Below are 56,196 nucleotides of genomic sequence, written 5' to 3' on the forward strand. Positions count from 1 at the left end.
CAGCAGCCGCTTCGGTGAGGGCACGGACAGATCCGTGCCCTTGGGAAAGTACTGGCGCAGGAGCCCGTTGGTGTTCTCGTTGGTTCCGCGCTGCCAGGGCGAGTGCGGGTCGCAGAAGTAGATGTCCATTCTCGTTGCTAGGGTGATTTGCCGGTGCTGCGCCAATTCGGTGCCCTGGTCCCAGGTCAGCGATTTGCGCAGGTGCTCCGGCAAGGCGTTGATGGCCTTCACCAGTGCCTCCCGAACGGCGATGGCACCGTGATCGTGGGGAAGGTGGACCAGCACCGTGTATCTGCCGTGTCGCTCCACCAACGTCGCGATCGCTGAACGACAGTTTGACCCCAGCACCAAGTCTCCCTCCCAGTGCCCTGGCACGGCCCGGTCATTGACCTCTACAGGTCGTTCGCTGATCAAGACCATGTCCGCAATCTTGCCCGGCCGATTACCAGCGGATCGTCTGGGTCTCCTGACGCCACGGCCGGTCCCTAGGTGTTGATGCAGGTCAGGTGGCAAATGTCCGCGTCCCCGCGCATACAGCGCCTGGTAGATCGTTTCGGGACAGACCCGCATCTCGGCCCGGTCCGGGAACCTTGCGGTGAGGTGGTCGCTGATCTGTACCGGACTCCACTTCACGCATAGCTTGGCCTGCACCAGGTCGGCCAGTTCCTCGTCGTCGAACTTGCTGCCCTTGGGCCGGCAGCCACGCAACTCGGCTTTCTTCTGGGCCGCATGCGGCGCATACGTCCCACTGCCCCGCCCGCCCCTCACGGGTCCGTTGCGGCGTAGCTCCCGGCTGATCGTCGAGGCGGACCGGTTCATCTGCACCGCAATTGATCGTGCACTGCCGCCAGCGAGGTACGAATCAGCGATCCTCAGCCGCTCATCCAACGATAGGTACCGGCCCGAGGGCTCCGGCTTCTTCCGCGGGATCAGCCCGCCAGTTGCTTGCCGCCAACAGCGCCCGGTTCTTCGATCCACTCCTACAGCGTTGCACGCCGCAATCAACGTCGAGCCCTGGGCCATCAGCACCCAAAACTGCGCTTCCTTAACAATCCGATCCGTCTTCGAATGCATGCACAACACCTCACAACCAAAGGGGTGGTGCGACGACCGATTGAATTCGCCGTTCCCTTGCGGGACATCGACTGGGTAAGTCCCGCGTAGTGCAACGCGTCTTTCCAGAGGGCGTGGCGATACTGAAACCCTTGATCGGAGTGAACCAGAGGTTTCTCATTTGGTTGGAGGGTATTGATCGCGGCGCGGAGGCTATCAGTGACCATTTTTACGCTTGGAGATGGCCCGGCAATAGCGGAGATAACCCTGTTGTCGTAGAGATCCAGGATAGGTGAGAGGTATACCTTCGAGTTTCCGACGTTGAACTCAGTGACGTCTGTGGCCCACTTCGTCTGCGGAAGTTCTGTCCCGAACTGGCGGTTTAAAACGTTCTCGGCAGCCTCGCCTACCTCTCCGCGGAAAGAGTTATACCGTTTGCGACGACGTACCGGGCACTGCAGCCCGAGGGCACGCATCAGTTTCAGCACGGTCTTCTTCGAAACCCGCCATCCCTGCCGTCGTAAGATAGCGAGGATTCGTCGATGGCCATAGGCGCTATTGGCAGCTTCGAAGGCTTCACGAATGGCTTCTTTGAGCTCGGGATGGCGGTCCGGGCGTCGGAGTCGATTTCGATGATCGTAGAAGGTCGATCTAGGGAGGTTCGCGATCGGCAGCAAGAGCGAAAGAGCAAATTGTGCCTTGAGGTCTTCGACGGCTCTAACTTTCAGCGTCGTTCCTGTGATCTCAAGGCCCGCAATTTTCCCAGATACGCGACCTCGGCACAAAGTCGTTCGTTCTCCCTGCGCAACGTCTCGAGCTCGCTCTCCTGAGGAAGGAGCCCACGATCTCTCGGAGGTCGGCCCTGCTTCTTGGGGCGTAACCCGTCCTCGCCATCACACCGGTAGATGACCGTCCAATTCGCCACGGTCGTGGGCGAGGGTAAGTCATACTCTTTAGCGAGAGCTCTTCCAGACTCTCCGTCGGCGTGGCGGCGCACGATCCCGAGTTTGGTATCAAAGTCGTACTGCCTTCGCTCTCTGGTCACCAGCGCACCTGCTCCCCGTAGTTGCCATCGTTGATACAACATTTGAACAGGATTCACGGCGAGGTCAAGAGTCAACGCAACGGATTTTGCGGTGAAGCCTTCCTCAAAAAAGTCGACAGCCGAGACAGCATCAGAACTGCTCAACGTGCTTCGCGAGTACACAGATGGACCCCTTTGAAAGTTAGACACACAGTTAAGGTGTCCAACTTTCGGGGACCACTCCACTCCTGCGCCAGTACTTCCCCAAGGGCACAGATCTCGGCATCCACAGCGCCGAAGACCTCGACTGGGTCGCCGCCGAACTCAACGACCGACCACGCAAACGACTAGAGTTCAAGAAGCCGATCGAACTGATCGAACCCCTCCTGTTGCAATAACCGCCAGAATCCGCCGAACCTTGAACGGTTATTTACGAGCCGAATCTAGAAGCATTGACATGATGGCCTGTTGTACCGGCAGCAAGGCCGACTTGAATCCGTGACCGACGAAGGACGCGCTAGCGATTGCATCGGCGGAGACTTCTCGCCCACGCACGAATGGCGGGCAAGGAGCCAGCCGGACCCCATCGGGTGCCCAATGCAACACCTCGGCTGTCACCTGATAGGGGGCAAGGGCTTCTGCGTGTTTGCCAGGGCCGTCGGTAATGATCACGTCAGCGCGGCTTGAAGCGTCCCTGAGGTCGCCATTCCACGCAGCACCCGGGCTGGACAACTCGGGCGGGCAACACTGGACCAGGTCGAGCCCAAAGGCACGTGCAGCTTCCTGCCACGCCCGAGAGATGTTCCCATCGGCCCCCACGAAAAGGTAGCGCAGCTCCAATGGATCGCTGGTCACGGAGAGAGTATACAAGTCGGACAAGACCTCGCATGGGTGGTTCACATCGGTCATGGCGTTCACCACCGGAAGGACGTTCGCCGCAGCGATCTCCTCAAGAAGCGCGATGCTGGGATGACGGGCGACCACTATATCCGCCCACTGCCCAAGATAGCCCGCTACATCGACCAGTGCCTCCGGCTTGTCGAGCGTTTCGGGCGGGAGAGTTATCGGTTGTAGCCCCATCAGCAAGGCCCCGCGCTCGAACGATACCCGCGTGCGAAGACTGGACGGCGGAAAGAAAAGCACGGCGCAGCCTTTTACCCGTGGCCCGCACCCCTGTTCGAATTCTCTAGCCACGTAGAACAGTTCATGCAGGTTTGAAGGGGTCCAATCATCCAGGCGCAGAAGGTGATGCATCATTCGATTCTAGGGCGTGAGTGGTTGGGCATAGCTGGTGACAGATCCGGGTGCGTCATTTTCAGTCGCCGCTTACACAGCTAACACGTACCCATAACGGGAACGGCCTACGGCACTGTTTACGGTTGATCCGTTCTTGAGGGTGCGCTTCGAGCTTTATTTCAGGTAGCAATCAATGGCTTTGGTTATAAATGGCTAGTCTCAAGCACCGTCTGCCGATGAATTGCTAGGATTTTTTGGAACAATCGGCTAAGGACGACTACCGCAGCGATGGTGGTGATGACCGCTACCCAGCTGGCTCCCCAATAAAGCACTGACGCGTTGTCAAGGATTGCTTGGCGCGGAGGCGACACATGCTCTGGAGGGAAATAGTCTGCATATCGGGGGAAAGGCATCGCCAGCAGCATCCACTTGGCCAGTAAGGCCAAAATTGATGCTCCGGATAACCCGAGCCACCAGGACGTGATGCGTCGAGAATTACGTTGCTGCAGCATCGACTTGCAGGTGGGGAAACCCAATACCAGAGTGAGGGTCACAAGGGCTGCCGCTGGAACGGTTGTCAGTGGTAGCAGTAAGGCAAGGACCACGAATAGCGGGGCCAGCAGGGAAGCGACGCGCCACAGGAAGAAGCCTCGTGTTGCGATTCGTTTCGGTTCAAACATTCAGAAGCCCCCAAGCATTCTTCGCTATGAGTATAGAACAACGGTGGTCAAAGCAATGTTGCTGTTCAACAGTCAACCACAGGGCCTGAGGGATTGGTCTGGAACAACATGATGGACGACCTGACACAACCTGCTACTGGCTGGTCCGGTCCCGGTTAGGTGGAGTTCACAACGAGACAGCGAAACGGGGTGGAGGGTGGTGTCCACTGGTGAACCTTGGACGGAACACGTTGGTGGCCCGGACTGAAGGCCTGATCCAAGGGAAGCAGAACGAGGCATGTAAGTCCGAAACGGCATGCTGGCGCTAGCGCATAAATCTCTCGTCGTTGATTGTCACGGGCCCATTTCCATTGCGCCCGCGGCACGTCCGTCGAGCAGATGCTGCACAGTCGCACTAGCATTCTCGGCCAATCCTGCCGCCGCCTGAGTAACGGGTTCCTCCCTAGCGGCAATGACTTGCACCTGTTCAAGCGTGTCGTTGACGATATCTTTAGTGCCGCGCATGCCCCACGAACTGAACTCGAGGACGAGATCGTCCTTGGTGACGGTCGCGTGCAAGTACTTCTTGTTCACAGCGAGGGCCAGCTGCCCATCCAACCCTTCGCGAAGACCATGAGGTACAAAGTCATACGCTGGCGCCAATGCAATGTGCCCATCGGCATAGTGCAGAAGACCCAGGTTCTTCGCGTGCATGTCGAGGTTTGAGATGGCGACGCCGAGGGTTGTGACGACGGCAAGCTTCCGCATATCGTTTGCCTGACCGTGAGTTCTCAGTACTTCAGCGATGCGCTTCAGATTCACGATGCCGCCGTACGCCTGGTATTTCTGGTTCCCGGCGGCTCCGAGGACCTGGTTGAAGTCTTCTTGGTGAACCCTCCCGCCTGGAACTGCAAGATCACGGTCGAACCGTTGAATAACGAGCGCATCGGTTCCGCCAAAGTTTGCAAGATGCGTGTCAAAGTTGGCAACGCCAAGCGCACGGGTGAAGCGCGCCCCGTACTCTTCATCGAATATTTCCGTGGGCCGGTTTGAAACTATCGGCTTCACGATGTGCGTCGACGGGAACCCGCCGAAGACTTGGTGCCATTCGCCGTCCAGCTGGGCAAGAACAATCTTCGGCTGCACGCCGGCGAGCGAAGTCTTGCCCAGAACGCCGGAGTTAGCGAGCGGGTTCGCGGCGCGCTCAGTCAGCAGGACGTGCACGTCCTCCTCCGACACCGGCCGGGCTTCGGGGGTCTGTGGCTCCGTAGGATTGTCAGCGTCCCATATCTGAAGCGCGCCCGCGATGTCGCGCCCGAACCGGGCCAAGAACGCCAAAGCATCGCGCCTGCGCAACCCGGCCATCGCCAGCATGAACTCAAGCTGGTCTCCTTCCGGGAGGAGTTCCTCGAAGAAGTTCCGCCTCCGCGACGCGTGCGCCCTGTTTGGCCGCGCGACCAATGGCACAGCGACGGACAAGGCCCGGCTACCCACCCCGAAATGATCGATAGCCGTGCGTGCCGGTGTGAAGTCGAATGTGCGCTCGTCACCGCTCAGCACCCCAATGAACTGCCCGCTCAACTCAACATGGAGTCTCATTGAGGTTCTCCACTTTCAGTACTGTCGTCCCACTCCGCGGTGACGGTCACACCGCATTCGCGCAAGAGCTTAAAAAGCCTTTCCGCGTAGAGAGTATAGGCCTCGGACTCCAGATTGCTGATAGCGCTCTGCGTGACGCCTGTCCGCGCGGAAAGCTCCCTCTGGGACATTCCTGCGGCCAGCCTCGCCTGCTGCAAAGCCATCCCTAGATCAGCCGGTGAATGGATCTTCGCTATTTGTTTCGACACTTTGAGCCTTCCACATTGACACAAACGATGCTGTGATATGAATATTCACATCATAATCGATGATATGAATATTCGCATCAATTCCGGTGTCTAGCGACTGCCGTTGACCTCAGCACCTCTGCAATTCAGGATCACAGCTGGTCATATTGACCGTTGGCTATGCAACTGTCGCTTTCAGAAAGCGACGGCACGAGTATCAGAAGTCGTTAGCCTGGTAGCTCTGAGCCCGTAGGGGAACCTGTTGCGGGGCAGAAGCCGGGTAAGAGAGACTTCCAAGATGCAGTCAGAGCACAAAGTCTGGATCGTTCAGCATGATGAGAGCCCACACAACACCATCCTTCGTGTCTTCGCCACCGTGGCTGAAGCGGATACATTCGCCGAGGAGGTAAAGACCCAGTTCAAGAATGGCGTGATTTATTCTTCCTTTACCATTGGTTACCGGTTTGATGACGGCAGAGCACATTATGGCATCAAGGAACGCTGAGACTTGGAATCATGCCCACTCAAGCACCACGTAACTTAGCCCCCGGATATCGCAAGCCGAACCAAGACCGGTACAGGCGAAACCATACTGACGGAACCAGCGCAATTATCACGTACGCAAAGAGTGAAGCACGTCGGTCTACGGGGCAGGGGTGCCTTGCTCAGGGTCGTCTTGGAATATACCGGTTAGGAGTCCGCGCTTCACCGCTGTCCTCAAGACCAGTGCGCTTGCTCCGAAAGCGATAGAGGCGAGAAGCCCGAAGAGCATAACGGGGGTGCCAATGTTTGCAATGAAAGTGGCGTGCATGATGATGCCGATCAATGTCGCTGCGGTGAAGAGGAGCCAGACTGTCATAAAATTAACCCAACGCATTGGTGACCCGGTGAACGCTGCTCCCCGCTTCACAATCGAGAGAATTTGCCAGACCGCCAGCAGTGCCAGCTCAAAGCCGGCGATCGCAACGATGACGGCGATGGTGTACGGGCGCTCTAGGTAGGCGACCTCAGGATACGCTGCCGCAAAGGACCTCGCGACGTGCGGCGTGATGAAAATTTGGGCCAGGATCGACCCAAGCGCCAGCATGACGACGGTGATACGCATGAGCCGGATCTGTTGGATGACCATGCTTCATCCAAACACGGCTGAGTCTTTCTTTCCATCCACCCGCAAGTGGAACGGCTACTGGGACGGTCGGACATGCGATCAGGGGCAGGTCTTGCCGATTGGGATGTAGGTGGTCTGGGTCGTTTGGTCCGTTGTTACCTCGAGGGGAACGCATCCGGGTTCCTTGAGCCAAAACCCGCCGGGGTAGACAAGCCAGTTTGCGTTGGCTTGTGCGGATGAACAACCGGGAATCACTAATTCGTCGGCGAGTGTATACCCGGAATTTGACCAGCCGATCTTCATGCTGTCGCGCATTTCTGCGGGCACGCTTAACGTGAAAGCGGTGCCTGCCTTCATGACGAGGCCCATCTTTTGGAATTGGAGGCCGTCAGAGGTAACGCCGGCGCCCCACTGGTTTGCGTCTATTCCGGTGGAGGCTGTGTTGATGTAGAGAACTTCCGGTACTCCTGGCTTTTCCGGCCCTGCACCAAGATCGACTGCTGTGAGCCCAGTCCTGATGGGATTGGCGCATTCGAATTGAAGTGAGGTTCCCTTGGCGTGCGGACTAATTTCAGAATCCAGTGACGATGTGGACACGCTTGATGAGGGTGCGGGGAAGGGGAGAGTGGACTCGTTCGTTTGCTGTGGGGCCCCGGTGCACGCGGATAGTGCGAGCAAAGTAGCGGTTGTACAGGCAAGAATTGGAAAACATCTCTGATTACGCCATTTGATCCCCATTCAAGAAACTTAGTGTAGAAGCCATGCCCTGACAAGGGGACCATGGCTGCGCCCTCGGAATGGGTAGCCCGCAGAGATGCCGTCATTTTTCCAAAAACTCATACCAAATCTGCACAGATCACAGTAGCCGCAAGTGGAACCTCCTGCGGACAGGGTTTGCCAGAATTGTTTCGAACCGATTAATGGACCCGAAAGCTACTCGTTGTCACGGCAATTCTTTCGAGATCCAGCATCGCTAATTTCGTGCCGATCGGCACAAGTCTCTAATGGGTTCGATAGTCTCGTCCTCTTGTGGCCGCGGCGCCTGAGACTGGTGTATGTTCCGACACCAGGTTGTGCTTGCGCGATTCGTTCTCTGCGCGAGGGGTTCGACGTCAGTCGGGGGTGTAGGGGCTGATCTCCAGCTGGTCAACTCCGTGATCGTGCAATGCCTCGACGACACGCTGCGTGGCGATGAAAGCATAGTTCTGATATGGCTGGCCGTAGAGGTTCTGGATGTCAGACCCCGGGGACGGATCGGTCGCGAATCCGGTGTATCCCTCGACAGGCGAGCCGGCGTGGTCTCGAACCTCGACGTCGAAGGTTCGGTAACCGGTGACCTCAGCGGCGCGAAGTGCCTCGATGAAACGAGTGGAGGCAATCTTCAACGCCATCCCACCAGTCCACAGCAGGTCACCGTACTTCTTGCCTCCGTTGAAGGGAGCAAGCCATACCGGGAACGGAAGTTCTTCAGGACGCCAGTCCACGATGAACGGGTAGACACTGGTGACACCGTCGGGCATGTACCAGGGATCTCCGGTGATCTTCGGCTTACCTTGTCCGCAGACGGTGAGCCACACGTCGTTGCGTTTTGATCTGGCCTCGATGCGAACCCATTCGGACATACGCTCACCTTTCAGCAGCGGGAGTATCTCGCGTAAACGGCCGTAATCGACGTGTTGAACTGAAGCACGGTTGCCTTCGTCGCGTTCTTGTTCTGGTCAATCCATCTCTGCCAGTCACGGTTGTGCGCGGCGGAAAGATCGGAGTGGTTGTTGGCCACCCCAGCAGCCGAACCCCACCACAGACCGAAGCTCGGGTCGTGGATCAGAATTCCCTTGGCGCCGAAGTACGTACTGAAGGCCTCGGGCATGGTGTGGTGCTCCTGGCACCGTGACCCGGGGTCGTAGCCGGTTCGCTGGATCAGGTTGTACCGAAAATTCGCCGACGTAAACGGTCTGTATTCTGCTGCCGCCACCATGACCGTGTCTTGACCCTGGGGCGCGGCAACGGTGGTGACGCCTACCGTTGTTTCCGACGTGAGCGATGAAGCGGACGCTGCCTGGCCTGACATCCCGAAAACTACTGCCATCAGGACGGCAGCAATCAACGTACAAAACTTACGGATCTTCATGGGGTCCCCCTGCCCTATGTGTCGTGACGATCGCTACCAATAATCACCGACGACACAAATTTAGCCGTTTCCCTTAGCGTTACACAAGAGCTCGATTTCTGGAAAATACCCTCGGTCTTCCATGCGGGTGGCCGATCGCCCACCGTCCCACCCTCGCAAGAAGCACCCGCAAGAGGTCCGTCCGGATAGGCATTTCGGACCGTCCCACAAGCCGGTCTATCACCGGCCGATAAACCGCGTTTGGCGCCGGCGGTAGCAAGATCGTTGATGTTGTCCGCAGGCGGAACGGCCTACGGGACGTCTTGATTTTTTGAGTATTAATTCCAGGGCTCAGAATTCATGTCCGCCCCTTGGCCTGGTTTGTTGGATGTTAGTCGCCACGGAGTATTGGCGCCGTTGTATGCAGGACTTTGAGTTGCACGGAGCGGATGAGGCGCAGCGTTGTCACGTCATCCCATCCTGTGATGCCATGCCATTCAAGGCCGGCGCCAATAAATTCGCTGGCGAACATGATTTCGGTGGCCAGCACCGCGCGATGCCAGTCGAGTATCGTCAAGGCTCGTTCCTCCCGGACCTCGACGGCGATTCGATAGCCGACACTGTACAAGTCCGACAGCCCATTGAAACCCATAGCAACCGCCATTGCTTCTGTTCCCTTGGCTGGACCGCCCCATTGTGCAAGGCCCTGGTACAGGACGCTGCGCTCATCCTCGGTCAGTTCAATGGCTATTTCTTGCTCGGGACTCATGTTCCTGATCGTGCCACAAGTAGCCCACCCAAGCCACACTATTCTGGGCTAAACGTGCTCAGACTGGCAGCCGCGTGCGGATCCGGACATGTCAGTGCCACGAGCCCTCCGCGCAGCACCGACGCGTCCCTCACGGGAACCCTTGCCGGGCACAGCGCTGGTTTGACGAGTGTGCGAGGCAGGAAGTTCATGTTGGTTCTCCCTTCGGCCGGGTGTTTCCCAGCGGAACACTTCCTCGGGGATTTTGGCTTAAGATCGGCTTCGAAGGCTGATAGTAGGATTTGGCAATGACTCATATTTCTAAAAGCCAACGATGGTCTCGAATTGCAGCTTGGGTCGTGGCTCTGGCAGCCACAATCAGTGGACTTATTCTCTTGGTAGTGGGGAGCACGACAGTATGGGTTCCGGATTTGGTCTCCCAAGATACTTATATCGGACAGACGATTCAGCTTGGCTGGATCGGGCTGCCTATCCTCTGCGTAGGATTGGTGTCAGGCATGGCAGTCTTGATTGCCGAAGGGTACGCAACTGCCCGCAGCCAGAAATAATGGCAGCTCGGCCGGCCACAAGAATGTCAGCTTGAGCGTTGGTTCACGTCCGTTGGTTAAGGCCAGTCCACCAGCAGCCTTCAACGGCATAAGTCCTTGACTCGCCTGCCGAACAAATCAGTGTCCATTGGGGAACGCTCTGCGGGAACGCTCTGGAAGAGGTTCCCTTCACGCACAGCATCACTAACCCACGATTTTTCACTTATTCACCGTCCACCCCAAATGAGTCAACTCGTTTGGTCATGGCCATAACTTACATTTGTTCTGCTTCTGTTTCCAGCTCTTTCTGGGAAAGCCACTGCTCGGCAATCCATAGGAAACCGCCGGTAGGGTCTATGGTGCTGCTAAACCCTCGAACCCGATCAGCTTCATCATAGGGCAGTGGCGCGATTAGTCCCGGGGGTGACGGGTTCCTCGCCAGGGAACACTTATTCACCAGCCCAGTGAGATACTCATCCTGCGTGTTCCGTAGTGGTCCGAAAATAGCATTGGCCGCGCGTGCTTTTTCTCCGTGCTGGACATATGCTCTGCCCTTCGACAGATAAAGGTGAACATCTGTGACTTCACCTTCGGAGGGCGCGACTGCTATGTGTGCCGTGATCGAAGGCCGGACCTTTACATTGCTAGGCAGCGTTAGGCGAGCAGAGCCCTCCGCGAATAGTTCAGCCCCAAAACGGAGCGTTGCGACATGCAGTACCCCGTCGGCAACCTTTCTTCCAGGAAATCTGGATCCAAGGAACCGTCCGTTTTCCAGTGTCCTGCTCAGCGAAGGCTTCGTCGCAGACTGATCGCGGCCGACGATGAATCCCGGATCAGGATGAAATGCATCAGCACCATGCAAACTCACTTTAAAGTCTGCGAAGGATTTATCACGAGACTTGATGTAAAACGATGACCCATGCCACCAAATCTTCCAGCTGTATGAGTATCGGTGGGTCTCTTTGTCACCAACGACGATGTACATTGCTTGCAGTGCGGTCACAGTCCACGCCTAGACCAATGAATTTTGGAACCATCTAAGGCCGTGCCCGCTGCGGTGTCTACCTTCGCTGGGGCCTTTGCCCGCTTAGGCCCACTTTCCTTCTCCGCCACCACCGCATCACCAATGAGCACGTAGACCTTGCGAACCTTTTCCGTTGTGAACGACAGCTGAGTTCCTGGGGGGCCTACTGGCCGGCGATGAGTTACCAGCAGGACAGCATCTTCGAGTTCCTTGGTCCCGCGGGACCGCATAGAAGCACTGATGCCATATCGGGCCGGGAAGTTCTCAGTGGTGAACCATACGTCACGCCCTTCAAAACCGAGGCCCAATTTATTGGAGAAAGAAGTCTTGCTGGGCTTGTATCCACCTTCCGCTAGGAGGATCAGCAGCATCGTCAAACCTGGAGCGCCCAGCTGTTGAAACTTGCCCGAGGTCCACAGCTTGCTAGAGACCTTGAAATAGAAGTCGCGCTTCAACCCGCCCCGAGAATAGGCCGTCGATGGAAGCTCATACTGGGACCCATCGCCTGACTCATCCAGAAGAGTGACATTCGATGGCTCACCATGTGTCTTGTCGAGTCTTATGAGCTGGAGGTCTGCCAGTGTCTGCAAAGCGTTGGCGATTCGCCGGGCCCCCTTACCGGAAGGATCCGGCAGGCCCAAGAGCGTCGCCCACTTCCGTGCAGGGAGCTTCACGTCAAAGGGTTTCTTTGCGCACTTCCAGATCAGGGCGACGTAGAGCATCACAGGAACAGCGGCCCCGCGACCGCCTCCGCCCGTTACCAACTTCTTCAGGGGCGCGTACTCTCCGGGGGTGTCGTTGCGGACGAAGGAATTGCGAATGGGTACGGCCTTGCGCACGCCCAAACTCCCGTCTATTTCCCTTGCAAATTTTTTGGAGAGTTCAAGCACCTGTGCAAAAAGAACGGCCTGTGCATCCACTTTTTCATCTTGTTTCAGGGCTTCATCCGCCACTCTGCCAGCGACTTTTTCGGTTGCTGACGATGAGGCTACTTTACGGATATTACCGGTACTAGTAATGGTCCTATACTCCTTCTACGGTCAACGACTAACATATTCTTCAACTAGTGTAGTAGATACATAGCAACTAGAGTAGTTTGAATTGTTCAACAAGAACTAACAGAATATTTCCATCCCTTTTCTTTCCCTTTATTTTCAAGGAATTGACATGGCTTGCCCGGATAATTGTGTGCTAGGTTAGGTTTATCGAGTTGGACCGCTGGAATTTTCAGCAAGAACTAAGACCCTGGACCCATAACCCGGGGATTAGGTGCCTTGCCAAGGGCCGCAGTGGGCCGCTCGTAGCTCAAGATGACCCGACCAACCGGAGTTAGGGTTAACCAGCGTAGGAGCACCAGCCGATCGCCTGGATCGGAAAGGGACTCATGTGAGACTTAGCCTCATACCGCAGGCATTTTGAGTCAGTGAGGGCCCTTTGGAAGGGGCCCTCACTGCGTTAAAAAGGTTCTTTTGGAGGACCTTCCAGCGCACGCTTGTTGCCCAAGCTGCTGATTCGGCGTCCTTTACGGGTGTCCCGTATAGGCATTTGAAAGTGTCCCTCAAGCCGGTCCCCCACCGAACAAACCAACCCCTGACATGCATCGTTGTGACTGATAGTCGCCAACTGTGCCGTAAGAGGTGTCCGGTGAATTGACCGGTGATGGGAGGGCGGATTCTATTGGTCGACGCAACAATTGAATGAAATTGGGGTCGTTATCCCGATATTTCGAGGCTACCTCATAATCTTGGTTGATGCTTTGCGTTCGGTACTGAATAGTGCTGCTGGAGTGTCGTAGTCCATGGTCTTTCGTGGACGCGTGTTGAGTTCGCGCATGACGTTGGCAACGTGCTGTGTGCTGTGAACGGCGAGGTTGGTGCCCTTGGGGAAGTATTGGCGAAGTAGGCCGTTGAAGTTCTCGTTCGCGCCGCGTTGCCAGGGGCTGGAGCGCTCAGCGAAATACACTGGCACGCCGGTTTTTTGAGTGAGTTCCTCATGCGAGGCCAGCTCGACTCCTTGGTCCCAGGTCAGTGTTCGTTTCATGGCAGGTGGGAGCTTCGCGAACGCACCGCTGATGGCTGCGTTCACACTTGCCGCCGTGTGGTCGTACGGCAGATTAACGACGATGCCGTACTGGGTTTTCCGCTCTCGTAAAGTCACCATGGCTGATACGGATCCGACCCCGATCACCAGGTCTCCCTCCCAATGGCCAGCTTCCAACCGTGTTTCAACCTCGGCCGGCCGCTGGTCGATCATGGTCATATTGCGGATCCGTGAACCTTGCCCAGTCCGGTTACGCCAGCGAGTCTTGCGGATCCTTCGACCGGTCCGCAGCTTAGTGGCGTAACGCTTGTGAATACCTTGGCCATCGCGCAACAGCAGGGCCCGGTAGATCGTCTCCGGACAGAGCCGCAGCGTGAGGTCCTCGGGGTAGGTTTTCTTCATCCATCCACAGATTTCATCAGGGGACCAGCAGCGATTGAGTTTGCGTTGCACTAGTCCGCGCAGCCGAGGATTCGAGGCGAGCTTGTGGGTCTTCGGCCGTGCGCGCTGCACTCTGGCGTCATGATCGGCGGTGCGGGGCAGATAGCGGCCTTCGCTGTCCCGATGACGGTCCAATTCTCGTTTGATGGTGGAGGGTTGACGGCCTAGTTCGCGGGCCACTGAACGCATGGAATGACCCAGTTCCAGCAGGTCGGCTATCTGCAGCCGTTCACGGGACTGGAGATATCGGCCGGCCGGTTCCGGCACCGGTTTGAGGGACGGAATCTGGAAATTGTTGGCTTGTCGCAGTACCGTGCCTGTTCGTCTGTGCATACCCAGAAGTCTGCATGCTTCAGCGTTGCTTTTGCCCTCTCGCATCAGCTGCCAGTACTTCGTGTTCCGCTCCAAGCGGTGCTGTTTCGACTCAGACACCGTTGAAGCCAGCACCTGGTCCGCGTACCGCCCCGATGACAAGACGGCGGCGTGTTGGGCTGCAGCAGCCGCATTTCGCTGTGTTGCCAGTCGTGCAAGGCGTTCGCGTTCCAAAGCGTGGCAGCGATGATCCGTCAGCCGCAGCCTGGACTGACAACGCTTCAAGGTAACCTTCTGGCCCCGGAACTGCTCGAAACGCACCTGCAGCCACTGATACCCCGTCGAGCGGCCAACCCCGGCCACAAGAGCGGACTGGGCAAGATCTTTGCCAGCATCAAATGCCTCCCAGAATGTGACTTCATCCTTGACGTCGACCTGCAGGTGGTGCCGTCCCGTGTCGCCCACTGCAGCCTCCCACGCCGGGATCCTAGAAGTGGTGAACCCCAACGCCTCCGTTGCCTCGGCCGGATTCTTTCCATCACGGCGGAATCCCAGATAACTTTCACGCAACCAGCGATATCCAACCTCTTGGTGGACACCAGCCGCGCGGGCGGAAGGTTTGAGACCATTCCCCTGCTTAATCGAGGCCAAAAACCTGATGCCTGTTGGAGAAGAAGAACTCAAATACATATCGAATCACCTTGAAATAGGTGTTGCTTCGATCGATAGAATCCCGCGGAGCGTATATGACACACTGGACTGCATGTCTGGGATCATGGTTGGCTACGCCCGTGTATCTACGGAAGAACAAGACCTCACCGCACAGCGTGATGCCTTGGCTATCCTTGGCGTTGAGCCGGATCGCGTCTACGTTGACCATGGCTTTACTGGTAGGAACAAGAACAGGGCCGGACTTCGCGAAGCCCTCGCAGCATGCCGGGCCGGAGATACCTTCGTCATTACCAAGCTCGACCACCTAGCCCGTTCCGTCCGGGACGCCCACGAAATTGCGGACGACCTCGCCAGCCGTGAAGTCAAGCTCAGCATTGGTGGCTCCGTCCATGACCCCGCTGACCCAATGGGCAAACTGCTCTTCAACGTTCTGGCAATGATCTCCGAGTTTGAAGCCGACCTCATCAGTATGCGCACCCGCGAGGGAATGAAGGTTGCCAAGGCCAACGGCAGGCTAAGGGGAAAACAGCCAAAGCTCACGGTGAAGCAAGAAGCCCACCTCCTTGAACTACACAATGAGGGTAAATACACCATGGCCGAACTAGCCGAACTATTCTCCATCAGCCGATCCACCATTTACCGGGCCCTTCAACGCAGACAGCGCAGGGCAGCCGGGCCAATAAACTCCTGAGAATTGCGCAGGTGACTTGTGGTGGGCTCACTCAACGCGAAGTCGGGCTAAGCCTGGGATGGCTCCGTCTACAATCCCACTGCCCAAAGCCGGATCAGTACCAACACGCCTTAACCGCGAGTCCCATGTCAGCCCCGCTCGGAGAGAGTCACAATGGGCTCCTGCTGAAGAACATTGAACAGTGCTGCCGCCTTCTGAAAATGACCTGGTCGCCTTCAGGCGTGCAAAAAAAGTCGGGCGTATAGATTTCGTCAAAACCGACCTTAATCGGTGCACACCGGTGCTAGTCTCCAGTAGCCGCGCATCAACTGCAACCGCAGCCACAGCTCGGTAAATTCCGCAATTTAGCGGTAGCGAAGACGAAAGGTCGCACGTGACATCCCTTGCCAAGGCTCCGGCCGATCCCGGAGGCGCCGGAAAGCTTCGGGGCAAAGCAGCGCTGCACCAGTGGTTGTTAGAAGGCATGCCCGAAAGTTCCGGCAAACGTCAGGGACCGCATGGCCGGCCAGCAGAACACCATAAACCGCACTCATGGTGGCGAGTCATGTGCCTGACAGGTCTTGACTACTTCTCAACCCTTGGCTACCAGCCCGCCATAGCAGCGCTGGCAGCAGGGGTGTTGGCTCCGTTAGCCACTATTGTCCTTGTCCTGGTGACCTTGTTCGGCGCACTTCCCGTGTACAAGCGGGTAGCCAGGGAGAGCCCACGTGGCGCCGGCTCTATCGCCATGCTTGAACGCCTGCTTCCGCGCTGGTGGGGCAAGCTCTTTGTGCTGGCCTTGCTCGGTTTCGCGGCCACCGACTTCATGATCACCATCACGCTCTCAAGCGCGGACGCCACCGCCCATGTGATTGAAAATCCCTTCGCACCGGACTTCCTTCATGGGCAAAACATCATCATCACTCTTGTTTTGATTACTGCCTTGGCAGCTGTTTTCATGCGGGGCTTCAAGGAAGCCATCAGCATTGCAGTGGTTCTAGTGGCCCTCTTTTTAGTCCTGAACCTTGTAGTTATCAGTGTGGCACTGGCGAACGTGGTGAACAGTCCCCTGCTGACTGCCGATTGGTGGGGCGCGCTCACCACCTCACACGGCAACCCGATCATGATTGTTGCCATCGCACTCCTTGTCTTTCCCCGCCTTGCCTTGGGCCTGTCCGGGTTTGAAACGGGAGTTGCCGTCATGCCGCAGATCAAGGGTCACCCCACCGACACGGATACTAATCCTGAAGGTCGCATCAAGGGCGCTCATAGGCTCCTCACCACAGCGGCCGTCATCATGAGCACCTTCCTGATCACGTCCTCGCTGGCCACCACTATTTTGATTCCCGCCGCCGAATTCCAGCCGGGAGGGGCAGCCAATGGTCGCGCTCTTGCCTTCCTAGCCCACAAGCTACTCGGCGAAGGCTTCGGCACAATCTATGACATCAGCACCATAGCCATCTTGTGGTTCGCCGGAGCAAGCGCCATGGCCGGGCTTTTGAACCTCGTCCCCCGCTACTTGCCGCGCTTTGGCATGGCACCCGAGTGGGCAGCCGCCGTGCGACCCCTGGTGCTGGTGTTCACCGCCGTCGCGCTTCTCATCACAGTAATTTTCAAGGCCGACGTCGATGCTCAAGGAGGTGCCTATGCCACAGGTGTTCTGGTGCTCATCACCTCCGCAGCTATCGCCGTAACTTTATCCGCCAGGCGCAAAGGTGAGCGAGTAAAAACTGTTGGCTTTGGTGCCGTCTCAGTAGCTTTCATGTACACAACTGTGGCGAACTCGATCGAACGCCCTGACGGTCTGAAGATCGCGCTGCTGTTCATTCTAGGCATTGTCTTTGTTAGCCTGCTTTCGAGGATCCGTCGATCCTTTGAGCTGCGGGCCACCTACATTCGTTTGGATGAGGCAGCCATGAACTTTGTGGCAGCCGTGGACGAAGGCGGGTTGCGGATCATTTCCCACGACCCAAAGACTCGCAGCTCCTCTGCCTACCGACGCAAGCTTGCCCATGCCGCGCACGTCAATGATATTGGCAATCCTAAAGAGGTGCTGTTCATGGAGGTCATTGTGGATGACTCTTCAGATTTTGAGACGGCGTTGGAGGTACGTGGTATCACCCGGCACGGTTACAAAATTTTACAGGTACACGCCTCAAATGTGCCCAATACCATTGCCGCTGTTCTGCTACATATTCGCGATGTTACGGGGCTTATTCCGCACATTTACTTCCGTTGGACCGAGGGGAACCCCATCTCCAATTTACTGAAGTATCTGTTTATCGGTGAGGGCGAAATTGCACCGGTAACCCGGGAGGTGCTCCGCGAGGCCGAGCCGGATCTGGTGGCCCGCCCGTGGGTGCATGTGGGTTAGTTGACCCCAGAGCCCGAGGCTGCCGGCACAAGAATCCACAACGCTTCAACAGGATACGCCGTATGGTTCTGCCAACTGTGCGGTTCCCGGCCGGGGAATGAAAGCGTGTCCCCTGCGCGCAGGTCATAGGACTCGTGGGTCATGCGTAATGTCAATTCTCCGCTGATAATGTGCAGAACATCCACATCACAATCAACAGCATAAAGTTCAGTTTCGCCACACCCATAAGGTTCAATAGTGGCGCCAAGAATTTGCAGGCGACGTTCAGAGCGTGAGCTCAGCAGGCGCTCTACGATTCCCTCACCGCCTAAGGAGATGCGCGGGCCCTCTCCCCTACGGGTCAAGTGGGTTTCCGGGGCTGCGAAAAGTTCGCCAATGGAAATTGAGAGAACTTGGCACAGCGTCACAAGGGAGGCCACACTTGGTGAGGTGAGATCGCGCTCAACCCTGCTAAGGAACCCTTTTGTCAGTCCCGTCGCGTTAGCCACTTGCTCAATCGTTAGTCGCTGATCCTGGCGAGCGGCGCGAATGCGCGATCCAATGGCAACGGGACCGGTACTTGGTTCCACGTGCAAAGCTTTCATTAGCGGCTCCTTTGACACCACGGCTGCCGCTTGCTCTCAAGCTGCACTTTGACTGTAACTGCAGTCACAGTTTAGCCTAATAGACAACAAGTGTTGCTTAAGAGGCAATATTTCGGGGGATTACTACTACTTCGCACTCTGGAGCATCACATGGACTTAAACATTGCCATAGTCGTCTTATATTTGGTGGCCATGCTGGCCTTTGGTTGGTGGGGAAAGTCGCGGACCAAAAATAATAGCGACTTCCTGGTGGCCGGCCGTCGATTAGGACCATTCCTCTACACAGGAACCATGGCCGCCGTGGTGCTCGGTGGCGCCTCCACAGTAGGAGGCGTGGGCCTCGGTTACAAGTTCGGCATCTCCGGTATGTGGCTGGTCATTGCCATCGGTGTTGGCGTGTTACTGCTCAGCCTGCTATTTGCCCCCACCCTGCAAAAGTTGAAGATCTACACAGTCTCACAGATGCTCAGCCTGCGTTACGGTCAAGAAAGCACCAAGTTCTCAGGCATAGTCATGCTCGCCTACACCATCATGATCTCGGCAACCTCTACAGGAGCCTATGCCACCATCTTTGTGGTCCTCTTCGGCTGGGACCGCTGGCTGGCTATCGCTGTAGGTGGAGCGATTGTGTTGCTGTACTCCACGATTGGCGGCATGTGGTCAATCACCCTCGCTGACCAGGTTCAGTTCATCATCAAGACCGTGGGTATCTTCTTGCTCATGCTGCCCTTCGCTTGGAACGCGGCAGGCGGCCTTGACGGCATCCGTGACCGCGTTGATGCGAGCTTCTTCCAGTGGGATGGAATCGGCGTCCAAACAATCATCACCTACTTTGTGGTCTACACCCTGGGGATGCTCATCGGTCAGGACATTTGGCAACGCGTCTTCACCGCCCGCACCCCCGAAGTTGCCCGCTGGGGCGGTGCCACCGCCGGTATCTACTGCATCCTTTACGGTATTGCTGGCGCATTGATCGGAATGGCAGCATTTGTTGCGCTGCCCACCATTGACATTGCCAACCTGGGCAAGGATGTTGTTTACGCAGAAGTCGCCACCCAGTTACTGCCCCTGGGCATTGGTGGCATCGTCATGGCCGCGGCTGTGGCCGCCATGATGTCCACAGCATCCGGCTCACTCATTGCCGCAGCGACAGTTGCCCGCAAAGACGTTGTCCCCTACGTTGCCAGCTGGTTCGGCAAGAAAATTGACACCTCAGATTCGGCCAACCCGGAGCACGATGTTAACGCCAACCGTGCCTACGTCCTGGGCTTGGGTGTCCTGGTGGTTTTGATTTCCATTGTGGTCAACGACGTGGTCTTCGCGTTGACAATCGCCTACGACATTCTGGTTGGCGGTCTGCTCGTTGCCATCATCGGCGGCCTTGTTTGGAAGCGCGGTACCGGTCTTGGAGCTGCCTGGTCGATGGCAGTTGGCAGCGTAGTCACCATTGCCATGCTGGTGCTGTTCGCCACCGGAGTCATCTTCAGCGAAGACGGAATCTACGCCAACGAGCCCATCTACATTGGCTTGGCATCATCATTGCTTGTTTATGTTGTGGTCTCCCTGCTGACCCCGCGCACACCCGATCACATTCGCAAGGCTTGGGATGACCGACTCGCCGCAGCCGTCACAGACACCAACTCGGATGAAGTAGGCGCCCAGCTACAGAAGTAACAGCTCTGCCCCAGAGTACGACGGCGGTTGGTGACTAACATTTATTACCTCACCTGCCGCCGTCGTACTTTAAAGCGGTAGTCTGGAGCCAGCTTCATGAGATGCGATGCCAAGCTCCGACTTATCGCGCACCTTCCCCATGCTTCAAGGGTGGTTCGGATGAGGAAGTGACCGGCGGAAAATCTTCGCGGGTAAGAGCAAGCCAAAGGCATCCACCATGACTGCTACCTCCGTAGTCCCCGCATCACGTCAGCCGCCCACACGCCCTTCCAGCATCTCGGTTCTACCCGCCGTGGACGTTATTCTGGGTTCTGTCACCTTCGCCACGCCCGGCGGCTACCACCGCTATCAGTGTCCCGCCCCAGAAGAGTTGGCCAATGCGCTGGCCCACGCAGTCCGCCCGGCACAGTGGATTCCGGAAATAGGCACCCTGGTGATCACAGTTGCACAGACTCGGGTCAAAGCCGGGCGCCGGATAGGCTTTGGGCTCACAGCACACTAAGCCGCCAGTGACCCATAACGCTAGGGGTTTGGCCATTCAATGCTGACGATGACTGATCCCTGCTGTACTTCATCGCCTTCTGCTACCCGCAGCCGCACCGTGCCAGCGGCGGGCGCGTAAATCTCGGCGTCGATCTTATTGATGGCGATTTCGGCGAGTAATTGTTTTTCAGCAACCATCTCACCATCTGCAACGTGCCAGGTTGCCAGCACACCAGGCTCAGTTGCATCCCCTGTCATCATGGGAAAGAGGACTTCATTCACTTCGCTACCGCCTTTTCGAACCGTGGTCCCGATGCGCGGGGCCCGTTGGCATCACAGCCTATGCGAGTTCACAGCCGAAAGTAATGGCGGGGCGTGCGGAGCTACTTCTTGTTCTTCGCTGCGGTTACTGCTGCTGCCCAGCTCGCGCCCAAGCCGGCACTAATGGTTGATGCCATGACCATCATGCCGGCGTTGGACTTGACCAGCCCGGCGATGAAGAGGGCCACCCTGCAAGCCAGTCCCATGGCGTTGCATCAACTGCACGAAAATACTTTCTATAATTTGTTTCTTGTGGGGGTAACTTCCGGGATCCCGAAACTTTTTCGCTAGGACTACCGGCCGGAAATCAGCCCGGATCCGGGCTACAGTAAGGGCTGACTTTGAGGAGTACGCCCACGTGTCTGAACCTATCCCCACACCAGCGCAGATCAAGCGGTGGCGCCAGTATTTGGCCGATGAGCGCGCTGAGGCTGCCGTCTACCGCGACCTGGCCAAGCGCCGTGACGGTGAAGAAAAGCTGATCCTGCTGGCGCTCGCCACAGCGGAAGGCCGCCACGAGAAACACTGGCTGGACTTACTCGGCGAGCATGTTGGCCCCCCTAGGCGTTCCTCAAATCGCAACCAAGTATTGGGTTTTCTGGCCCGCCGTTTCGGCTCTGTATTTGTGCTTGCCCTAGCGCAGCGTTCGGAATCAAGATCACCCTACGCAAGCGATGCTGACGCCACTGATGCCATGGCAGCCGATGAGTCAATCCATGAAGAAGTAATTCGTGGGCTCTCCGCCAGGGGCCGCACCAGGCTCTCCGGTTCTTTTCGGGCTGCCGTTTTTGGCGCCAATGACGGGCTCGTTAGCAACCTGTCGCTGGTGGTGGGCATGGCGGCCACCGGAGTTGGCAGCCAAGTGGTGCTCTTTAGCGGTATTGCCGGTTTGTTGGCAGGGGCATTGTCCATGGGCGCGGGAGAATTTGTGTCCGTGCGTTCTCAGCGGGAAATGCTTGACGCGTCAGCGCCAACTCAGATCACCCTCACAGCAGCGTCATCGCTTGACCTGGAAAATAATGAACTTGTGCTTGTTTATTTAGCCAGGGGCATGACACGCGAAGCTGCCGAACACCGGGCTGCGGAACGCCTCAGCGAACTAGCCTGTGATTGTGATCCAAGCCTGTCCGCCTCCACCGAAAATGTTGAATCAGCACAGGAACTTCAGACTCTGGGTACGGCCTGGGGCGCGGCAAGTTCAAGTTTCTGCTTCTTTGCGTCAGGCGCTGTCATTCCCATCCTGCCGTTCGTATTCGGCATGACCGGCTTTGGCACCCTTGCCCTCGCCTGTGCTTTGGTGGGGTTGACGCTGCTGGGAACCGGCGCCATTGTGGGCCTACTTTCTGGTGCCTCACCGCTATGGCGCGGAATTCGACAACTAGCCATCGGAATGGGCGCCGCCGCAGCTACATATCTGCTGGGGATCCTCTTCGGTGGCTTAGTAGGCGCGTAGCGGTCCCCCACCCCCACGCTCGCTCACTCCACGTCGTGTTTTGGGCCACGCTCGCTCACTCCAAGTCGTGTTTTGCGCCACGCTCGCTCACTACGTGCGAGTTCGCTTCACCGAATGGGAGTTAACCAGCACTTCACAGGCTTCCTCCACAGACTCCACCACATGAACAAAGCAGTCCATAGCCCGGCCAGCTGCCAATGTCTTCAGAAGCGGCAACACTGGAACCTCCGCCTCCCAGTAGTGACGCCCAACTAACACCATAGGAGTCACTGCCTGCTCGGGAGCATAGTAGTTCTCGCAGGCATCCTGAAAGATCTCCTGCACGGTGCCGGCAGCTCCTGGCAGGAAAACTATTCCGCCACGGGAACGCTCAAGTAAGATCGCCTCGCGTAAGGCGTTGGTGAAATATTTGGCGATCTTCGTGGCGAACATGTTGGGTGGCTCGTGTCCGTAAAACCAGGTGGGGACCCCTAAAGTGTCAGCACCCTCCGGATACTCCTGACACACCCTGTACGCAGCCCGGGCCCACTCGGTGACCGACGGGCGGAAGCCGGGAACGGCTGCCAAGGTGAGAAGGGCACTTTCCAAGGTTCCGGCGTCGTACATGGAAAGATAGGCACCCAGATTAGCCGCCTCCATAGCACCGGGGCCGCCGCCAGTTGCCACAAGAAATCCTGCCTTACTCAGGGCGCGGCCCAGCCACGCCGCTTGGGCATATTGGGCGCTACCTCGCTTCGCCGCGTGGCCGCCCATGACACCCACAACAGGGACCAAGATCTGCCCCAAGAAATCATCAAGTGCGTCAGATATGGCGTGATCATGCATGGCGGTGGCCATCGAGGCATGCAGCCCGGGCGCGCGGCCAGTCTGCAGGGTCCATTGGTAGATGAGAGCATCTGGGACCGTCTCATACTGTGCGTGGGCAATACCTCTAAAGAGCTCCTCGCCCGTGTAAAGGTGCCCGCGGTAGGCGTTGAAAGGGACGTGCGGCAGCGTGGGGAAGATCAATGCACCTTGGCTGCGCAGCAAATCCTCAATGCCCGGATCGAAGCGGCAACCCATGAAAATAGCCCCCGCAGCGCACACAGTTGATAGCTCCACAGCCCGACCACGCAGATCTACGGACTGAACGTGCCAGCCGCGCATCGATTTCACGCCACCATCGATCAGCTGGTCAAATTCTCTCAGGTCTTCAATTTCAATGTCCCTGGCGCGGGGTGCAAGTGGTGAATTCACGCCTTTAGCCTAGTCTTGAAGTGATATTTCTTCTTCAACGCCGGCTCCGTATTGGGGCTGGCACCATTTTCAGGAGCACCCATGCAGGAGATCACCCCGGCCGATATCTTGGCCGCAGACCCGGATGTCCAAATCATCGACGTCCGCGAAGCCTCAGAACTAGCTACGGGAATGATCGAGGATGCTGTCCATATCCCTTCCGGTGAGATTCTCCAGCGAGTGGGGGAACTGGATAAGTCTCGACGCATCATTGCTGTTTGTCACGGAGGAGGACGCAGCGAAAAAGTTGCACAAGCACTGACAGCACGTGGGTACAACGCTGACACCCTTGGCGGTGGAATGACAGGCTGGGAGGCACAGGGCCTGCCAACGGTTCCAGAGCAGTAGCACCACCAAAGGGCAGAAAAAGCGCGGCTACACCACAAGAAATTCGTGATGTAGCCGCGCTTTTAGCGATGCAGAAGACTTACAGTGCCGCGTAAACTTCGCGCAGCAGTGTGGCTGTCTCGGACGGCGTCTTGCCAACCTTGACGCCGGCAGCCTCTAGGGCTTCCTTCTTGGCCTGCGCCGTGCCCGCGGAGCCGGAGACGATGGCGCCGGCGTGGCCCATGGTCTTGCCCTCGGGAGCGGTGAAGCCTGCAACGTAGCCAACAACAGGCTTGGTGACGTGAGCCTTGATGTATTCAGCGGCGCGCTCTTCAGCGTCGCCACCAATTTCACCGATCATGACGATGGCCTTGGTCTCCGGGTCTGCCTCAAATGCAGCCAGGGCGTCAATGTGCGTGGTGCCGATGACGGGGTCGCCACCGATGCCGATCGCTGAGGAGAAGCCCAGATCGCGCAGTTCGTACATCATCTGGTAGGTCAGGGTACCGGACTTGGAAACCAAGCCGATGGGGCCCTTCTGAGTGATGTTGTTTGGCGTGATGCCAACCAGTGCTTCACCGGGAGTGATGATGCCGGGGCAGTTGGGCCCAATGATGCGGGTGATCTGGTTGCCGTTCGCATCAACCTTGGACTGAGCCAATGCCCAGAACTCGGCTGAGTCCTGAACCGGCACGCCTTCGGTGATAACAACAACCAGGGGCACGCCAGCTTCGATGGCTTCAACCACAGCGTCCTTGGTGAATGCCGGGGGCACAAACACGATGGAAACATCTGCGCCGGTCTTGGCGACAGCTTCGGTCACGGTGCCGTAAACGGGCAGTTCAACATCACCGTGGGTAACCGTGGTGCCGGCCTTGCGTGCGTTCACGCCACCAACAACCTGGGTACCAGCCTTGAGCATCAGGGCGGTGTGCTTGGTGCCTTCGCCGCCGGTGATGCCCTGGACGATGACCTTAGAGTCCTTGTTCAAGAAAATAGACATGTGTTTTCTAAACCTCTACTTTGCAGCGTGGGCGAGTTCGGCAGCCTTATCGGCGCCCTCGTCCATCGTGGCGGCCAGGGTGACCAACGGGTGGTTGGCTTCGTTGAGGATGCGGCGGCCCTCTTCAACGTTGTTGCCGTCGAGACGGACTACCAGCGGCTTGTTGGCAGCTGAGCCCAGCTCGGCCAGTGCGCCAACAATGCCCTTGGCAACAGCGTCACAGGCGGTGATTCCACCGAAGACGTTGACGAAAACGCTCTTCACCTGAGGGTCGTTGAGGATGACGTCCAAACCAGCGGCCATGACCTCTGCGGATGCTCCACCGCCAATGTCCAGGAAGTTGGCGGGCTTGACGCCGCCATGCTTTTCGCCAGCGTAGGCAACAACATCCAGCGTGGACATAACCAGGCCGGCACCGTTGCCGATAACTCCAACTTCGCCGTCGAGCTTGACGTAGTTCAAGCCGGCAGCCTTAGCCTTGGCTTCCAAAGGATTTGCAGCGGCTGCATCCTCTAGCTCAGCGTGGTGCGGGTTGCGGAATTCGGCGTTCTCATCGATGGAGACCTTGCCGTCCAGCGCAACGATGTCCCCTGCTCCGGTGAGAACCAGCGGGTTAACTTCAACCAACGTGGCGTCTTCTTTCTTGAAGACGTCCCACAGCTTGATGATGGCTGCCGCAACCTTCGGCGCCAATTCGGCCTTGAAGCCTGCTGCTGCCACAATCTCATCGGCCTTGGCGGCGTCGATGCCCACAGCGGGGTCAACAGCAACGCGAGCCAGGGCTTCCGGACGTTCCACGGCCAAGACCTCGATCTCCACGCCGCCTTCCACCGAGCACATGGCCAGGTAGTTGCGGTTGGCGCGGTCCAACAGAACTGAGAAGTAGAACTCCTCAGCGATGTCGGCACCTTGAGCGATCATGACCGTATTAACGGTGTGACCTTTGATGTCCATGCCAAGAATGGCGGAGGCGTACTCAAACGCTTCGTCAGCGTTTTTAGCAACCTTCACGCCGCCGGCCTTGCCGCGGCCACCGACCTTTACCTGTGCCTTGACGACTGTGACGCCGCCAATTTTCTCGGCTGCTGCCTTTGCTTCTTCAGGGGTGTGCGCCACGATGCCGGCCAACACGGGAACGCCGTGAGCCTCAAACATGTCGCGCGCCTGGTATTCAAACAGGTCCACGGATTTGTGTCCTTCTACGTCGAAGTAGTGATTTTGAGGGGCGTTGACCCCTTTCACACATTACCGCGTAGTTGGTAAAGCACATACTTCACTCATGCGCCACCACCAGAATTGGTTATTCAGCTCACAATGGAGCCCGTTCAGCGCACGACGGCGTGACCCGGCTCGCATACAGGGGCACCGTTCGCTGGGCTCACGTTATTTCATGCTGGAGGCGCTTGTGGTGGGGGTGGGGCTCTGCTCTGTCTTTTTCTCCGGGCTGAACAGTTCATACTTACCGGGGGAAATGAAAAACCCGGTTCCATTGGCCAAGTTTGCGCACGCAACGCCATCATCCATGGGCGCGCAGCGGTACCCTTGCTCATCCATGGCCAGTCCCGGCGCCAGCACCGGGATGCTGCCCATCTCTTGATTCACTGTTCCATCAGCACCAAAGGCGGCTTCAACGGCTGTGACACCTGCTCGGCAACCACCGTAAGTGGCCTTGTCCGGATACAGCACGGCCGTACCACCAAGCAATCCAACGTTGGTTCCGGCGCAGGATTCATGGTCATCCGCGGCTTGTATCTGCGGGTAAGTAACCATTTGGCAGTTCACCACAGGAATTATGGGTGCAGCGTCATTGGCCTTGTCACTAAAGTTGTTTGGTTCCCAGGGTTGATTTAGGTTGCCCGCTTTGGCTGAGGTGAAAACACAGGCGATGTTCCGTGTATCGGTGATGAACTGTGGCAGTTCGGCGGGGGTATCCTCCTCACCTGGCTGGCCAACCGGTGTGGCTTTGAGCCGGTCCAGGTATGTTTGTGCTGCCGTGGAGCTGTGGGTGGCGGTGGGTTCCCCGTTCCCCACAGGCACTGTTATACAGCCAGAGAGTACTAGGGTTGCCGCCACCGCAGTCATCAAGGCAGCAACAATCCGTGCGTGTGCACCCATGGCCCTATCCATCCACCTTGACCACGGGCGCGTAACGCAGCAGCAGGCGTTTTTCGCCAATTTCAAAGCGCACTTTTGCCACCGACTTATCTCCGGCGCCGCTGACTTCTAACACTGTGCCGTTACCAAAGCTTGTGTGATTGACCTTGTCGCCAACGCTGACTGAAACGACTTCTTTTTGCGGCTGTACACGTCCGGCAGCGGTCCTGGCCGAAATACTTGGCGGCAACACTCCTGAATCACGCCCACCAACTGCCGACCCGGCACCCCAGGATGACCCCGAATACCGGCTACTGCCAAAGTTCCCGGCAAGGGGGGCCGCACGTGTGGTGCCTTCACGTTTCCACTGAATAAGTTCGGCCGGAACTTCATCAATAAACTGGCTGGCCGGGTTGTACTGACTTTGACCCCACAAACTACGCATTTCCGAGCGGGTCAGGTAGAGCCGTTTGCGCGCTCGAGTCAGGCCCACGTAAGCCAAACGCCTTTCCTCGGCAAGTTCCTTTGGATCCGTGGCGGAGCGTGCATGGGGGAACAAACCATGTTCCATTCCGGTCAGAAATACCACCGGAAACTCAAGGCCCTTGGCCGTGTGCAGCGTCATCAAGGTCACCACTCCGAGCCGTTTGGCCTCGGCAACAGCCGCTGCGGCCTCGGCTTCGGAGCCGCCAGGAGCGTCAGGAATCTGGTCAGCGTCAGCAACCAAGGAGACCTGCTCGAGGAACTCACCCAGGGTCCCTTCTGGATTTTCCTGCCCAAATTCACGCACGACGGCGAGAAGTTCGGCCAGGTTCTCCACGCGTGACTCATCTTGTGGATCGGTGCTGTTACGCAACGCAACGAGGTAGCCGGTTTGTTCAAGGACCGCCTCAAGCGCGGTGGCGGGGGTGGCTGTTGCCGCCACTTCACCAAGATCCGCCATCATTTTTGCGAAGACGTTCACAGCGTTCAGTGACCGTGAAGCGATGCCGGGGGCTTCCTGCGCCCGTACCAGCGCGGCCGAGAAGGAGATCCGCTCCCGCTCCGCCAGTGCTGCAACAGCGCCTTCTGCACGGTCACCGATCCCCCGCTTGGGTTCGTTGAGAATTCGGCGCAGGTTCACGTCGTCGTCCGGGTTTACCAGCGCGCGAAGATAGGCCAGTGCATCCTTGATCTCCTTACGCTCATAGAAACGAGTTCCGCCCACAACACGGTAGGGCAGCCCAACCCGAACCAGAATGTCCTCAATGGCACGGGACTGCGCGTTGGTGCGGTAGAAGATGGCGACATCGCCTGGACGGACATCGGTTTCGTCCTGGAGCCTGTCGATTTCCTTGGCGATGAATCTGGCTTCCTCATGCTCGGATTCGGCCACGTAGCCGATGATCTTTTCGCCATCACCCTCAGCGGTCCACAACCGTTTTTCCCGGCGGTTGGGGTTGCGGGAGATCACTGCATTGGCGGCGCTGAGAATGTTCTGTGTGGAGCGGTAATTTTGTTCCAACTTGATGGTGTCCGCGCTGGGATAATCCTGCTCAAATTCCACAATGTTGCGGATGTCTGCGCCACGGAATGCATAGATGGACTGATCGGAATCGCCTACAACGGTCAATTCTGCGGGGGCTACGCTGGCTGGATCAGCCATGTCAGCGCCAGCATCTGTTCCCACTATTTCCCGGACAAGTGCATATTGGGCGTGGTTGGTGTCCTGGTACTCGTCAACCAAAACATGCCGGAAACGGCGCCTGTAATAATCCGCCACCCCGGGAAATGCCCGGAACATATACACGGTTTGGGCAATAAGGTCATCAAAGTCCATGGCGTTAGCCTGGCGCAGACGTTGAGTGTACCCCTTATAGACCTCGGCAACGGCGGCGGCGAAGGGTTCGTTGAAATTGGTGTTGAGCGAATTCTCTTCATCATCTATGAGCTCATTTTTCAACGCCGAAATTTTGTGCATGATGGCCTTGGGCGCAAACTTCTTCGGGTCCAGGTCCAGCCCCTTGGACACCAGCGTAATGAGCCGCAAAGAATCGGCGGAGTCGTAGATGGAGAAGTTGGAATTATGTCCAATGGTTTTGGCTTCGCGGCGCAAAATTCGCACACAGGACGAGTGGAACGTTGAAATCCACATACTTTTGGCCGCATCACCAATGAGCGCCTCGATGCGCTCACGCATCTCCGCAGCAGCCTTGTTCGTGAAAGTGATCGCCAGAATTTGGCCAGGATGCGCCTGCCCGGTAGCTAACAGGTAGGCGATCCGGTGGCTGAGGACCCGGGTTTTGCCCGAGCCGGCACCCGCCACAATCAGCAGCGGGGCACCAGTATGCACAACGGCCGCTTCCTGCTGCGGGTTCATCCCCTCCAGTAATTCAGCGGGATCCGGCCAGCGCCGGGCCGAGCTGATCCCCTGCTCTCTGGCAGATGCTCGCAATTGCTGATCTTGGCCATCGGCAAGAACGGGGCTCTCGCCACTAAATTCGGGCGCGTCAGCCCCGGGATCGTCCTGGTCAAAGGCCTGCCACGCAGGCAGTCCGGCTCCCGGGCTGAGCTTTGGTTTGGACTTTTCGGGGTAAGGGTCAAACAACATATCCATGGTGCCATCCAGTGTAGTTCGCCCCACTGACAAAGCCCGACAGGGTCCCGCACCGCCCGTTGAGGTTGGAGATAATGACGTCCGTGAGGAACGAGCGGACGTCATTATCTCCAACCTCAACGGGCAAATCGGGTAAGACTGGTCCGTATTTAGGCGGGCAGCACGCCGAGTTCAAGGGCCACTTTGAGCTGCGCCACAGCACCGGAGGGTCCGGCAACGTACCAGTGAAGACCATTGACGTGCACGACGGCGGTGTCCCCGCCCGCCGCTTCAACGATCCCTTTGCCTGGCAGCCAGTCCCATGACGGGCAACTGTGTTGAAACCACACGCCCAATTCGCCCTGCGCCACCCGCGCCAGATCGCAGGAGCCGGACCCCAGCATGCGCAGGGTGGCCGGCAGTTGCGCTGCGCTCTTCCACGGCACAGACGCACGGGGCTCGGCAAGCCAGCCAGGATGGATGTAGCTTCCGGCAGAAAGCTCACCCAGCTCTTGACGGGTATCAACATGAATTGGTTGGCCGTTCAGCGTGGCGGGCTGGGTGGTTCCGCCCAGCCACAGTTTGTCCTCGTCCAGCTGGTAGACGGCTCCCAGGAGTACCTCAGCGGTGGTGAGCCTATCCGTCGTCGTGCCTAAAGTAGATATCCCTAAATCAGGGGAAGGCCCAGTCAACGCCAAGGCTGCGCACCAATAAGTGGAGCCGCTGGCAAAGTTGTAGGTGCCATCCACGGGGTCGATCACCCAGCAGCGTCCTGAGGTGCCGCGATAGCCGGCACCTTCTTCACCCAGGATGGAATCACCCGGCCGGGCTTGTCGCAATTCTTCGAAGATGTACTTTTCAGCGGCAAGATCCGCGGCTGTCACAAAGTCCGCTGTATTTGTTTTTACCTGGCTACCGGCGTTCAAGGCGCCAAGGCCCTGGGCACGGATCAACTGGGCCACTTCGCCGGCATGGCGCAGCAGCTTCGCCGCCAATTCGCTGTCACTGGGCGCGGAGCCCTTATCTATTGCCATGGGACCAGCCTAATCTGCGCGATAATGGTTCCATGGCTAAAACTCCCGCGCAGCGTGCCGCAAAACATGGCAAGGCTGCAACGCCGCCCAGCACTCCCGTTGTCAATGCAAGCACCGAACGTTCCCCACAGAAGGCCCAAGGCAATGCGAACCTCATTCTCATTGCCGGTTCTGTGGCCAGCCTGTTCCTGTTCTGGTATTTTCATCTGCTGACACTAAACCAAATGAGCGATCTGGCTGGGGGTTTGGCCATGCCTGATTCCATGGTTTTCGGCTTTAATGTGAGCCACGTTGAGGCCTTGCGTGCCGCGATGAATTCCGATGCCTTAGGCCAGCTCCAGTTTGTCCACAAGACCGCTGGAATGTTGTTTCCGTTGGTGTTTGGTTTGGTTGCTATGACCATGATCGCCATGAATGTTGCCAAAAAATCTCTGCGTCGGGTGCTGTGGACGCTCCCGATTCTGTTTGCAGTGGTTCAATTGTGGGCCAATATTGTCATCGATAACATGCTTGGTGCCGAAGTGTTGGAAGCCGGTTCCGTCTCACTGGCTTCTGCACTTGTGGTAGCTAGTTGGACGTTTTTAGTGCTGACACTGGCCGGAATAGGCGTGGCCCTGTTTATGGGCCGCAAACCAAAACCCGCTGCTGTGCGCCAATAGCGCGCCTGCCTCCTGGCACCCATTTTTTCCTTGCCTGCCAGTTCCGCTAAGCTGGTTGACGCGCCTCTGTAGTCCAATGGATAAGACAGCCCTCTCCTAAAGGGCAGATCCGGGTTCGATCCCCGGCGGGGGCACTTTTCATGCCCGCATTTAGCAGGTGGGCTAAGCTACATGCACTCCCACGTCCGCGGTTGCCGTTTCTTTGGCATACGCGAGCTGGCATTCTTCAGTTATGAACAGTAAGGATGGGCCAATGACTTCAAGTACGGGCCCGGTTCCACCCGCTGCCAGTTCCCCGCACAGCACGGTTGGCCGCGGAGTGCTCGTTTCCTTGATCGCTTCAGTGCTTTTCGCCGTCATTTTCCTGCTGGCCGGTCTGCTGCCTGGTTGGGGTGCGGAGGAGATCTTTGGTTGGCGGGTAGTCCTGACGCTGCTCACGCTCTCTTGTATTCTCCCGTTTCTTGCATGGTGGCGGGCCGAGGTCACAGCATTGGCGATGCGCCTACGACGCCGGCCAACTCTTCTTTTGTTAGGGGTACTGGCGGCCGGGTTAGTGGGCGTTCAGCTGTGGCTGTTCATGTGGGCGCCCCTGAACAACATGGCGCTGTCAGTGTCCTTTGGCTATTTTCTGTTGCCACTGACCATGGTGTTGGCCGGTCGGTTATTTTTTGCGGAAAGACTGAGCCCGCTGCGAAAGTTCGCTGTTGGCGCTGCGGCGTTGGGCGTGGCTCATGAAGCCTTCTCTGCAGGCGGATTGACCTGGCCCACTCTTATTGTGTGCCTGGGCTATCCGGTCTATTTCGTGTTACGGCGTAAGGCTGGCTTCGACAATTTGGCAGCTTTTTTTGGCGAACTCATTGTTCTGCTGCCGTTGGGCATCTACTTCATTATTGCGGGGCCACACGGGCTGGGCGCCGGCTCCACTTTGAGCACTGACGGGCTCTGGGCGGCTTGGTCAATCGGTGTGCTGGGCGGACTTGCCATGGCTGTGTATTTGTTAGCCAGTAAATGGCTGCCGCTATCCCTGTTTGGGCTCCTGAGCTATGTGGAACCAGTGCTGCTGGTGGGGGTTTCAGTCCTCTTGGGAGAAATTTTGGGCTGGTCTGCCCTTCTGACATATGGCCCGATCCTGCTGGCATTGTTATTCCTTGGCCTGGACAGCCGCCGCGGCGCACCGCGGTAGAGCTCTCAGGCATAAGCGCCTGAGAGAATGAGGCATGGCCATCACTAAAACTATTGTTCTGTTCATCTTGGCTGCGGTCACTGAAATTGGTGGCGCATGGCTGGTCTGGCAGGCAGTGCGTGAAGACAAGGCCTGGTGGTGGGCGGCTCTGGGCGTGGTAGCACTTGGTGCGTACGGTTTCATCGCGGCACTTCAACCAGAGGCTAACTTCGGCCGGGTGCTGGCAGCCTACGGTGGGGTCTTCATTGCCGGATCGTTGATCTGGGCCATGATCTTCGATAAATTCATACCCGACCGCTGGGACATTATTGGCGCACTCATCGCCATCGGTGGTGTCGGCATTATCATGTTTGCACCACGGCCGGCCTAGTACGTAAAAGTGCGGATCAACAACGTGAAAAATATTCTCCACGTGTCAGCCGTCTGTCTATACGATCACGCTGGACGGCTCCTGACAGTACGTAAATCGGGCACCACAAAGTTCATGCATCCCGGCGGAAAGCCTGAGCCCGGTGAAAGCGCGGCCCAGGCTGGGTCCCGTGAAGTAGCTGAAGAAGTGGGCATCGAAATTCCTGCAGCCACGTTGGAACTTCTTGGCATCTGGAGCGGCACAGCTGCCAATGAATCCAACACTGACATTGTGGCCACGGTATTTACAGCCCCCGGCAGCTGGGACGCCGCCTCAATACACCCCTCGGCAGAAATAGCTGAGCTGCGCTGGCTGGACTTGGCGCACCTCAAAGAGGTACACGATCTTGCCCCGCTTCTAACGCAATACGTGTTGCCGATACTTACCGGCCGCGAACAGCACCCCTAATCAGGCACGGTCAGCCCGCCCGCTCCGTTACCTCACGCGCGGCTCAGCGGTAATCGCTAGCCGTCTTCAGGCACCGCCGCATCGGCAACGGCCGCTACGGCTTGAGAGAACTGGGTGTCATGAAGTTCGGCATACCGTCCACCTCGACCAATCAGCTCGTCATGGGTGCCGCGTTCAACAATGCGTCCGGCTTCCAACACCAAAATGACATCGGCGCTGCGGATAGTGGAAAGCCTGTGCGCAATGACAAGGGCAGTACGCCCTTCCAGCGCTTCACCAAGGGCCGCCTGCACGGCCGCCTCGTTCGTGGAGTCCAACGCTGCCGTGGCCTCATCCAAAATCACTACGGCAGGCTGCACAAGAAGTAGACGTGCAATGGTCAGCCGCTGACGTTCACCACCGGAAAGTCGGTACCCGCGCTCCCCCACAACCGTGTCAAGACCGTCAGGCAACGACTTGGCGAAGTCTTCCAATCGGGCCCGGTGCAGCACATCCCAAATCTGCGCATCAGTGGCGTTTGGTTGAGCCAATCTCAGGTTGGAGCGGATCGACTCGTGGAACAAGTGTCCGTCCTGGGTCACCATGCCCACCCCTGCCCGGAGACCATCGAAGGACAGATCCCGCACGTCCACGCCACCAAGCGTCACAGAGCCTGAATCGACGTCGTACAACCGCGAAAGTAGCTGGGCGATGGTAGATTTTCCCGCTCCTGAAGAACCCACAAGGGCAATGGTTTGGCCCGGTTCGGCGCGGAAGGAAATCCCGTGCAAAACATCCTCACCGCCGCGAGTGTCCAACGTGGCCACGTCCTCCAGAGACGCCAGGGAAACCTTGTCCGCAGATGGGTAGGCAAAGCGCACATCGTGGAATTCAAGGCCTACAGGTCCAGACGGCAGGGCAATGGTCTTGGACTTTTCGGCGATCAAAGGCTTCAAATCCAGGATCTCAAAGACCCGATCGAAGCTCACCAGCGCGCTCATGATGTCCACGCGGGCATTGGCCAGGGCGGTGAGCGGAGCGTAAAGGCGGGTCAACAGCAATGCCAGTACCACCACGTCGCCCGGGCTCAGTGTGCCGCCGATTGCTAGCGCGCCACCGAGGCCGTAGACGAGCGCCAGTGCCAGTGAGGAAACCAGCATCAGCGCCGTGAAGAACACAAACTGCAAGATGGCCGTGCGCACGCCAATCTCGCGGACCCTGTTAGCGCGTGAGGCAAACTCACGAGATTCCTCAGCAGGACGGCCAAACAATTTCACCAACGTGGCGCCCGGAGCGGAGAAACGCTCAGTCATCTGGGTGCTCATGTCCGCGTTCAAATCTGCTGCTTCCCGACGCAGCCCAGCCAACCGCGAGCCAAATCGGCGCGCCGGCATGAGGAAGATCGGCAGTAGCACCAGGGCCAGGACAGTCACCAGCCATGACGTGTTCAGCATGACAATCAACGTCAAAATCAGCTGGACCGAGTTGGAGACAATGCCTGAGAGCGTCCCACTAAAGGCCTGCTGGGCGCCGATGACATCGCTGTTGAGACGGCTGACAAGTGCACCTGTGCGGGTTCGGGTGAAAAATGCAATAGGCATCCGCTGTACGTGGTCAAAGACCGCCGTGCGCAAATCCAAAATGACGCCTTCGCCCAAATTCGCTGAGATCCATCGGATCACCAGCGAGAGCCCGGCGTCCAAGACGGCCACGATGGCTATCAGGACTGCCAGTTTCACCACCACATCAATAGCAGTTTTCGCCTCGATGGCATCAATAACCCGCCCCGCCAGCACCGGGGTGGCCACGGCCAGCGCAGCAGAAATCACCGACAGCACCACGAAGATCAGGAGTTTGCGGCTGTAGGGCTTGGCAAAGAGAACTGTCCGACGCAAGGTGTCTTTGGAAATTCCGCCGTTGGACTTGTCCGAGCGCATGGTGCTCCAAAGTGAGCTCCACGCAGCGCCTTCCATACTCATGCGTGTGTTCCTTAATAGTTAAGAGGGCAAGGTACAAGCTTAAACCCCTGACACAGCCAAAGAAATTCCCGGCCCTTGATTCCGCTGCGGGCGCGCGTTGGAGACTTCCTAAACAGAGAATAGAGCTTGCCTGGCAAGCGACTCCTAGGCCACCATAGAAGCGTGAGTCAACTCACCCGCTTCATAAATGAGTAACAATGGGAAATATTCCCTCTTGGTTTGAGGTTTCCCAGTGATAGCGTCCATTTATGGGCCAACCGCGACCCAACAACTTCGCGGCCTCATGGGCCTTTCATATTGAACAATCCTGAATGGTCCTGAACAGCAAAGGAACACACACCTATGAATCGTCGCAGCATTGGACTCGTTGGCCTGCTAGCCGCCACCTCTTTGGTCCTCGCCGCGTGCGGTGGCACTAGTGGCGGCGCGGACAGCGGCGCGGACAGCGGCGCGGACACGTCCCTGAGTAGCGTCAAAGATGCTGGCACGATCGTTTTTGCCACAGAGGGAACGTACAAGCCGTTCAGCTTCCACGAAGGCGGCGCTGGGGCCCTGACCGGCTACGACGTGGATGTTGCCACTGCGGTAGCCAAAAAGCTGGGTGTGGAAGCAAAATTTGAGGAAACTCAATTTGAATCCATCTTTGCCGGGCTTGAAGCCGGTCGTTTTGACGCAGTCGCCAATCAGGTCACAATCGATCCCAAGCGTCAGGAGAAGTACAGCTTTTCCACCCCGTACACTATCTCCCAGGGCGTCATTGTCACCAAGGACAGCAACACCGACATCTCCTCCTTTGATGATCTCAAAGGTAGAACAACAGCTCAGTCGCTATCAAGCAACTGGTACACGCTAGCCACCGAAAGTGGAGCCAACGTGGAGTCCGTCGAGGGGTGGGCGCAGTCCGTCTCATTGTTGAAGGATGGTCGCGTGGACGCGATCGTCAATGACAAGCTCACATTCTTAGACTACGAGGTCACCACGCCCAACTCCGGTCTAAAGATTGCCGCCACCACCAAGGAATCCTCCGAATCCGCTTTCGCCTTCCGCAAGGGCTCCACAGCCCTGACCGACGCGGTGGATACGGCCATCGCCGAGCTCAAGTCCGACGGTTCATTGGCGAAACTCAGCGAAAAGTACTTTGGCCAAGATGTCAGCCAGTAGCCCCGCCCTGAAGCGGGAGGCCCGCCATGGACTTTGATCTGTTTTGGAGTTCCCTTGGCCCCCTGCTGTTGGGAGCCATTCAAGGCACCATCCCACTGGCCCTGGCCTCCTTCGCGCTGGGGTTGGTGATAGCCCTTGTCATCGCGATCATGCGCATCAGCCCTAACAAGTTGGCCAACACGGTGGGACGGGTATACATCTCGCTTGTCCGCGGAACTCCACTGCTGGTCCAGCTATTCGTGATCTTCTACGGCCTGCCGGCCATTGGGGTGAAGATTGACCCCTGGCCCAGTGCGATTATCGCCTTCTCGCTAAATGTGGGTGGTTATGCCGCAGAAATTATTCGGGCCGCCATCCTCTCGGTACCTCGCGGCCAGTGGGAAGCCGGGCACATGATTGGCATGACCCGCAATCAAGCCTTGCTGCGGATTATCCTTCCCCAAGCCGCCCGTGTTTCCGTCCCACCGCTGTCCAACACCTTCATTTCGCTGGTTAAGGACACCTCCCTGGCCTCACTAATCCTTGTGACCGAGTTGTTCCGAGTTGCCCAGCAAGTGGCGGCTTTCAGCAGGGAATTCATGCTGCTCTATCTTGAAGCGGCACTCATTTACTGGGTCATCTGCCTTGTTCTTTCAACGGCCCAGACCAGTGTGGAAAAGAGGTTGGACCGCTATGTCGCCCACTGATATGCCACCCACTGGCATCTCCGCCGCCGGCCCTGTGCTTGCCGTGCGCGGCCTCAGCAAGTCCTTCGGCACCAACCAAGTGCTCCGTGGCATCGATTTGGAGGTACCGCGCGGGAAGGTGGTGGCCCTGATTGGCCCATCCGGTTCAGGCAAGACCACCATTCTGCGGTCCCTGAACGGACTAGAAATCCCCGACGCCGGAACCGTCACCGTGGGAGCGCGGGACACACCAGCTACAAGCCGCCAAGGCGCAGAAAAACCGTTGAGCGTTGACTTTGGCGGAACTGCACCGTCCAAGAAGGAGCGGGCCAGGGCGCTGTCCGCCCTGCGCGACCGCAGCGCCATGGTGTTCCAGCAATACAACCTTTTCCCTCATATGACAGTGCTGGAAAATGTCATTGAGGGTCCAGTTCAGGTGCAAAAGCGGCCCCGTGCCGAGGCCGTGGCGGAGGCGGAGTCGTTGCTGGCGCGAGTGGGGATGCTGGAGAAGAAGGACGCCCACCCCTTTGAGCTATCTGGCGGACAGCAGCAACGCGTTGGTATTGTTCGGGCGCTGGCCTTGAGGCCGCAGCTGTTGCTCTTCGACGAGCCAACCTCTTCGCTGGACCCAGAGTTGGTTGACGAGGTTTTGGCTGTCATCCAGGAACTAGCCGAGGAAGGTTGGACCATGGTGATAGTTACCCATGAGTTGGCCTTCGCCCGTCAAACAGCCGACGAGGTGGTCTTTATGGACGGCGGCGTTGTGGTTGAACGAGGACCGGCCAGCCAGGTACTGCGCAACCCGAAAGAAGAACGCACGCAGGCGTTTGTCCGGCGACTCCTGCACGAAACCTAACCCGCCCCTGCCGAGGTTGGAGATAACAACACCTCGCCCCCGCCGACGTTGGAGATAAACCTCAACGGAGGGTTCGGGTTTATCTCCAACCTCGGCGGGGGAAGGGGAGCGGGGCTGGGCAGGGAATGGGCAGCTCACCCCATCGCTATCAAAGCGGCGGTGGCGTAGCTTGGTACAAAGTTGATTCATTTCCAGTCCAACCTGCAGCAGGGGAATTTCATGACCAACCCAGCCACACCTCGCCCAATCGTTTTGCGCCGTGTCCAGCTCAGTACCGCCGCATGGCAGCTCCTCTGCGAATCAACCAGCACCACGCTTGGGTTGGAGACCCCAGCGAGCGCACAAGCCCCTGATGCTCCTAACACCCCAGCTGAACTTAGTACAGAAGCCGCAGCGGCTGCGTGGGATGAGCTAAATGCGCTTGACATGTCCCCGGCACCAGGTGAGGTCAAACGTCAGTGGACGGGCGCCGTCGCACTTCTTCTCACTGCGCCGATTACTATCACTGCCCGAGCAAGCTACCAGGGAGTCAGTACAACCAGTGTTCTTGGTTTGCGCGCCGGGCGCGGTCTGGCCGCCCACCAACGGCATCTATCCGAAAGCGGGGAGAAGGGCACAGTCATAACCGGCAGCGAAGACAGCATGGAAATCACGCTCTTCGACGAAGAGAACGTATGGGGTGCGGCGGCGCGTCTTCTGCCGCCCCTTAAGGTGATCCAGGCGGGCGCGAAGGCGGCGCCCTTGAACTCGGAGCCGACGCTGGTGGTGGGCCCGGACAGTGATCCTGGCGCATTGCCACAAGCGGCCGCCGCCCTAATCAATGACGAGGACGCCAACGTCACTCTCAGCGTTGTCACGGCAAAGGAAGGGCTGCCCTCTCGGATCTGGGCTGGTATGTGGACGGTCAAGGACGAGCAGCTCTTTTCAGTGACAAGCGGCACCGAAGCCGCTCCTGAATTACGTCTGACCGAAGTTCCAGCCGGACACATTGCCAATGAACTTCTCTTCGCCGTGGTGGGCGCACATGACGCCCTGACAGCGGCAGCAAATGCCCCAACAGGGACGGATAAGAGACAATGAGCGCCGGAATGTACGGACTTGACCCGCAAGACTGCCACGATCTGGCGAAGCTCCTGAAAAATTCGGCACACCAGCTGGAGCGCACCGGGGCTCAGCTAAACCAGACTGTCACCCGCACTGGTTGGCAGGGACCTGACAGCCAACGGTTCCGATCACAATGGCCGGGGAACCGCACCCGTTTGAATCAAACCGCCAAGGACCTGGAAGACATTGCAACAGTGGTGCTTCGCGAGATTGCTGAGCAGGAACGAGCTAGCTCCGTCAATGCTGGTGGCGGGAGTCTCTGGGACGGCCTGGTCGATGCCGGCAAGGGCTTATGGGACGATTTCACGGACGGGGTCGGTAGCGCAATAGACACTGTTGGGGACGGTTTGGGCTGGTTGGGTGCTCATGCTGAGGGCAACTTCACCCAGGCCACGGGCACCTTCCTGACCAACCTGAACCACCTTGGCAATATGGGTCTTGATATTTTCTCAGGTAATCCCCCGTCAGTGTCCGGGCTGTTTGCCCAGATTGTTCTGACCGGCGGCTCCGGAGCCAATTCGCTCTTCGTGCAAAGCACTGGCGGGCTCCTGAACATGCACCTTTTCGATGACGGATCGCCCTTAGTTGGCGACCCTCAAGACATCCCGCAGAGTTCCAAGAACCCCCTGCAAATGCCAACCTCCGTTGCCTCCATTTTTGGAAGCGTTGAAGACGCCTACGCCATGGCTGATGTTCCTGGGACCGAGGACGGCGACATCCGAATCATCAGCGTAAAACAAGATGACGATTCGGTTGCCTACATTGTTAACATTCCAGGAACGGAACAATGGGGTCCTACCGGCAGTGGTCAGGCGCGGGACCTCACCAGTAACTTGATGCTGGTGGCCGGCCAATCAACCACAGCGCAGCAGGACATTGTCCTTGCCATGGAACGGGCTGGTATTCCCGCGGGGGCACCCGTCATGCTGGCCGGTCACAGTCAGGGCGGCATGTTGGCCGCCCAATTGGGATCAGATCAAGAATTTTTAGCCCAATACAACGTCACCAACATCATGACCGTTGGGTCTCCGATCGACACCTCCTCCATTGATCCCGGGATCAATGTGCTCGCAGCCGCACATGAGGGCGATCTGGTGCCTAAACTTGATTTGGGTGGAGTAGATACGCATCTGTCCATGCCCGGCACCCCCTCCAACACCACAGTTGTCACCATGGATGATCCACCCCGAGACACTTTGGGTAATATTTTGCATTACACGCCTTCACCACTGGGGAACTCGGTTCAAAGCATCAGAGACGTCATCAATAACCACGCCACGGAAAACTACGTTTCTGATTTGAAGAACACGTCCAAATATCCTGAGCTGGCCGTCTACGAGCAAGACCCCTCAATGGCACCATTCCTCAGCGACGATCCTGAGCGAGTCACTGGTGTGGATATCCCCGTTGGCCGAAAGTAACTAGGAGTGTTTATGAAGACAGGCAGATTTAGTAGGGTTCTACTCATGGGACTTATTGCTGCACTCTTAGCCAGCTGCAGCACAGGGGCATCATTCGTCAAAGACATGGATGCTTCCCTGAGCCAGGTGGGCGACGTTGTTTCCGCACAAACGCAATACAACAACAGTGCAGGAATGAGCACTCGCATCAACGTACGCATCACTGCATCCACCCGCGCTGATCTGAATACTGTGCTGGAAGACTCCCTGCGAGCCTTCGCCAAGGCCTCCGGAAAGACCAAGGGAAACATCTCGGTGGCTTACTACGTTTTCCCCGAAGGTGCCGAAGAGGAAGGCATCCGGCCGGACAAAGTGGGTTTGGCCATCACCCCCACAGTGGATGAAATCCGCGAATATGCTAGGTCGAGCCGCTAGCCCACCCGTCCTGGATGTGTGTACACATTCATGGTGCTCCCGCGGCTGAACCCCACAAGGGTTACCCCGGAGCTACGTGCCAGCTCAACAGCCAGGGACGACGGCGCACTCACGGCCGCGAGCATCGGAACCCCTGCCATCGCGGCCTTCTGAACGAGCTCAAACGAGGCTCTCCCCGACACCTGCAGAATACTTCTAGATAACGGCAAAGTCCGTTCCCGGAACGCCGCCCCCACAACCTTGTCAACTGCGTTATGCCGTCCCACATCTTCGCGCACTATCAACAGTTCACCCTCTGGAGAAAACAAGCCGGCTGCGTGAACTCCCCCTGTTTTTTCAAACAACTTCTGCTGTTCGCGGAGAGTGTCAGGCAGCCCGGCCAGCACCGACGCCTGCGTCAATGGCGCATTGACGTCACGGCAAATGCCGAAGTGCGAAGATTTCACCACTCCGTCAATGGAGGCCGTACCGCAAATTCCGCAGGCGCTGGTGGTTGTGACGTGCCGCCGTGCTACCTCCAGGGGCAAGGCCACATCAGGGCGCAGCTGCGCCTCAACCACATTGAATGTTTGCACTCCGTTTTCATCCTCGCCAGCACAAAACCGCAGTGAAATCAGTTGCTCGGGCTCAAAGATGAGGCCTTCGGAGATAAGGAAACCTGCTACGAGGTCAAAATCGTCACCAGGGGTACGCATTGTCACAGTGAAGGATTCATGCCCCAACCGGATTTCCAGAGGCTCTTCTGCGGCCAGCGCTTCCTCCCGCACAACCCTCCTGCCATCAGTGATATCAATCTTTGTTGCCTTGACCCGTTGGATCAGCCGTCCCATGAAGTCCTCCAAAAAATATTGCGTCTAAGATCAGACTAGATCCTCCACGGCGAAGGGACCCCCTCATGGCTGGCACAGCGCCGGAAGAAAACATTGATGAGCAAAAGCTCACCATTGGCAATGTACGCAAAAAAGCTGTCGGTATCCCCGGCATCATGCACTCGATGGAAATTTCGCTAAAGCAAATGGGTCCACTACGCACAGCCCAGACACTGCTGGCGATCAACCAAAAGGATGGCTTTGACTGTCCCGGTTGCGCCTGGCCAGAAGCAGATAAGCGCCACACAGCCGAGTTCTGTGAGAATGGGGCCAAAGCGGTAGCGGAGGAAGCCACAAAAAGGCGCGTGCCGCCGTCGTTCTTTGCAGAAAATTCTGTGAGTGAGCTACGCGACTGGGACGATTTCCGGCTTGGCCAGCAAGGGCGGCTGACAGATCCGATGTTTTTAGCCGAGGGTTCCGATTACTACGTGCCCATCTCGTGGGAGCGGGCCTTGGGGTTATTGGCCGGAGAACTGTTAACCCTGGATGACCCCAACGAGGCGATCTTCTACACGTCTGGCCGCACCTCAAATGAGGCAGCGTTCCTGTACCAACTGATGGTCCGCGGGCTGGGCACAAACAACCTGCCTGACTGCTCAAATATGTGCCATGAATCCAGCGGGTCGGCGCTGAGCCAGACCATCGGTATTGGCAAGGGGTCAGTCTCCCTTGAAGACATTTACAAGTCTGAACTGATCCTAATCGCCGGACAAAACCCCGGCACCAACCACCCACGCATGCTGACTGCGCTGGAGAAGGCCAAGAAAAACGGAGCGGTGATTGTTGCCATCAACCCGCTCCCCGAAGCCGGGCTGATGCGCTTTGAGAACCCGCAGACAATTCGCGGACTGGTGGGTGGGGGCACCGCGCTGGCCGACGATTTTCTGCAAATTAAACTTGGCGGCGACCAGGCCCTTTTCCAGGGCTTGGGGAAGTTTCTCCTTGAAGAACAGCGCCGGCCGGGATCTCCCCAATTCGGCAGGGTCTTTGACACAGCTTTCATCGACGCACACACCACCGGGCTTGGCGAGTATCAAGAACAACTCGAGCAGGTCACGTGGGCGCAGATTGTCACCGCTACGGGTCTGACCGAGACGCAAATCCGAACAACCGGTGAGCGTTTATTGGCCTCCAAAGCCACTGTTGTTTGCTGGGCCATGGGGCTGACCCAACATAAACACTCAGTTGCCATGCTCCGCGACGTGGTGAACGTACTGCTATTGCAGGGCAATATCGGCAAACCAGGGGCAGGGGTGTGCCCTGTCCGCGGCCACTCAAATGTTCAGGGCGACAGAACCATGGGCATATTTGAGCGCATGCCCACATCCTTCCATGATGCCCTGGACCGCGAGTTTTCTTTTGCTTCACCCCGCCCCGATGGTTTCGATACGGTAGCCGCCATAGAGGCCATGCGGGATGGAAAAGCGCGTGTCTTTGTGGGTATGGGCGGGAACTTTGTTCGGGCCACCCCGGATTCGGATGTCACCGAAAAGGCTCTGAACAACCTTTCGCTGACTGTTCAAATTTCCACCAAACTCAACAAGTCCCACCTGATCACCGGCAGGCAGGCACTGATCCTGCCCACCCTTGGCCGCACCGAACGCGATACCCAGGCCAGCGGCGAACAACGCGTCACCGTGGAAGACTCCATGAGTGCCGTGCATGCCTCGCGCGGGCGTCTTGCTCCTGCCTCGGATAACTTGCGCTCGGAAGTAGCCATAGTGTGCCAGCTTGCCAAGCTACTTTTTGAAACGGACGACGGCGGCACGCGCCCGGGTGCCCCTCTCACCAATTGGGGCGCCCTGGCAGGGGATTACCGTTTGATTCGCGCCCACATTGCCGCGGTGGTTCCCGGATTTGAGGACTTTGAGGCGAAGATCAACAAGCCCGGCGGCTTCATTTTGCCGCATGGCCCCCGTGATTCACGGACGTTCACCACCCAGTCGGGCCTGGCCCATTTCACCGCCAATGAACTGCAATATCCGCTGGTTCCAAAGGGGCGACTGCTACTACAAACGCTGCGCTCTCACGACCAGTACAACACCACTATTTATGGCAAGGACGATCGCTACCGCGGCATCAAGAACGGTCGCCGTGTGGTGTTTGTTAACCAATCGGACCTGGATTCGCTCGGCATTGCCGATGGGTCAATGGTTGATCTGGTCTCGGAGTGGAAGGACGGCGTAGACCGTAGGGCGCCTGATTTTCGAGTGGTGGCGTATTCAACCCCGGTTGGCTGCGCGGCCGCCTATTACCCTGAAACCAACGTGCTGGTCCCCCTCGACTCCAAGGCCGATGTTAGCGGCACACCCACGTCAAAGTCAGTTGTGATCAGGTTGGAGCCGCTCACAACCCGTTGAGATTGGAGGTGATGACACCCGCTTCGTTCCTCCGGGGTGTCATCACCTCCAATCTCAACCACTAAGGGGCGGATCTCACTTCCAAGGCAGGGGCATTGCGCTAACGCTCTCCCCCATTTTGGTTCCATGCGGCGGTACAACCATGACGCCGTCGGCCATTGAAAGTCCACGCATCATGGCGGAGTCGGTGTGCACGCACGGTGATGCCAGCCCGTAAACAAGTCTGTAGGGCATGAGGCGGGTAGGCCCTGTGAATGGCTTCACGGGCGAACCACAGGCGACTTCTGTCAGCGTTGGCTGCGGCAAACTTCCCAACCTAGCCAGCAGCGGTGCGCCCAGGGTCATCAGGCCGATCATGGCCGCTAACGGATTTCCTGGCAAGCCGACGATGAAGCGCCCGTCGGGCAGTTCAGCCAACAGGGTGGGGTGTCCTGGGCGCATGGCAATCTGCGGAATGTGGAAGGTCCCGCCCATTGCGCTGATGGCCTCCCGCAGGAAGTCAGCACTTGATTTACCTGTGGCACCGGTGGTGATGATGACATCAGCTGGATCATCCTCGTCATCCAGAAGTGCTGCAAGCATCGAGTTCAGGGTGTCCCCTGCGCGCTGCAATCCAACAACAGTGCCACCCAGCATGGTGACAACAGCTCCGAGCTGGGGGGAAAATGCGTCGCGCACAAAGCCCGGTGCCGGGATTCCGGAGAGCACAACTTCATCGCCGGTCAGGACAATTTTTACTGCCGGTTTTCCAAGCACGTGAAGCTCATCCAGACCACCAAGGGCCGCCAGGGAAACGTGAGCCGGGTTCAAGGTTGTCCCTGCAGATATCAGGCGTTCACCGGCTTCTGCTTCCTGCCCAACTGGCCGAATATGCTGGGAGTTTTTTGGTTCGCCGGGACGGGCAGCATCCCCGCGAACCAGAACCGGTAGACCGTCGTCATCGATGGATAGTTTGGCGGCCTCACTACGTAAAACCGATTTGGCGCCGCGAGGAATCAAGCCGCCTGTGAGTATAGGGACCGCTTGCCCCGGAGCCAGGCTGTCCCCCTTTTTAGCAATGATCCACGGCGGACTGCCAGCAACAGCCCACCCGTCCATGGCTGATGATGCGTAATGGGGCATGGCATGACGAGCTAAAACATCTGTGGCAAGGATCCGTCCCACGGCTTCCGCCAGCGGAACCGTGTGCGCTGCCAGCGGCACAGCGACGTCCCACGCTTTCTCGCGGGCCTGGTGCCATGTGTGCGGCAAAATAATAGCGGTTGTCGCGGAGGCACTCTCCTCCACCGGGACGCTCTCAGCAGGGCTCTGTTCGGCATTTGCCGCTCCAGTGTGTTCCACGATGGTGATGCTATTTACCGGTGGCTGTTTCGGCGCTGCCCTCAACGGGCCCTGGTGCCTGCTGCGCCGCAAGCTCCTTGGCCATTCCCAACGCTGCCTTCATGGCCGCATCCTCGCTGGCCTGGCCTGATCCGGCAGCCAGCCCAGCGGCCAGCCCAGCCACAAAAGTTGTTAATGGGGCTGCCGGACGCACGATTGAGTGGGCGGCCACCCCGGCCACGTTCAAGACGGCATGGATGTCTACGTCAATATCGGCAATCTCAAAGGCCTCTAGCAGCTTTTGCGTCCAAACCTTCAAGATCTCGTCTTGATTTTCCACGTGCTAACCTTTCGCATCCGGTGGCCCCGCAACGATCCCTTGCGCGCGGGCGTCCTCCCAAGTATCTATATCTGCCGTCAGACCCGCGGGCATGACACAGTCGTTGATCTTTACAGTAGCAAGCAAGGAGAAAACTGACGCGTTCTCTAGCCGGTGCGCCGCTCGCGCCGCCGCGACCGCAGCCCGAAGGGAAGCCAAGGGGTAGATCGCGGCCAACGGCTGTTTGCGCCCCCCTGTCACGGCCATGACACCTTGATCTTCATTGCATCGCCTCAACGCTGACAGCAGCAACCGCACAACTTCACTGGCGTGGGGCATATCGCAAGCCAGGATCAACACATGGTTGGAGCCGGACGCATCGCCGCTGCGCTCTTCCAAAACTGCCAGACCGGCCGCAATACCCGCGGCGGGACCTGCATACGGGGGGTCCTCTTGCACAGTGACTACAAAATTACGCTGCTGCGATCCAGCAAGCCAGCCAACTACCTTCTCCACAGGGCCTACGACGGCGATCATCGACGGGGGAGTCATCGCTTGTACCGCTGCATCGAGGGTGCGCACCAGCAGGGTCTGCCCATCTCGCATGAGCCCTGCCTTGGGGACACCGCCGAGTCTTTTCGATAAACCCCCGGCCAGGATCACTGCTTGCATGCTCTGCGCATTCTGTTCTTTAAGATGTCCATGGAGCCATGCTAACTGGCTGCTGGTAGATGCCGCTGAGATGGGTTCAAGCACGAGAACGGCAAAAAGAAGAGCTTAAAACAATGAACCCCGTCCGTGGACGGGGTTCATTGGGCAAAAATGTTCTTTAGTGACCCATCGCGATGAAGACAGGACCTGAGCCTACGTTGGCAGAGAATACGGCTGTTGTGAAGCCGTTCCATCCACCGTGTACGGCCTGGCCGTTGCCAATGTAAACAGCGATGTGGGCAAGGCCCGCGCCACCGTCTGCGTAGTAGATCAAGTCACCTGGCTGGGCTTCGGCAGCAGAAACCGTGCGGCCCAAGCTCAAGTAACCAGCGGGCCAGCCGTGGAAGTTAATTCCTGCGGCAGCCAAAGAGTTGCTGGCTAGCGCTGTGCAATCCTGTGCAACACCAAGCTGGGCAAGTGCGGCGCTGGCGATGGTGGCGCCAATCCCACTCTTTGCAACAGGTGCGGGTGCTTCTTCAGGAGTATTTGTAGTTACGGTCGGAGCAGCTGCTGGTGCAACTTCCGCGGCCGGAGCAACATTTGTTGCTGGTGTTGCAACAACCTCGTTGCTCTGTGCCTCTACAACTACCGGCTCAACATAAGCCGGGGCAGAGGTGATGGAGGGAGTGGCGAATGAAATCTTCACCGTTGATGCTGCCGTGATAGCGGAAGCAAGTTCCGTGTTCAAGGACAACGTCGTAGCACCGTCAGAAGCACGCTCCACAGTGGGAGTTGCCGCGTTTGCTGCGATGCCGGATGTCAATACCAGACCAGAAGCTGCTGCGATTACGGCGGCCTGACGGCCAACTCCGCCGACGTTAGAGCTGACGGCTTTCGTAAGGCTGGAGATCGAGCTGGTCTTAACAACCTCGGCGCGGTGGCGCCCGAGGGCAGTGTTTGAAGCCAAGAAGGATTCCTCTCCCAAAGCCTGCGAGGTAAGCTGTCGGATTCGGATGGGAGTCACCCGGCCGCTCCACGTTCACACATCTAAAGAATCATTTCTTTATTTGTGACTAAACGCTTCGCGGCTTCACCCCTAGGACTTTTGCTTGACGCGAAGTCCGATTATTGGTTCCCCCGCCCCTGCCAGACGATTGATACGAACGGACCATGAGTAGTGGCAGAGCTAGGCAATCGACTCACGGACGCTGACTTGATTCGAAGTCGGCGCGATTACGACGGTACAACAGATTTTTCCCAATGTCACGTTCAGGTCACGGTCTTGTGACTAAAACGTAACTAAATGCCCCCTGTGGAGGAATTAAAGCCAGCCCATGGGGTCAACTGGTTCGTCATTGATGATTACTTCAAAGTGCAAATGGGGCCCTGTAGAGGCGCCCGTGGAGCCGCTGAAGCCCACAAGCTCTCCGCGCTCAACATGCTGGCCAACCTTCACGGCATTGGCGCTCATGTGGTTGTAGGACGTTGAAAGTCCATTGCCATGATCCACCACTACGCGGTTGCCGCCGCCATACTGGTGCCAGCCCGAGAATGTCACTGTGCCGCCGGCCGCTGCAAGTACTTCGTTGCCGCTGGCTACGGCAAAGTCCTGGCCCGTGTGCTGTTCACCCATCTGCCCGGTGATGGGACTGATGCGCCCACCGAAGGGCGAGCTTGTCACCAGGTTTTTCAGTGGTGCGCCAAGAGTTCCCTTGGCTGCCTGCGGGGTGACATTGGAGGCGTTTACCTTCAGGGTCTCCTTGAGCATGCCATCAGGATTCAGGGCACTGGCAACCTCGGGTGAGGCAAACGTGATGGGGATTTCCGCACCCGCCGTGACAGCAGCCTCCACTGATACCGCAGAGGAGGCAACAGTATCAATTTGGTGAGCGTCAAGGGCTTGGGCGGAAGGCAGAGTGACAGCCAGAACCAGGCCGGTGGCAGCCATAGCCATGCCAACTCTTTGGCCAGCTCCACTTGCCGCATGAACACGCAGCAGGTGGGCGACCGAAATATTTGAGGGTGAACTTAAACGCTCTGCAGCAATTGCTTCGCGGCGGGTTCCCGGTGTGGAAACAAGCTCGTGAGTTACCGACGGTGACGCGCGACGACGTCCCCGCTGTTTAACTTCTGACACTAAAGACCTCTCTGTAAAACACCTGCGAAGTTAGCTGTCGGATTCGGATCAGAGAGTAAAACTTTTGATCCGGCCCATGCTCTTGGCACACTTTTATGCGTGGCACTCTCCAAAGAGATTGGGCCAGAATGGTGTGTTGCTTTCGAATGTGGGCTTCACCCCAAGGCAGACTGGATTGTCTGCCGAATGTGGTTCCCCCGCCCCTGCCACAGTGATTGCCGCCCATTGTGCGAAGGCAAGGTTCGGTGTCGCACAATGGTAACGCTTTGATTACGGCGTTGAAATAATACTATACGGTACGACCGGCAAACGTAACAATTTCGTTACCTAGCTTGTCAATAATTTTTACTCAGACCATGGAACTCTAGCTCATTGCAACGAAGACGTGTGAAGCAACTTCAGGCGGCAGTTCCAGGGCTCCTTCAATACCAGGGACGCGGACGGAGACGTACTCCCCCACCTGGGCCAATGAAATTCGCGCTCCGGGGCGCAAGCCGCCTTCATCGAGCTGAAGCAACAGCTCCGGCTCAACCTGGATGCGTTCAGAAAGTCTGTGGATCACAACCTGCTGTCCGGGGGAATACGTTGACATGGCCTCTACGAGGGTGACGAGCCCGGCTGCAAATTGCGGCGCAACTTCACCCCCCAGCTCCTCTAACCCCGGAATCGGATTTCCGTAGGGTGACTCATTGGGACGGCCAAGTAAGTCAAACAGTCGCTGCTCAACCCTTTCGCTCATCACGTGTTCCCAGCGGCAAGCCTCCTCATGGACGTAAGCCCAATCAAGACCAATCACATCAGCAAGGAGCCTTTCAGCCAGCCGGTGCTTGCGCATCACGCGGGTAGCCTTGTCCCTACCGACAGGTGTGAGCTCTAAATGCCTATCCCCAGAGACTACAACCAAGCCGTCGCGCTCCATACGGCCAATGGTTTGTGAGACGGTGGGGCCCGAATGGTGAAGACGTTCGGCAATGCGTGCCCGCAGTGCCACGATGTTCTCTTCCTCCAGCTCAAGGATGGTCCGCAAATACATTTCGGTCGTGTCAATCAGATCAGCCACGTCAGCATCCTCCTGTTATAGGGCGAGTTTGGAGCAAGGACTTTTATCTCTACGTTAGCCTGATTGCAGCGATCCCGAGAATCCATGTATTTGATTATGGACCCGAGTGCGGGCCTAAGAATATTTCGTTGCAACAGGTCATTTTTCCGCTGAGCCCGGTTCTACGGCAGAATTGGCAAGGACCCCTTGGCACCGACATACCTTCCATCGAATATTTTTGGAGTAACTCGTGAGCGAATCAACGCCCCTCACCATTCCCGCCAACCTGCTTCCGGCTGATGGCCGTTTTGGCGCCGGCCCCTCAAAGGTCCGCCCCGAGCAGGTTGCGGCCCTCTCCGAAGCGGGTTCCGCGCTGCTGGGCACCTCCCACCGGCAGGCGCCTGTGAAGAACCTTGTTGGCGATGTCCGCAACGGTTTAAAGCAGTTCTTTGGTGCCCCGGATGACTACGAGGTGATTCTTGGCGTTGGTGGATCCACAGCGTTCTGGGATGTTGCAGTGTTTGGTCTGGTGGAGGAGAAGGCTCAGCACCTTTCTTTCGGTGAGTTCGGCTCCAAGTTTGCCTCCGCCACCAACAATGCCCCGTTCCTGGCGGCTTCCTCCATCCTCAAGGCCGAGCCCGGAACACGCCCGGTCTCAGTTGCCGAAGCCGGCGTGGACACCTATGCGTGGCCTCAGAACGAAACCTCCACGGGTGTTGCCGCTCCCGTGCAGCGCGTTGCTGGCGCGGATGACGGCGCTTTGGTCCTGATTGATGCAACCTCTGCCGCTGGCGGTCTAGCCGTTGATGTGCGTGAGAGTGATGTTTACTACTTCGCACCGCAAAAGAACTTTGCCTCCGACGGCGGCCTGTGGCTTGGGCTGTTCTCTCCGGCAGCTCTGGAACGGGCAGCACGTATTGGCGCTTCCACCCGGTGGGTTCCTGACTTCCTGAATTTGAACACGGCCATTGATAACTCATTGAAGAACCAGACCTACAACACCCCTGCACTCTCCACCCTTGTCACCTTGAACAACCAGGTGCAGTGGCTGAACGCCAACGGCGGCCTTGACTTTGCTTCAGCACGCACCGCTGATTCGGCCGGACGTTTATACTCCTGGGCAGCAGCTTCCGCGGTAGCCACGCCGTTTGTGACCAACCCGGAAGACCGCTCCAACGTCATTGTCACTATCGACTTTGACGAGTCCGTGGACGCCGCAGCCGTGGCCAAGGTGTTGCGTGCCAACGGGATCGTTGACACTGAGCCGTACCGCAAGCTGGGTCGCAACCAACTCCGCATCGCCACGTTCGTTGCCATCGATCCGGACGATGTCACAGCGTTGACGAAGTGTATTGACTACGTGATCGAGAATATCTAAAAAGTTCACCCGTGCCATAAAAAAGGGGCTCCTTCCAGTGCCTGGAAGAAGCCCCTTTTTTTCGATCACGGCCTATGCCGGAGAAGATGCTTAGTCGGAGTCTACGGCGTCATCATCGGTTACGAACACTGACGGGTCACCCTCGGCATCGTCGTTAAGCTCCTGCACCGGCTCAGCGTCCCCTTCGGGAACCGTCCCGCCGGCAAGCCGTTCAGCAATAGCGTGAGAAGAGCCAGCATCAGCGCTTTCCTGGTCCTCCGGGCGCACCCGCTCAGACCAAGGCACCCAGGCAGGGGCCAGCACGGCATCGCCTGTGGGTAAGAGCCCCACTTCATTGACAGTGGCGGCTTTACTGCGCGAGATCCTCGTCAGCGTGGCAAACCACACCCAGCCCCGGTAACCGGGCTTGAGGGACTCAAACAGGTGCGTCACACACCGCACACCTTCGCTGCGAACACCCACATGTACACCAATCTCGTCGGCGCCAGCAATGTCCTGTGCAGCAGTTCGGGCAGCGCGTTCCTCAGCAGCCAGGAAAGCATCAGGCTTCCCAAGACGCCACAGAGGAACGCCGTATAGGCTCTCAGAGTTGGTTGCCGGAGCCGAAGAGAGGGCTGGTTCGCTGGGAATTTCGGTCATGGAGGGCACCGCTATGCGTCGAAGTTGTCGGCAACCTTGCGCAGCGCTGCAGCAATCTTGCTCGCATCACCGTCAGGGTATTTGCCATTGGTCAAAGATCCTACAGAGTTTTCAAGCAGAGAAACCAGGTCCTGCACAATCGGGGCGAGGTCGCGTGCTGGCATGCGCTTGGCCTTCGCCACTGAAGCGCTGCGGTCCAGGATTTTGGCTGCCATGGCTTGAGCGCCCTTGCGGCCATCGGCTACGCCAAACTCCATCCGCATGCCCGGCTTGATGTCGACTGCGTCAGCGGGAAGAGCATTGGCACGCAGGAAAACTTCGCGTCCGTCGTCGGCGGCAATAATGCCGAAACCCTTTTCATTGTCATACCACTTCACTTTGCCAATAGGCACTTGCTTTACCCCTTTGGAGTCTCGTTGGCCGCAATCACGTTCGGTGGCCTGTGCGATTGAACTTCACCTTGCTCGCGCCAAGAAACTTACGGCGGGCACCTGCAGTGAAACATCACACGATTCTACTTGCTCCTAGGTTACCGTGCCGGCAAAACCGCCGCGGCTTTGTGCCATATCTGTCCGCTGTTAGCGTTAACTCCATGAACCCTCATTTTTCCGCCCCGCAAACCGTAAATCGCGGCTGGCAGATGTTCAACTACACGGCTATGGCGATGGCTTTTCTGGCATTGATCGCGCTCATTGTGGTTTTGATCAGCAAATGGGCAGGCGGTGCACCGTGGCCCGGGTTCAACTGGATCGCCATGATCGCCTTGCCCACCGCATTTCTTATGATGGGTGCCAGTGTCCTTCGCTCGGTGACCATTCGACGCAGACTCTGACGTTTTCCCCGCACGTCATGAGCACGTCTTTATGAGTACGCTGACCGCTTTCGCGGTTGAGTTGGCTGCGCGCAGTGACGCCGAACTGTGCCACCTGCTGCGTCTGCGCCCGGATGCAATGACCCCACCGGTTGCCACATTCGCTGACCTTGCCAGCAGGCTTTCAACCGCACACAGCGTGAATCTGGCGCTGGCGCAGCTGAACCTCCCGCACTTGCAAGTGCTGGCCGCCCTGCTCGCCGGCAAGAATCCCAACGCCTATTCCGCATGGCTGCCAAGTTTGCATCGCCTTGCTCTGATCCTCTCCACTGCCGGGACGCAGGAGGGGGACAAGTACGACGGCGTGCGGCAGGACTTCCTGCCCCTCGCCGCAGTAGCGCCGGTCTTATGCGGAAGCACCTACGGCTCTACTCCCGGTTCTAGTCCCGGCCCGGACCTAGAAGGTCCCCTGCAATCATTGGCGCCTGTTTTTCCGCTACCAACAGTGCCGCTCAGTGCGCGGGACAACGCCTGTGGCAGTGCCATGGAAACCTTGTTGCGCAGCATAAGAATACTCATAGAGTTAGCCCAGAAAACTCCTCTTGAGGCATTGCGAGGTGGTGGCGCCAGTGTGCGCACGGTGCGTAAAGTTTCAAGAGAACTTCTCTCTAACGACCCGGCAGCGGGGTTTTACCTAGAACTGGCAGCCATGGCCGGTCTGATCACTTTTGACGCTGGCACCCTGAAATGGCAAGTGGCGGAGCATAATTGGCTGGAGCAGGACCGCGCCCAGCAGTGGCTTCAACTCGTTAAGCCATGGCTACACAGTCCCCGTCCAACCCTGCTGAACCCGCCACGCTGCGTCGATAAGGCTGCCAGCACGAGGCCTTTGACTGGAATGGCACACCTTTCGCCGATTTCCCAGAGTGCATCAATGCGCTTCACAGTTCTCTGCGCACTTTCCGCGCTGGCACCCATTATGAGCGCTGGGGCAGCCGCAGCCGACGGCAAAGCGCCCGTACCCACGCATGTAGCACTCCAGGAATACCTGCGGTGGCGCCATCCCCGCCGGTCAGTTGAAGTATGCGACCAACTCCCCGGCATCCTGGCCGAGCTAGAACTCCTGGGGCTTACTGGAGCGGGCGCACTGAGTGAGCCCGGACAGGCCGTGGCACTGTCAGATTGGGACGGTGCCAATGCGGCATTGGGGACGTTGCTGCCAGCTCCCATTGAACACTTCATCATTCAAGGCGATCTGACGGCTGTGGCTCCCGGTTTTCTAGCACCGGCCGTGGCGGCACAACTGAAATTACTGGCAGTCCCTGAGGGCCACGGTGCTGCCGGGATCTTTCGTTTTAGCCAAGCCTCCCTAGAGGGTGCAGTTTCTGCCGGGATGGATGAAGAAGCCATCCTTGGTTTCCTGCTGACGCATTCAAGTACAGCTGTGCCACAATCGTTGAGTTATCTGATTTCTGCCGCCGCACACGGCACAGCAGTGCCCCCGGGTTCCAGGCCGCTTTCCTCAGGAGCAACACACCAAGTGCCAGCGCAGGAAGCCGCCACAGCCGAGGATGAAGAGAGCATCGCAGCACGGGTGGCCACCCAGATTGCACGTCTGCGCAGTCAGCCGCTCTTCTCCGTAGCAGGTGGTGGCGAGTCGGGACCAGCACTTGTCATGGAAGAATTGCGGCAGGCAATAGCGGCAGATGTTGACATCTGGCTGCAGATTGTCACCGCTGCCGGGGAACGTGAGAGGCTCCGGCTCCGTCCACTCTCGCTTGTTGCTGGCACGCTAAGGACATTTCTGGCCGGCGGCACTACGGAGCGGCGCTTCAGTATTCATCGCATTATGGCAACGGAGCAAGCGGAAGAAGTGGCGGAACCGGAGCAACCCGAATCCTCCGATCCCGGTAAAGCGGGCCCACAAAGAAGGAGAGAGCAGCATGGCTGATGGCCCCTTGATTGTGCAAAGCGATAAAACAATTTTGCTGGAAGTGGCCCATCCGGATTCCACTGCCGCCCGTCACGCCATAGCCGCCTTTGCCGAGCTGGAACGCGCCCCGGAACACATGCACAGCTACCGGATCACTCCCCTCGGGCTGTGGAACGCCAGAGCAGCAGGGCTCGATGCCGAACATGTTGTTGATACGCTGCTGAGCTACTCTCGCTACCCGGTGCCACACGCTCTGCTCCTTGACGTTGCCGAGGTCATGGCACGTTACGGGCGGTTGCGGTTGGAAAAGGACGCCCATCATGGTCTTGTGCTGCGCAGCGAGGACGAGCTGATCCTGGCCGAGGTCTGCCATGTCAAGAAAGTTGCGTCTTTGCTTGGTGCCCGCATAGATCCACTGACAGTTGTGGTCCATGGGGCTGCACGCGGTGAGCTTAAGCAGCTGCTGCTCAAGGCCGGTTGGCCTGCCGAGGACCTGGCCGGCTACGTTGACGGTACTGCTCATTTGATTGCGTTGAATGAAAATATGGAGCCCAACCCGTGGGCGCTGCGCCCATACCAACGTGTGGCAGTAGAGAATTTTTGGGCTGGCGGATCCGGTGTGGTGGTTTTGCCGTGTGGGGCAGGCAAAACGCTGGTGGGCGCCGCGGCCATGGCCGCTTCCGGTACCACCACACTGATCTTGGTGACCAATACGCTCTCGGCCCGGCAGTGGAAGGCTGAGCTGCTCAAACGCACAACGTTGACTGAGTCAGAAATTGGCGAGTATTCCGGTGCTGTTAAAGAATTACGCCCTGTCACGATCGCCACCTACCAGGTCCTGACAACCAAGCGCAATGGCACCTACCCGCATATGAACCTTCTCAATGACAATAACTGGGGTTTGTTGATCTATGACGAGGTTCATCTGCTGCCCGCCCCGATCTTCCGTATGACCGCTGAGCTGCAGGCGCGCCGCAGGCTGGGACTGACGGCCACCTTGGTGCGTGAAGATGGCCGCGAGGGCGAAGTTTTCGCACTGATCGGGCCCAAACGCTATGACGCCCCGTGGAAGGAAATCGAGGCGCAGGGCTATATTGCCCCGGCCGACTGTGTTGAGGTTCGTGTGGATCTGGCCCGTTCGGAGCGGTTGGCTTACGCTACGGCGGACGACGGCGGGAAGTACCGTTTGTGTGCCACCTCGCTGGCTAAATCTGTGGTTGCCCAGCAACTGGTTGCCGCCCATGAGGGAGAGCAGATTTTAGTGATCGGGCAGTACATTAACCAGCTTGATGAGCTGGCTGCTCGTCTGGCCGCACCACTGATCAAGGGCACAACCGACGTCAAGGAGCGGGAGCGGCTTTTCGCGGAGTTCCGGGCAGGGCGGCTATCAACTCTTGTGGTGTCCAAGGTGGCGAATTTTTCCATCGACCTGCCAGAGGCCTCCGTTGCCATTCAGGTCTCCGGGGCGTTCGGCTCCCGGCAGGAGGAGGCCCAGCGATTGGGTCGGCTCATGCGCCCTAAAGCTGATGGACGCACAGCGCGGTTTTACACCCTGGTGGCCCGCGACACTGTGGACGCCGATTTCGCCGCGAAGCGTCAGCGTTTCCTGGCCGAGCAAGGCTATGCGTACCGCATCATGGACGCCAAGGACGCCGCCTCCCCTCCGCCCCCCTAACCACCATCGCTCGCTCATTTAACGTGGACTTTCCCCCATCCCTCGCTCACATAAAGCGCACTTATTTCTAACGCTCGCTCACTAACTGCACCCCGCTAACTGCACACTGTGCCGGCACGCTCCACAAGAGTAGGATCGAGAAAAGCCGAGGTTCCCGGG

Annotated in this window: 59 protein-coding genes, 1 tRNA gene, 1 pseudogene and 3 riboswitches; of the genes and pseudogenes, 26 read left to right on the plus strand and 35 right to left on the minus strand. The window is 57.9% G+C overall.

Features of this window, described 5'->3' with window-relative positions:
* From QMG40_RS09315 to QMG40_RS09320, 3 genes are all read right to left on the minus strand, one after another.
* The coding region (locus QMG40_RS09315) for an IS30 family transposase (RefSeq protein WP_283530756.1) at positions 1-1,074 on the minus strand (1,074 nt) is incomplete at its 3' end.
* A complete protein-coding gene (locus QMG40_RS17395; protein WP_459252982.1) occupies positions 1,023-1,838 on the minus strand; it encodes an IS3 family transposase in 816 nt (271 codons plus the stop codon). The genes QMG40_RS09315 and QMG40_RS17395, both read right to left, overlap by 52 nt.
* Positions 1,778-2,260 carry a helix-turn-helix domain-containing protein gene (locus QMG40_RS09320; protein WP_283530757.1) on the minus strand — a complete coding sequence of 161 codons (483 nt, stop codon included), beginning with the start codon at positions 2,258-2,260 and terminating at the stop codon, positions 1,778-1,780. The genes QMG40_RS17395 and QMG40_RS09320 overlap by 61 nt, the downstream gene beginning before the upstream one ends.
* A 53-nt stretch (positions 2,261-2,313) precedes the next feature.
* Here QMG40_RS09320 and QMG40_RS09325 point away from each other — a divergent pair.
* Positions 2,314-2,475, plus strand: a pseudogene (locus tag QMG40_RS09325) (IS30 family transposase); the annotation flags it as partial.
* 28 nt (positions 2,476-2,503) lie between these two features.
* On the opposite strand, the gene QMG40_RS09330 reads toward QMG40_RS09325, so the two are convergent.
* The 4 genes from QMG40_RS09330 to QMG40_RS09345 all read right to left on the minus strand — a co-directional run bounded on the left by QMG40_RS09330 (position 2,504) and on the right by QMG40_RS09345 (position 5,774).
* Positions 2,504-3,334, minus strand: a complete 831-nt coding sequence (locus tag QMG40_RS09330) for an ornithine carbamoyltransferase (protein WP_349361612.1) — start codon at positions 3,332-3,334, stop codon at positions 2,504-2,506.
* 182 nt (positions 3,335-3,516) lie between these two features.
* Positions 3,517-3,993 (minus strand): hypothetical protein, encoded by a 477-nt coding sequence (locus QMG40_RS09335; protein WP_283530758.1) that lies wholly within the window; start codon positions 3,991-3,993, stop codon positions 3,517-3,519.
* Between the two features lie 333 nt (positions 3,994-4,326).
* Positions 4,327-5,571 carry a type II toxin-antitoxin system HipA family toxin gene (locus tag QMG40_RS09340; RefSeq protein ID WP_283530759.1) on the minus strand — a complete coding sequence of 415 codons (1,245 nt, stop codon included), beginning with the start codon at positions 5,569-5,571 and terminating at the stop codon, positions 4,327-4,329.
* Positions 5,568-5,774, minus strand: coding sequence for a helix-turn-helix domain-containing protein (locus tag QMG40_RS09345; protein WP_349361616.1), 207 nt, complete (start codon positions 5,772-5,774; stop codon positions 5,568-5,570). Before QMG40_RS09345 ends, QMG40_RS09340 begins: the two co-directional genes overlap by 4 nt.
* Positions 5,775-6,096: 322 nt before the next feature.
* On the opposite strand from QMG40_RS09345, the gene QMG40_RS09350 reads away from it, so the two are divergent.
* Complete coding sequence (locus QMG40_RS09350) at positions 6,097-6,303, plus strand: hypothetical protein (RefSeq protein ID WP_283530761.1); 207 nt, start codon at positions 6,097-6,099, stop codon at positions 6,301-6,303.
* Positions 6,304-6,441: 138 nt separating this feature from the next.
* Here QMG40_RS09350 and QMG40_RS09355 read toward each other — a convergent pair whose 3' ends face one another.
* From QMG40_RS09355 to QMG40_RS09380, 6 genes are all read right to left on the minus strand, one after another.
* On the minus strand, positions 6,442-6,927 hold the full coding sequence (locus QMG40_RS09355; protein WP_283530762.1) for a DUF2975 domain-containing protein: 486 nt from the start codon (positions 6,925-6,927) through the stop codon (positions 6,442-6,444).
* A 78-nt stretch (positions 6,928-7,005) separates the two neighbouring features.
* The gene (locus tag QMG40_RS09360; RefSeq protein WP_283530763.1) at positions 7,006-7,503 is read right to left on the minus strand and encodes a hypothetical protein; all 498 of its coding nucleotides are present in this window, start codon (positions 7,501-7,503) and stop codon (positions 7,006-7,008) included.
* Positions 7,504-8,018: 515 nt separating this feature from the next.
* Positions 8,019-8,528, minus strand: a complete 510-nt coding sequence (locus tag QMG40_RS09365; RefSeq protein ID WP_283530764.1) for a hypothetical protein — start codon at positions 8,526-8,528, stop codon at positions 8,019-8,021.
* 11 nt (positions 8,529-8,539) lie between these two features.
* Positions 8,540-9,037 carry a hypothetical protein gene (locus tag QMG40_RS09370; RefSeq protein ID WP_283530765.1) on the minus strand — a complete coding sequence of 166 codons (498 nt, stop codon included), beginning with the start codon at positions 9,035-9,037 and terminating at the stop codon, positions 8,540-8,542.
* Positions 9,038-9,407: 370 nt separating this feature from the next.
* Positions 9,408-9,785 carry a hypothetical protein gene (locus tag QMG40_RS09375; protein WP_283530766.1) on the minus strand — a complete coding sequence of 126 codons (378 nt, stop codon included), beginning with the start codon at positions 9,783-9,785 and terminating at the stop codon, positions 9,408-9,410.
* A gap of 38 nt (positions 9,786-9,823) precedes the next feature.
* Positions 9,824-9,976, minus strand: a complete 153-nt coding sequence (locus QMG40_RS09380) for a hypothetical protein (protein ID WP_283530767.1) — start codon at positions 9,974-9,976, stop codon at positions 9,824-9,826.
* Positions 9,977-10,072: 96 nt separating this feature from the next.
* On the opposite strand from QMG40_RS09380, the gene QMG40_RS09385 reads away from it, so the two are divergent.
* Positions 10,073-10,333 carry a hypothetical protein gene (locus QMG40_RS09385; protein WP_283530768.1) on the plus strand — a complete coding sequence of 87 codons (261 nt, stop codon included), beginning with the start codon at positions 10,073-10,075 and terminating at the stop codon, positions 10,331-10,333.
* A gap of 253 nt (positions 10,334-10,586) precedes the next feature.
* Here the strand turns inward: QMG40_RS09385 and QMG40_RS09390 are convergent, their stop codons facing one another.
* The 3 genes from QMG40_RS09390 to QMG40_RS09400 all read right to left on the minus strand — a co-directional run bounded on the left by QMG40_RS09390 (position 10,587) and on the right by QMG40_RS09400 (position 14,819).
* Positions 10,587-11,315, minus strand: a complete 729-nt coding sequence (locus QMG40_RS09390) for a hypothetical protein (protein WP_283530769.1) — start codon at positions 11,313-11,315, stop codon at positions 10,587-10,589.
* The gene (locus tag QMG40_RS09395) at positions 11,312-12,289 is read right to left on the minus strand and encodes a hypothetical protein (protein ID WP_283530770.1); all 978 of its coding nucleotides are present in this window, start codon (positions 12,287-12,289) and stop codon (positions 11,312-11,314) included. The genes QMG40_RS09390 and QMG40_RS09395 overlap by 4 nt, the downstream gene beginning before the upstream one ends.
* 778 nt (positions 12,290-13,067) lie before the next feature.
* A complete protein-coding gene (locus tag QMG40_RS09400) occupies positions 13,068-14,819 on the minus strand; it encodes an IS30 family transposase (RefSeq protein ID WP_283530771.1) in 1,752 nt (583 codons plus the stop codon).
* Positions 14,820-14,892: 73 nt separating this feature from the next.
* Between QMG40_RS09400 and QMG40_RS09405 the strand changes: the two genes are divergently transcribed.
* Both QMG40_RS09405 and QMG40_RS09410 read left to right on the plus strand, forming a co-directional pair.
* Positions 14,893-15,492, plus strand: a complete 600-nt coding sequence (locus tag QMG40_RS09405; protein WP_283530772.1) for a recombinase family protein — start codon at positions 14,893-14,895, stop codon at positions 15,490-15,492.
* A gap of 373 nt (positions 15,493-15,865) precedes the next feature.
* Positions 15,866-17,845, plus strand: coding sequence for an APC family permease (locus tag QMG40_RS09410; RefSeq protein WP_283530773.1), 1,980 nt, complete (start codon positions 15,866-15,868; stop codon positions 17,843-17,845).
* Here QMG40_RS09410 and QMG40_RS09415 read toward each other — a convergent pair.
* Entirely contained in the window at positions 17,842-18,429 is a 588-nt protein-coding gene (locus QMG40_RS09415) for a helix-turn-helix domain-containing protein (RefSeq protein ID WP_283530774.1), read from the minus strand. The genes QMG40_RS09410 and QMG40_RS09415 overlap by 4 nt on opposite strands.
* 150 nt (positions 18,430-18,579) lie before the next feature.
* On the opposite strand from QMG40_RS09415, the gene QMG40_RS09420 reads away from it, so the two are divergent.
* Both QMG40_RS09420 and QMG40_RS09425 read left to right on the plus strand, forming a co-directional pair.
* Positions 18,580-20,103, plus strand: a complete 1,524-nt coding sequence (locus QMG40_RS09420; protein WP_283530775.1) for a sodium:solute symporter family protein — start codon at positions 18,580-18,582, stop codon at positions 20,101-20,103.
* A 92-nt stretch (positions 20,104-20,195) separates the two neighbouring features.
* A riboswitch (SAM riboswitch) is annotated at positions 20,196-20,307 on the plus strand.
* 13 nt (positions 20,308-20,320) lie between these two features.
* Positions 20,321-20,605 (plus strand): hypothetical protein, encoded by a 285-nt coding sequence (locus tag QMG40_RS09425; RefSeq protein ID WP_283530776.1) that lies wholly within the window; start codon positions 20,321-20,323, stop codon positions 20,603-20,605.
* A 20-nt stretch (positions 20,606-20,625) separates the two neighbouring features.
* On the opposite strand, the gene QMG40_RS09430 is transcribed toward QMG40_RS09425, so the two are convergent.
* Positions 20,626-20,868, minus strand: a complete 243-nt coding sequence (locus QMG40_RS09430) for a lipoyl domain-containing protein (RefSeq protein ID WP_283530777.1) — start codon at positions 20,866-20,868, stop codon at positions 20,626-20,628.
* Between the two features lie 101 nt (positions 20,869-20,969).
* Positions 20,970-21,113 (minus strand): hypothetical protein, encoded by a 144-nt coding sequence (locus QMG40_RS09435; protein ID WP_283530778.1) that lies wholly within the window; start codon positions 21,111-21,113, stop codon positions 20,970-20,972.
* Positions 21,114-21,265: 152 nt separating this feature from the next.
* Between QMG40_RS09435 and QMG40_RS09440 the strand changes: the two genes are divergently transcribed.
* Complete coding sequence (locus QMG40_RS09440) at positions 21,266-22,360, plus strand: VIT1/CCC1 transporter family protein (RefSeq protein WP_283530779.1); 1,095 nt, start codon at positions 21,266-21,268, stop codon at positions 22,358-22,360.
* Between the two features lie 90 nt (positions 22,361-22,450).
* Here QMG40_RS09440 and QMG40_RS09445 read toward each other — a convergent pair whose 3' ends face one another.
* Positions 22,451-23,596 carry an LOG family protein gene (locus tag QMG40_RS09445; RefSeq protein WP_283530780.1) on the minus strand — a complete coding sequence of 382 codons (1,146 nt, stop codon included), beginning with the start codon at positions 23,594-23,596 and terminating at the stop codon, positions 22,451-22,453.
* Between the two features lie 81 nt (positions 23,597-23,677).
* On the opposite strand from QMG40_RS09445, the gene QMG40_RS09450 reads away from it, so the two are divergent.
* Positions 23,678-23,983 carry a rhodanese-like domain-containing protein gene (locus QMG40_RS09450; protein WP_283530781.1) on the plus strand — a complete coding sequence of 102 codons (306 nt, stop codon included), beginning with the start codon at positions 23,678-23,680 and terminating at the stop codon, positions 23,981-23,983.
* Between the two features lie 79 nt (positions 23,984-24,062).
* On the opposite strand, the gene sucD is transcribed toward QMG40_RS09450, so the two are convergent.
* From sucD to pcrA, 4 genes are all read right to left on the minus strand, one after another.
* Positions 24,063-24,965 carry a succinate--CoA ligase subunit alpha gene (gene sucD, locus QMG40_RS09455; protein ID WP_283530782.1) on the minus strand — a complete coding sequence of 301 codons (903 nt, stop codon included), beginning with the start codon at positions 24,963-24,965 and terminating at the stop codon, positions 24,063-24,065.
* A gap of 15 nt (positions 24,966-24,980) precedes the next feature.
* Positions 24,981-26,150: an ADP-forming succinate--CoA ligase subunit beta gene (gene sucC / locus QMG40_RS09460; RefSeq protein ID WP_283530783.1), complete on the minus strand. Its 1,170-nt coding sequence runs from the start codon at positions 26,148-26,150 to the stop codon at positions 24,981-24,983.
* Positions 26,151-26,348: 198 nt separating this feature from the next.
* Positions 26,349-27,080: a hypothetical protein gene (locus tag QMG40_RS09465; RefSeq protein ID WP_283530784.1), complete on the minus strand. Its 732-nt coding sequence runs from the start codon at positions 27,078-27,080 to the stop codon at positions 26,349-26,351.
* Between the two features lie 4 nt (positions 27,081-27,084).
* Positions 27,085-29,655: a DNA helicase PcrA gene (gene pcrA / locus QMG40_RS09470; protein WP_283530785.1), complete on the minus strand. Its 2,571-nt coding sequence runs from the start codon at positions 29,653-29,655 to the stop codon at positions 27,085-27,087.
* Between pcrA and QMG40_RS09475 the strand changes: the two genes are divergently transcribed.
* Complete coding sequence (locus tag QMG40_RS09475) at positions 29,654-29,791, plus strand: hypothetical protein (protein WP_283530786.1); 138 nt, start codon at positions 29,654-29,656, stop codon at positions 29,789-29,791. The two genes, pcrA and QMG40_RS09475, sit on opposite strands and share 2 nt — an antisense overlap.
* 13 nt (positions 29,792-29,804) lie before the next feature.
* Here the strand turns inward: QMG40_RS09475 and QMG40_RS09480 are convergent, their stop codons facing one another.
* On the minus strand, positions 29,805-30,668 hold the full coding sequence (locus QMG40_RS09480; protein ID WP_283530787.1) for an inositol monophosphatase family protein: 864 nt from the start codon (positions 30,666-30,668) through the stop codon (positions 29,805-29,807).
* 32 nt (positions 30,669-30,700) lie between these two features.
* Here QMG40_RS09480 and QMG40_RS09485 point away from each other — a divergent pair, with 32 nt between their 5' ends.
* The 5 genes from QMG40_RS09485 to QMG40_RS09505 all read left to right on the plus strand — a co-directional run bounded on the left by QMG40_RS09485 (position 30,701) and on the right by QMG40_RS09505 (position 33,327).
* Entirely contained in the window at positions 30,701-31,327 is a 627-nt protein-coding gene (locus QMG40_RS09485; protein ID WP_283530788.1) for a hypothetical protein, read from the plus strand.
* A 62-nt stretch (positions 31,328-31,389) separates the two neighbouring features.
* A tRNA-Arg gene (locus QMG40_RS09490) sits at positions 31,390-31,461 on the plus strand.
* 119 nt (positions 31,462-31,580) lie between these two features.
* The gene (gene rarD, locus QMG40_RS09495) at positions 31,581-32,510 is read left to right on the plus strand and encodes an EamA family transporter RarD (protein WP_283530789.1); all 930 of its coding nucleotides are present in this window, start codon (positions 31,581-31,583) and stop codon (positions 32,508-32,510) included.
* 34 nt (positions 32,511-32,544) lie between these two features.
* On the plus strand, positions 32,545-32,880 hold the full coding sequence (locus tag QMG40_RS09500; RefSeq protein ID WP_283530790.1) for a YnfA family protein: 336 nt from the start codon (positions 32,545-32,547) through the stop codon (positions 32,878-32,880).
* A gap of 24 nt (positions 32,881-32,904) precedes the next feature.
* Entirely contained in the window at positions 32,905-33,327 is a 423-nt protein-coding gene (locus QMG40_RS09505) for an NUDIX hydrolase (RefSeq protein ID WP_283530791.1), read from the plus strand.
* A gap of 56 nt (positions 33,328-33,383) precedes the next feature.
* On the opposite strand, the gene QMG40_RS09510 is transcribed toward QMG40_RS09505, so the two are convergent.
* Positions 33,384-35,285, minus strand: coding sequence for an ABC transporter ATP-binding protein (locus QMG40_RS09510; protein WP_283530792.1), 1,902 nt, complete (start codon positions 35,283-35,285; stop codon positions 33,384-33,386).
* Between the two features lie 342 nt (positions 35,286-35,627).
* Between QMG40_RS09510 and QMG40_RS09515 the strand changes: the two genes are divergently transcribed.
* From QMG40_RS09515 to QMG40_RS09540, 6 genes are all read left to right on the plus strand, one after another.
* Positions 35,628-36,446 (plus strand): amino acid ABC transporter substrate-binding protein, encoded by an 819-nt coding sequence (locus QMG40_RS09515; RefSeq protein ID WP_283530793.1) that lies wholly within the window; start codon positions 35,628-35,630, stop codon positions 36,444-36,446.
* A 26-nt stretch (positions 36,447-36,472) separates the two neighbouring features.
* Positions 36,473-37,132, plus strand: coding sequence for an amino acid ABC transporter permease (locus tag QMG40_RS09520; RefSeq protein WP_283530794.1), 660 nt, complete (start codon positions 36,473-36,475; stop codon positions 37,130-37,132).
* On the plus strand, positions 37,119-37,967 hold the full coding sequence (locus QMG40_RS09525; RefSeq protein WP_283530795.1) for an amino acid ABC transporter ATP-binding protein: 849 nt from the start codon (positions 37,119-37,121) through the stop codon (positions 37,965-37,967). The genes QMG40_RS09520 and QMG40_RS09525 overlap by 14 nt, the downstream gene beginning before the upstream one ends.
* Before the next feature lie 219 nt (positions 37,968-38,186).
* Positions 38,187-39,047, plus strand: coding sequence for a hypothetical protein (locus QMG40_RS09530; RefSeq protein WP_283530796.1), 861 nt, complete (start codon positions 38,187-38,189; stop codon positions 39,045-39,047).
* The gene (locus QMG40_RS09535; protein ID WP_283530797.1) at positions 39,044-40,492 is read left to right on the plus strand and encodes a WXG100 family type VII secretion target; all 1,449 of its coding nucleotides are present in this window, start codon (positions 39,044-39,046) and stop codon (positions 40,490-40,492) included. The genes QMG40_RS09530 and QMG40_RS09535 overlap by 4 nt, the downstream gene beginning before the upstream one ends.
* 45 nt (positions 40,493-40,537) lie before the next feature.
* Entirely contained in the window at positions 40,538-40,906 is a 369-nt protein-coding gene (locus tag QMG40_RS09540) for a hypothetical protein (RefSeq protein ID WP_283530798.1), read from the plus strand.
* On the opposite strand, the gene fdhD is transcribed toward QMG40_RS09540, so the two are convergent.
* Positions 40,903-41,736 (minus strand): formate dehydrogenase accessory sulfurtransferase FdhD, encoded by an 834-nt coding sequence (fdhD, locus tag QMG40_RS09545; RefSeq protein WP_283530799.1) that lies wholly within the window; start codon positions 41,734-41,736, stop codon positions 40,903-40,905. The two genes, QMG40_RS09540 and fdhD, sit on opposite strands and share 4 nt — an antisense overlap.
* 65 nt (positions 41,737-41,801) lie before the next feature.
* Here fdhD and QMG40_RS09550 point away from each other — a divergent pair, with 65 nt between their 5' ends.
* The gene (locus QMG40_RS09550; protein ID WP_283530800.1) at positions 41,802-44,135 is read left to right on the plus strand and encodes an FdhF/YdeP family oxidoreductase; all 2,334 of its coding nucleotides are present in this window, start codon (positions 41,802-41,804) and stop codon (positions 44,133-44,135) included.
* A gap of 75 nt (positions 44,136-44,210) precedes the next feature.
* On the opposite strand, the gene QMG40_RS09555 is transcribed toward QMG40_RS09550, so the two are convergent.
* The 6 genes from QMG40_RS09555 to QMG40_RS09580 form a co-directional block, all read right to left on the minus strand.
* Positions 44,211-45,476, minus strand: a complete 1,266-nt coding sequence (locus tag QMG40_RS09555; protein WP_283530801.1) for a molybdopterin molybdotransferase MoeA — start codon at positions 45,474-45,476, stop codon at positions 44,211-44,213.
* A gap of 10 nt (positions 45,477-45,486) precedes the next feature.
* The gene (locus QMG40_RS09560; RefSeq protein WP_283530802.1) at positions 45,487-45,795 is read right to left on the minus strand and encodes a DUF6457 domain-containing protein; all 309 of its coding nucleotides are present in this window, start codon (positions 45,793-45,795) and stop codon (positions 45,487-45,489) included.
* 3 nt (positions 45,796-45,798) lie between these two features.
* The gene (locus QMG40_RS09565; protein ID WP_283530803.1) at positions 45,799-46,446 is read right to left on the minus strand and encodes an NTP transferase domain-containing protein; all 648 of its coding nucleotides are present in this window, start codon (positions 46,444-46,446) and stop codon (positions 45,799-45,801) included.
* A gap of 157 nt (positions 46,447-46,603) precedes the next feature.
* On the minus strand, positions 46,604-47,392 hold the full coding sequence (locus QMG40_RS09570) for an NlpC/P60 family protein (protein ID WP_283530804.1): 789 nt from the start codon (positions 47,390-47,392) through the stop codon (positions 46,604-46,606).
* 4 nt (positions 47,393-47,396) lie between these two features.
* Positions 47,397-47,604, minus strand: a riboswitch (cyclic di-AMP (ydaO/yuaA leader).
* Positions 47,605-47,746: 142 nt separating this feature from the next.
* Positions 47,747-48,562, minus strand: a complete 816-nt coding sequence (locus QMG40_RS09575; RefSeq protein WP_283530805.1) for a M23 family metallopeptidase — start codon at positions 48,560-48,562, stop codon at positions 47,747-47,749.
* Positions 48,563-48,566: 4 nt separating this feature from the next.
* Positions 48,567-48,786: riboswitch (cyclic di-AMP (ydaO/yuaA leader) on the minus strand.
* A gap of 140 nt (positions 48,787-48,926) precedes the next feature.
* A complete protein-coding gene (locus tag QMG40_RS09580) occupies positions 48,927-49,622 on the minus strand; it encodes a metal-dependent transcriptional regulator (protein ID WP_283530806.1) in 696 nt (231 codons plus the stop codon).
* A 229-nt stretch (positions 49,623-49,851) separates the two neighbouring features.
* Between QMG40_RS09580 and serC the strand changes: the two genes are divergently transcribed.
* Positions 49,852-50,979, plus strand: a complete 1,128-nt coding sequence (gene serC / locus QMG40_RS09585; RefSeq protein ID WP_283530807.1) for a phosphoserine transaminase — start codon at positions 49,852-49,854, stop codon at positions 50,977-50,979.
* A gap of 90 nt (positions 50,980-51,069) precedes the next feature.
* Here serC and QMG40_RS09590 read toward each other — a convergent pair whose 3' ends face one another.
* Positions 51,070-51,618 carry a DUF3027 domain-containing protein gene (locus tag QMG40_RS09590; protein WP_283530808.1) on the minus strand — a complete coding sequence of 183 codons (549 nt, stop codon included), beginning with the start codon at positions 51,616-51,618 and terminating at the stop codon, positions 51,070-51,072.
* 11 nt (positions 51,619-51,629) lie between these two features.
* Positions 51,630-52,010 carry a cold-shock protein gene (locus tag QMG40_RS09595; RefSeq protein ID WP_283530809.1) on the minus strand — a complete coding sequence of 127 codons (381 nt, stop codon included), beginning with the start codon at positions 52,008-52,010 and terminating at the stop codon, positions 51,630-51,632.
* 200 nt (positions 52,011-52,210) lie between these two features.
* Between QMG40_RS09595 and QMG40_RS09600 the strand changes: the two genes are divergently transcribed.
* Genes QMG40_RS09600 through QMG40_RS09610 form a run of 3 tightly spaced genes read left to right on the plus strand, consistent with a single transcriptional unit; the run spans position 52,211 to position 56,037 of the window.
* Entirely contained in the window at positions 52,211-52,450 is a 240-nt protein-coding gene (locus QMG40_RS09600; RefSeq protein ID WP_283530810.1) for a hypothetical protein, read from the plus strand.
* Positions 52,451-52,481: 31 nt separating this feature from the next.
* Positions 52,482-54,380 (plus strand): helicase-associated domain-containing protein, encoded by a 1,899-nt coding sequence (locus tag QMG40_RS09605; protein ID WP_283530811.1) that lies wholly within the window; start codon positions 52,482-52,484, stop codon positions 54,378-54,380.
* Complete coding sequence (locus QMG40_RS09610; protein ID WP_283530812.1) at positions 54,373-56,037, plus strand: DNA repair helicase XPB; 1,665 nt, start codon at positions 54,373-54,375, stop codon at positions 56,035-56,037. Before QMG40_RS09605 ends, QMG40_RS09610 begins: the two co-directional genes overlap by 8 nt.
* Positions 56,038-56,196 lie beyond the last annotated feature (159 nt).

It is taken from the genome of Arthrobacter antibioticus (assembly GCF_030063205.1).
Classification (GTDB): domain Bacteria; phylum Actinomycetota; class Actinomycetes; order Actinomycetales; family Micrococcaceae; genus Specibacter.

Coding starts and splice junctions, on each gene's coding strand:
- QMG40_RS09330 (WP_349361612.1), bottom strand. CDS start 3,334: ATGATGCATCACCTTCTGCGCCTGGATGATTGGACCCCTTCAAACCTG.
- QMG40_RS09335 (WP_283530758.1), bottom strand. CDS start 3,993: ATGTTTGAACCGAAACGAATCGCAACACGAGGCTTCTTCCTGTGGCGC.
- QMG40_RS09340 (WP_283530759.1), bottom strand. CDS start 5,571: ATGAGACTCCATGTTGAGTTGAGCGGGCAGTTCATTGGGGTGCTGAGC.
- QMG40_RS09345 (WP_349361616.1), bottom strand. CDS start 5,774: ATGGCTTTGCAGCAGGCGAGGCTGGCCGCAGGAATGTCCCAGAGGGAG.
- QMG40_RS09350 (WP_283530761.1), top strand. CDS start 6,097: ATGCAGTCAGAGCACAAAGTCTGGATCGTTCAGCATGATGAGAGCCCA.
- QMG40_RS09355 (WP_283530762.1), bottom strand. CDS start 6,927: ATGGTCATCCAACAGATCCGGCTCATGCGTATCACCGTCGTCATGCTG.
- QMG40_RS09365 (WP_283530764.1), bottom strand. CDS start 8,528: ATGTCCGAATGGGTTCGCATCGAGGCCAGATCAAAACGCAACGACGTG.
- QMG40_RS09370 (WP_283530765.1), bottom strand. CDS start 9,037: ATGAAGATCCGTAAGTTTTGTACGTTGATTGCTGCCGTCCTGATGGCA.
- QMG40_RS09375 (WP_283530766.1), bottom strand. CDS start 9,785: ATGAGTCCCGAGCAAGAAATAGCCATTGAACTGACCGAGGATGAGCGC.
- QMG40_RS09380 (WP_283530767.1), bottom strand. CDS start 9,976: ATGAACTTCCTGCCTCGCACACTCGTCAAACCAGCGCTGTGCCCGGCA.
- QMG40_RS09385 (WP_283530768.1), top strand. CDS start 10,073: ATGACTCATATTTCTAAAAGCCAACGATGGTCTCGAATTGCAGCTTGG.
- QMG40_RS09400 (WP_283530771.1), bottom strand. CDS start 14,819: ATGTATTTGAGTTCTTCTTCTCCAACAGGCATCAGGTTTTTGGCCTCG.
- QMG40_RS09405 (WP_283530772.1), top strand. CDS start 14,893: ATGTCTGGGATCATGGTTGGCTACGCCCGTGTATCTACGGAAGAACAA.
- QMG40_RS09415 (WP_283530774.1), bottom strand. CDS start 18,429: ATGAAAGCTTTGCACGTGGAACCAAGTACCGGTCCCGTTGCCATTGGA.
- QMG40_RS09420 (WP_283530775.1), top strand. CDS start 18,580: ATGGACTTAAACATTGCCATAGTCGTCTTATATTTGGTGGCCATGCTG.
- QMG40_RS09425 (WP_283530776.1), top strand. CDS start 20,321: ATGACTGCTACCTCCGTAGTCCCCGCATCACGTCAGCCGCCCACACGC.
- QMG40_RS09435 (WP_283530778.1), bottom strand. CDS start 21,113: ATGGGACTGGCTTGCAGGGTGGCCCTCTTCATCGCCGGGCTGGTCAAG.
- QMG40_RS09450 (WP_283530781.1), top strand. CDS start 23,678: ATGCAGGAGATCACCCCGGCCGATATCTTGGCCGCAGACCCGGATGTC.
- sucD (WP_283530782.1), bottom strand. CDS start 24,965: ATGTCTATTTTCTTGAACAAGGACTCTAAGGTCATCGTCCAGGGCATC.
- QMG40_RS09465 (WP_283530784.1), bottom strand. CDS start 27,080: ATGGGTGCACACGCACGGATTGTTGCTGCCTTGATGACTGCGGTGGCG.
- QMG40_RS09475 (WP_283530786.1), top strand. CDS start 29,654: ATGGTGCCATCCAGTGTAGTTCGCCCCACTGACAAAGCCCGACAGGGT.
- pcrA (WP_283530785.1), bottom strand. CDS start 29,655: ATGGATATGTTGTTTGACCCTTACCCCGAAAAGTCCAAACCAAAGCTC.
- QMG40_RS09480 (WP_283530787.1), bottom strand. CDS start 30,668: ATGGCAATAGATAAGGGCTCCGCGCCCAGTGACAGCGAATTGGCGGCG.
- QMG40_RS09485 (WP_283530788.1), top strand. CDS start 30,701: ATGGCTAAAACTCCCGCGCAGCGTGCCGCAAAACATGGCAAGGCTGCA.
- rarD (WP_283530789.1), top strand. CDS start 31,581: ATGACTTCAAGTACGGGCCCGGTTCCACCCGCTGCCAGTTCCCCGCAC.
- QMG40_RS09500 (WP_283530790.1), top strand. CDS start 32,545: ATGGCCATCACTAAAACTATTGTTCTGTTCATCTTGGCTGCGGTCACT.
- QMG40_RS09510 (WP_283530792.1), bottom strand. CDS start 35,285: ATGAGTATGGAAGGCGCTGCGTGGAGCTCACTTTGGAGCACCATGCGC.
- QMG40_RS09515 (WP_283530793.1), top strand. CDS start 35,628: ATGAATCGTCGCAGCATTGGACTCGTTGGCCTGCTAGCCGCCACCTCT.
- QMG40_RS09520 (WP_283530794.1), top strand. CDS start 36,473: ATGGACTTTGATCTGTTTTGGAGTTCCCTTGGCCCCCTGCTGTTGGGA.
- QMG40_RS09525 (WP_283530795.1), top strand. CDS start 37,119: ATGTCGCCCACTGATATGCCACCCACTGGCATCTCCGCCGCCGGCCCT.
- QMG40_RS09530 (WP_283530796.1), top strand. CDS start 38,187: ATGACCAACCCAGCCACACCTCGCCCAATCGTTTTGCGCCGTGTCCAG.
- QMG40_RS09535 (WP_283530797.1), top strand. CDS start 39,044: ATGAGCGCCGGAATGTACGGACTTGACCCGCAAGACTGCCACGATCTG.
- QMG40_RS09540 (WP_283530798.1), top strand. CDS start 40,538: ATGGGACTTATTGCTGCACTCTTAGCCAGCTGCAGCACAGGGGCATCA.
- fdhD (WP_283530799.1), bottom strand. CDS start 41,736: ATGGGACGGCTGATCCAACGGGTCAAGGCAACAAAGATTGATATCACT.
- QMG40_RS09550 (WP_283530800.1), top strand. CDS start 41,802: ATGGCTGGCACAGCGCCGGAAGAAAACATTGATGAGCAAAAGCTCACC.
- QMG40_RS09565 (WP_283530803.1), bottom strand. CDS start 46,446: ATGCAAGCAGTGATCCTGGCCGGGGGTTTATCGAAAAGACTCGGCGGT.
- QMG40_RS09590 (WP_283530808.1), bottom strand. CDS start 51,618: ATGACCGAAATTCCCAGCGAACCAGCCCTCTCTTCGGCTCCGGCAACC.
- QMG40_RS09600 (WP_283530810.1), top strand. CDS start 52,211: ATGAACCCTCATTTTTCCGCCCCGCAAACCGTAAATCGCGGCTGGCAG.
- QMG40_RS09605 (WP_283530811.1), top strand. CDS start 52,482: ATGAGTACGCTGACCGCTTTCGCGGTTGAGTTGGCTGCGCGCAGTGAC.
- QMG40_RS09610 (WP_283530812.1), top strand. CDS start 54,373: ATGGCTGATGGCCCCTTGATTGTGCAAAGCGATAAAACAATTTTGCTG.